Source organism: Pseudomonas sp. NPDC089396, from assembly GCF_044749545.1.
Classification (GTDB): Bacteria; Pseudomonadota; Gammaproteobacteria; order Pseudomonadales; family Pseudomonadaceae; genus Aquipseudomonas.
On record NZ_JBIVIC010000005.1, the window covers coordinates 354008 to 409140 of the forward strand.

At 63.8% G+C, this 55133-nt stretch carries 55 protein-coding genes and 1 pseudogene (1 of these 56 cut by a window edge); 27 read left to right on the forward strand and 29 right to left on the reverse strand.

The window, feature by feature from the left end; all coding sequences use genetic code 11:
• From ACIPZB_RS11895 to ACIPZB_RS11920, 6 genes are all read left to right on the forward strand, one after another.
• Nucleotides 1-280: 30S ribosomal protein S6 (locus ACIPZB_RS11895; protein ID WP_306580283.1), on the forward strand; the 280-nt coding region annotated here is incomplete at its 5' end.
• Between the two features lie 28 nt (nucleotides 281-308).
• A complete protein-coding gene (gene rpsR, locus ACIPZB_RS11900) occupies nucleotides 309-539 on the forward strand; it encodes a 30S ribosomal protein S18 (RefSeq protein ID WP_003249563.1) in 231 nt (76 codons plus the stop codon).
• Between the two features lie 33 nt (nucleotides 540-572).
• Nucleotides 573-1436 carry a hypothetical protein gene (locus tag ACIPZB_RS11905; RefSeq protein WP_400640339.1) on the forward strand — a complete coding sequence of 288 codons (864 nt, stop codon included), beginning with the start codon at nucleotides 573-575 and terminating at the stop codon, nucleotides 1434-1436.
• 20 nt (nucleotides 1437-1456) lie between these two features.
• Nucleotides 1457-1903: a 50S ribosomal protein L9 gene (rplI, locus tag ACIPZB_RS11910; RefSeq protein WP_008101037.1), complete on the forward strand. Its 447-nt coding sequence runs from the start codon at nucleotides 1457-1459 to the stop codon at nucleotides 1901-1903.
• Nucleotides 1904-2016: 113 nt separating this feature from the next.
• A complete protein-coding gene (gene dnaB / locus ACIPZB_RS11915) occupies nucleotides 2017-3414 on the forward strand; it encodes a replicative DNA helicase (protein ID WP_008101035.1) in 1398 nt (465 codons plus the stop codon).
• Between the two features lie 186 nt (nucleotides 3415-3600).
• The gene (locus tag ACIPZB_RS11920; protein ID WP_400640340.1) at nucleotides 3601-5901 is read left to right on the forward strand and encodes a YgiQ family radical SAM protein; all 2301 of its coding nucleotides are present in this window, start codon (nucleotides 3601-3603) and stop codon (nucleotides 5899-5901) included.
• A 129-nt stretch (nucleotides 5902-6030) separates the two neighbouring features.
• Here ACIPZB_RS11920 and ACIPZB_RS11925 read toward each other — a convergent pair whose 3' ends face one another.
• Nucleotides 6031-6618: a TIGR00730 family Rossman fold protein gene (locus tag ACIPZB_RS11925; RefSeq protein ID WP_400640341.1), complete on the reverse strand. Its 588-nt coding sequence runs from the start codon at nucleotides 6616-6618 to the stop codon at nucleotides 6031-6033.
• A 349-nt stretch (nucleotides 6619-6967) separates the two neighbouring features.
• On the opposite strand from ACIPZB_RS11925, the gene azu reads away from it, so the two are divergent.
• Nucleotides 6968-7417, forward strand: a complete 450-nt coding sequence (gene azu, locus ACIPZB_RS11930; protein WP_008099951.1) for an azurin — start codon at nucleotides 6968-6970, stop codon at nucleotides 7415-7417.
• 134 nt (nucleotides 7418-7551) lie between these two features.
• Here azu and nadE read toward each other — a convergent pair whose 3' ends face one another.
• Complete coding sequence (gene nadE / locus ACIPZB_RS11935) at nucleotides 7552-8379, reverse strand: ammonia-dependent NAD(+) synthetase (protein WP_400640342.1); 828 nt, start codon at nucleotides 8377-8379, stop codon at nucleotides 7552-7554.
• A 3-nt stretch (nucleotides 8380-8382) separates the two neighbouring features.
• On the reverse strand, nucleotides 8383-9588 hold the full coding sequence (pncB, locus tag ACIPZB_RS11940; protein ID WP_400640343.1) for a nicotinate phosphoribosyltransferase: 1206 nt from the start codon (nucleotides 9586-9588) through the stop codon (nucleotides 8383-8385).
• Nucleotides 9589-10099: 511 nt separating this feature from the next.
• On the opposite strand from pncB, the gene ACIPZB_RS11945 reads away from it, so the two are divergent.
• From ACIPZB_RS11945 to ACIPZB_RS11970, 6 genes are all read left to right on the forward strand, one after another.
• On the forward strand, nucleotides 10100-11236 hold the full coding sequence (locus tag ACIPZB_RS11945; RefSeq protein WP_400640344.1) for a branched-chain amino acid ABC transporter substrate-binding protein: 1137 nt from the start codon (nucleotides 10100-10102) through the stop codon (nucleotides 11234-11236).
• 156 nt (nucleotides 11237-11392) lie between these two features.
• A complete protein-coding gene (locus tag ACIPZB_RS11950; RefSeq protein WP_044488501.1) occupies nucleotides 11393-12307 on the forward strand; it encodes an ABC transporter permease subunit in 915 nt (304 codons plus the stop codon).
• 2 nt (nucleotides 12308-12309) lie between these two features.
• Complete coding sequence (gene livM, locus ACIPZB_RS11955) at nucleotides 12310-13611, forward strand: high-affinity branched-chain amino acid ABC transporter permease LivM (RefSeq protein ID WP_400640345.1); 1302 nt, start codon at nucleotides 12310-12312, stop codon at nucleotides 13609-13611.
• Nucleotides 13608-14483, forward strand: coding sequence for an ABC transporter ATP-binding protein (locus tag ACIPZB_RS11960; RefSeq protein ID WP_400640346.1), 876 nt, complete (start codon nucleotides 13608-13610; stop codon nucleotides 14481-14483). The genes livM and ACIPZB_RS11960 overlap by 4 nt, the downstream gene beginning before the upstream one ends.
• Nucleotides 14480-15196 carry an ABC transporter ATP-binding protein gene (locus ACIPZB_RS11965; RefSeq protein WP_008089578.1) on the forward strand — a complete coding sequence of 239 codons (717 nt, stop codon included), beginning with the start codon at nucleotides 14480-14482 and terminating at the stop codon, nucleotides 15194-15196. Before ACIPZB_RS11960 ends, ACIPZB_RS11965 begins: the two co-directional genes overlap by 4 nt.
• A gap of 698 nt (nucleotides 15197-15894) precedes the next feature.
• Nucleotides 15895-16662 carry an SDR family oxidoreductase gene (locus ACIPZB_RS11970; RefSeq protein WP_400640424.1) on the forward strand — a complete coding sequence of 256 codons (768 nt, stop codon included), beginning with the start codon at nucleotides 15895-15897 and terminating at the stop codon, nucleotides 16660-16662.
• A 112-nt stretch (nucleotides 16663-16774) separates the two neighbouring features.
• Here ACIPZB_RS11970 and ACIPZB_RS11975 read toward each other — a convergent pair whose 3' ends face one another.
• The 3 genes from ACIPZB_RS11975 to ACIPZB_RS11985 form a co-directional block, all read right to left on the reverse strand.
• Nucleotides 16775-17872: an AGE family epimerase/isomerase gene (locus ACIPZB_RS11975; protein ID WP_400640347.1), complete on the reverse strand. Its 1098-nt coding sequence runs from the start codon at nucleotides 17870-17872 to the stop codon at nucleotides 16775-16777.
• Nucleotides 17873-17915: 43 nt separating this feature from the next.
• Nucleotides 17916-18551 carry an HTH-type transcriptional repressor FabR gene (gene fabR / locus ACIPZB_RS11980; protein WP_400640348.1) on the reverse strand — a complete coding sequence of 212 codons (636 nt, stop codon included), beginning with the start codon at nucleotides 18549-18551 and terminating at the stop codon, nucleotides 17916-17918.
• Nucleotides 18552-18672: 121 nt separating this feature from the next.
• Nucleotides 18673-19080 carry a phage infection protein gene (locus tag ACIPZB_RS11985; protein ID WP_400640349.1) on the reverse strand — a complete coding sequence of 136 codons (408 nt, stop codon included), beginning with the start codon at nucleotides 19078-19080 and terminating at the stop codon, nucleotides 18673-18675.
• 342 nt (nucleotides 19081-19422) lie between these two features.
• Here ACIPZB_RS11985 and ACIPZB_RS11990 point away from each other — a divergent pair, with 342 nt between their 5' ends.
• Nucleotides 19423-21489, forward strand: coding sequence for an AsmA family protein (locus ACIPZB_RS11990; RefSeq protein WP_400640350.1), 2067 nt, complete (start codon nucleotides 19423-19425; stop codon nucleotides 21487-21489).
• Between the two features lie 125 nt (nucleotides 21490-21614).
• On the opposite strand, the gene ACIPZB_RS11995 is transcribed toward ACIPZB_RS11990, so the two are convergent.
• Both ACIPZB_RS11995 and osmE read right to left on the reverse strand, forming a co-directional pair.
• Nucleotides 21615-22145 carry a bacterioferritin gene (locus ACIPZB_RS11995; RefSeq protein WP_008089584.1) on the reverse strand — a complete coding sequence of 177 codons (531 nt, stop codon included), beginning with the start codon at nucleotides 22143-22145 and terminating at the stop codon, nucleotides 21615-21617.
• Between the two features lie 47 nt (nucleotides 22146-22192).
• Entirely contained in the window at nucleotides 22193-22534 is a 342-nt protein-coding gene (gene osmE / locus ACIPZB_RS12000) for an osmotically-inducible lipoprotein OsmE (RefSeq protein WP_400640351.1), read from the reverse strand.
• A 125-nt stretch (nucleotides 22535-22659) separates the two neighbouring features.
• On the opposite strand from osmE, the gene ACIPZB_RS12005 reads away from it, so the two are divergent.
• Nucleotides 22660-23550: an alpha/beta fold hydrolase gene (locus ACIPZB_RS12005; RefSeq protein WP_400640352.1), complete on the forward strand. Its 891-nt coding sequence runs from the start codon at nucleotides 22660-22662 to the stop codon at nucleotides 23548-23550.
• Here ACIPZB_RS12005 and ACIPZB_RS12010 read toward each other — a convergent pair.
• Entirely contained in the window at nucleotides 23531-24424 is an 894-nt protein-coding gene (locus tag ACIPZB_RS12010; RefSeq protein WP_400640353.1) for a DMT family transporter, read from the reverse strand. The two genes, ACIPZB_RS12005 and ACIPZB_RS12010, sit on opposite strands and share 20 nt — an antisense overlap.
• 126 nt (nucleotides 24425-24550) lie before the next feature.
• Between ACIPZB_RS12010 and ACIPZB_RS12015 the strand changes: the two genes are divergently transcribed.
• The 3 genes from ACIPZB_RS12015 to ACIPZB_RS12025 all read left to right on the forward strand — a co-directional run bounded on the left by ACIPZB_RS12015 (nucleotide 24551) and on the right by ACIPZB_RS12025 (nucleotide 26765).
• Entirely contained in the window at nucleotides 24551-25339 is a 789-nt protein-coding gene (locus ACIPZB_RS12015) for an AraC family transcriptional regulator (protein WP_400640354.1), read from the forward strand.
• A 63-nt stretch (nucleotides 25340-25402) separates the two neighbouring features.
• On the forward strand, nucleotides 25403-25687 hold the full coding sequence (locus ACIPZB_RS12020; RefSeq protein ID WP_008089589.1) for a PsiF family protein: 285 nt from the start codon (nucleotides 25403-25405) through the stop codon (nucleotides 25685-25687).
• Nucleotides 25688-25757: 70 nt separating this feature from the next.
• The gene (locus ACIPZB_RS12025) at nucleotides 25758-26765 is read left to right on the forward strand and encodes an AI-2E family transporter (protein WP_008089590.1); all 1008 of its coding nucleotides are present in this window, start codon (nucleotides 25758-25760) and stop codon (nucleotides 26763-26765) included.
• Between the two features lie 120 nt (nucleotides 26766-26885).
• Here the strand turns inward: ACIPZB_RS12025 and ACIPZB_RS12030 are convergent, their stop codons facing one another.
• Nucleotides 26886-28157: an Hsp70 family protein gene (locus tag ACIPZB_RS12030; protein WP_400640355.1), complete on the reverse strand. Its 1272-nt coding sequence runs from the start codon at nucleotides 28155-28157 to the stop codon at nucleotides 26886-26888.
• A gap of 165 nt (nucleotides 28158-28322) precedes the next feature.
• Between ACIPZB_RS12030 and cbpA the strand changes: the two genes are divergently transcribed.
• Together cbpA and ACIPZB_RS12040 are read left to right on the forward strand one after the other, a co-directional pair.
• A complete protein-coding gene (gene cbpA / locus ACIPZB_RS12035) occupies nucleotides 28323-29273 on the forward strand; it encodes a curved DNA-binding protein (RefSeq protein ID WP_400640356.1) in 951 nt (316 codons plus the stop codon).
• Nucleotides 29274-29275: 2 nt separating this feature from the next.
• A complete protein-coding gene (locus ACIPZB_RS12040) occupies nucleotides 29276-29581 on the forward strand; it encodes a chaperone modulator CbpM (protein ID WP_400640357.1) in 306 nt (101 codons plus the stop codon).
• A gap of 105 nt (nucleotides 29582-29686) precedes the next feature.
• On the opposite strand, the gene ACIPZB_RS12045 is transcribed toward ACIPZB_RS12040, so the two are convergent.
• The 17 genes and pseudogenes from ACIPZB_RS12045 to cbiE all read right to left on the reverse strand — a co-directional run bounded on the left by ACIPZB_RS12045 (nucleotide 29687) and on the right by cbiE (nucleotide 46872).
• Nucleotides 29687-30205, reverse strand: a complete 519-nt coding sequence (locus ACIPZB_RS12045) for a GNAT family N-acetyltransferase (RefSeq protein WP_400640358.1) — start codon at nucleotides 30203-30205, stop codon at nucleotides 29687-29689.
• 31 nt (nucleotides 30206-30236) lie between these two features.
• Nucleotides 30237-30935 carry an urea ABC transporter ATP-binding subunit UrtE gene (urtE, locus tag ACIPZB_RS12050; RefSeq protein ID WP_400640359.1) on the reverse strand — a complete coding sequence of 233 codons (699 nt, stop codon included), beginning with the start codon at nucleotides 30933-30935 and terminating at the stop codon, nucleotides 30237-30239.
• A gap of 137 nt (nucleotides 30936-31072) precedes the next feature.
• Nucleotides 31073-31930: an urea ABC transporter ATP-binding protein UrtD gene (gene urtD, locus ACIPZB_RS12055; RefSeq protein WP_400640360.1), complete on the reverse strand. Its 858-nt coding sequence runs from the start codon at nucleotides 31928-31930 to the stop codon at nucleotides 31073-31075.
• Nucleotides 31927-33006 (reverse strand): urea ABC transporter permease subunit UrtC, encoded by a 1080-nt coding sequence (gene urtC, locus ACIPZB_RS12060; RefSeq protein WP_400640361.1) that lies wholly within the window; start codon nucleotides 33004-33006, stop codon nucleotides 31927-31929. Before urtC ends, urtD begins: the two co-directional genes overlap by 4 nt.
• Nucleotides 33006-34493, reverse strand: a complete 1488-nt coding sequence (gene urtB / locus ACIPZB_RS12065; RefSeq protein WP_400640362.1) for an urea ABC transporter permease subunit UrtB — start codon at nucleotides 34491-34493, stop codon at nucleotides 33006-33008. The genes urtC and urtB overlap by 1 nt, the downstream gene beginning before the upstream one ends.
• 128 nt (nucleotides 34494-34621) lie before the next feature.
• Nucleotides 34622-35887 (reverse strand): urea ABC transporter substrate-binding protein, encoded by a 1266-nt coding sequence (gene urtA / locus ACIPZB_RS12070; protein WP_400640363.1) that lies wholly within the window; start codon nucleotides 35885-35887, stop codon nucleotides 34622-34624.
• Between the two features lie 287 nt (nucleotides 35888-36174).
• Nucleotides 36175-37575 carry a D-serine/D-alanine/glycine transporter gene (cycA, locus tag ACIPZB_RS12075; protein WP_400640364.1) on the reverse strand — a complete coding sequence of 467 codons (1401 nt, stop codon included), beginning with the start codon at nucleotides 37573-37575 and terminating at the stop codon, nucleotides 36175-36177.
• Between the two features lie 220 nt (nucleotides 37576-37795).
• Entirely contained in the window at nucleotides 37796-39163 is a 1368-nt protein-coding gene (locus ACIPZB_RS12080; protein ID WP_400640365.1) for a PepSY-associated TM helix domain-containing protein, read from the reverse strand.
• Nucleotides 39164-39221: 58 nt separating this feature from the next.
• Complete coding sequence (locus ACIPZB_RS12085; RefSeq protein ID WP_400640366.1) at nucleotides 39222-41288, reverse strand: TonB-dependent copper receptor; 2067 nt, start codon at nucleotides 41286-41288, stop codon at nucleotides 39222-39224.
• A gap of 65 nt (nucleotides 41289-41353) precedes the next feature.
• A complete protein-coding gene (locus tag ACIPZB_RS12090) occupies nucleotides 41354-41785 on the reverse strand; it encodes a DUF2946 domain-containing protein (protein ID WP_400640367.1) in 432 nt (143 codons plus the stop codon).
• Between the two features lie 25 nt (nucleotides 41786-41810).
• Nucleotides 41811-42296, reverse strand: a complete 486-nt coding sequence (locus tag ACIPZB_RS12095) for a copper chaperone PCu(A)C (protein WP_400640368.1) — start codon at nucleotides 42294-42296, stop codon at nucleotides 41811-41813.
• Between the two features lie 48 nt (nucleotides 42297-42344).
• Entirely contained in the window at nucleotides 42345-42734 is a 390-nt protein-coding gene (locus ACIPZB_RS12100) for a DUF2946 domain-containing protein (protein WP_400640369.1), read from the reverse strand.
• Nucleotides 42735-42991: 257 nt separating this feature from the next.
• Nucleotides 42992-43243, reverse strand: a pseudogene (locus tag ACIPZB_RS12105) (SPFH domain-containing protein); the annotation flags it as partial.
• Between the two features lie 27 nt (nucleotides 43244-43270).
• Nucleotides 43271-43708, reverse strand: coding sequence for an NfeD family protein (locus ACIPZB_RS12110; protein ID WP_400640370.1), 438 nt, complete (start codon nucleotides 43706-43708; stop codon nucleotides 43271-43273).
• A gap of 152 nt (nucleotides 43709-43860) precedes the next feature.
• Nucleotides 43861-44577, reverse strand: a complete 717-nt coding sequence (locus ACIPZB_RS12115; protein WP_400640371.1) for a cobalt-precorrin-6A reductase — start codon at nucleotides 44575-44577, stop codon at nucleotides 43861-43863.
• Entirely contained in the window at nucleotides 44574-45668 is a 1095-nt protein-coding gene (locus tag ACIPZB_RS12120) for a cobalt-precorrin-5B (C(1))-methyltransferase (protein ID WP_400640372.1), read from the reverse strand. Before ACIPZB_RS12120 ends, ACIPZB_RS12115 begins: the two co-directional genes overlap by 4 nt.
• Complete coding sequence (gene cbiE / locus ACIPZB_RS12125; RefSeq protein WP_400640425.1) at nucleotides 45661-46872, reverse strand: precorrin-6y C5,15-methyltransferase (decarboxylating) subunit CbiE; 1212 nt, start codon at nucleotides 46870-46872, stop codon at nucleotides 45661-45663. The genes ACIPZB_RS12120 and cbiE overlap by 8 nt, the downstream gene beginning before the upstream one ends.
• Nucleotides 46873-46974: 102 nt before the next feature.
• Here cbiE and cobG point away from each other — a divergent pair, with 102 nt between their 5' ends.
• From cobG to ACIPZB_RS12160, 7 genes are all read left to right on the forward strand, one after another.
• Complete coding sequence (gene cobG, locus ACIPZB_RS12130; RefSeq protein WP_400640373.1) at nucleotides 46975-48306, forward strand: precorrin-3B synthase; 1332 nt, start codon at nucleotides 46975-46977, stop codon at nucleotides 48304-48306.
• Nucleotides 48299-48925: a precorrin-8X methylmutase gene (locus ACIPZB_RS12135; protein ID WP_400640374.1), complete on the forward strand. Its 627-nt coding sequence runs from the start codon at nucleotides 48299-48301 to the stop codon at nucleotides 48923-48925. Before cobG ends, ACIPZB_RS12135 begins: the two co-directional genes overlap by 8 nt.
• A complete protein-coding gene (locus ACIPZB_RS12140) occupies nucleotides 48925-49656 on the forward strand; it encodes a precorrin-2 C(20)-methyltransferase (protein ID WP_400640375.1) in 732 nt (243 codons plus the stop codon). Before ACIPZB_RS12135 ends, ACIPZB_RS12140 begins: the two co-directional genes overlap by 1 nt.
• Before the next feature lie 2 nt (nucleotides 49657-49658).
• Nucleotides 49659-51350 (forward strand): precorrin-3B C(17)-methyltransferase, encoded by a 1692-nt coding sequence (gene cobJ / locus ACIPZB_RS12145; RefSeq protein WP_400640376.1) that lies wholly within the window; start codon nucleotides 49659-49661, stop codon nucleotides 51348-51350.
• A gap of 100 nt (nucleotides 51351-51450) precedes the next feature.
• On the forward strand, nucleotides 51451-52140 hold the full coding sequence (locus ACIPZB_RS12150; RefSeq protein ID WP_400640377.1) for a hypothetical protein: 690 nt from the start codon (nucleotides 51451-51453) through the stop codon (nucleotides 52138-52140).
• Between the two features lie 62 nt (nucleotides 52141-52202).
• Nucleotides 52203-52841 (forward strand): hypothetical protein, encoded by a 639-nt coding sequence (locus tag ACIPZB_RS12155; protein ID WP_400640378.1) that lies wholly within the window; start codon nucleotides 52203-52205, stop codon nucleotides 52839-52841.
• Entirely contained in the window at nucleotides 52828-53451 is a 624-nt protein-coding gene (locus ACIPZB_RS12160) for a hypothetical protein (protein WP_400640379.1), read from the forward strand. Before ACIPZB_RS12155 ends, ACIPZB_RS12160 begins: the two co-directional genes overlap by 14 nt.
• Here ACIPZB_RS12160 and ACIPZB_RS12165 read toward each other — a convergent pair.
• Together ACIPZB_RS12165 and ACIPZB_RS12170 are read right to left on the reverse strand one after the other, a co-directional pair.
• Nucleotides 53448-54044 carry a MarC family protein gene (locus ACIPZB_RS12165; protein ID WP_400640380.1) on the reverse strand — a complete coding sequence of 199 codons (597 nt, stop codon included), beginning with the start codon at nucleotides 54042-54044 and terminating at the stop codon, nucleotides 53448-53450. The two genes, ACIPZB_RS12160 and ACIPZB_RS12165, sit on opposite strands and share 4 nt — an antisense overlap.
• Before the next feature lie 70 nt (nucleotides 54045-54114).
• Nucleotides 54115-55133: the final stretch of a response regulator gene (locus ACIPZB_RS12170; RefSeq protein WP_400640381.1), read on the reverse strand. It continues 1756 nt past the right edge of the window; 1019 of the gene's 2775 nt are visible here — the last part of the coding sequence; its start codon lies beyond the right edge, outside the window; it ends in the stop codon at nucleotides 54115-54117.

The window sequence follows — 55133 nt, forward strand, 5'->3', positions numbered from 1 at the left end:
CGCAATCAACAATGTTCACAAGGCTCACTACGTGATGCTGAACGTTGAGTGCACCGGCAAGGCCCTGGCCGAGCTGGAAGACAACTTCCGCTACAACGATGCCGTTATCCGTAACCTGGTCATCCGTCGCGACGAAGCCGTTACCGGTCAGTCCGAGATGCTGAAGGCTGAAGAGAACCGCAGCGAGCGCCGTGAGCGTCGTGAGCGTCCTGAGCATGCTGACTCCGCCGAAGGCGACGACAGCAATGACAGCGACTCCAGCGATAACGCTGACGAGTAATCCACGGACCTTTAGAGGAGCCTATTAAATGGCACGTTTCTTCCGTCGTCGTAAATTCTGCCGCTTCACTGCTGAAGACGTGAAAGAGATCGACTTCAAAGATCTCAACACCCTGAAAGCTTACGTATCCGAAACCGGCAAGATCGTTCCAAGCCGTATCACCGGTACCAAAGCTCGTTATCAGCGTCAGCTGGCTACCGCTATCAAGCGCGCCCGCTTCCTGGCCCTGCTGCCCTACACCGACAGCCACGGCCGCTGAGACCGGGTCGTCGACAAGCAGTAAGGGATTAGCATGCGAGCGTTAGCAAGTTTCATCATGCGCGGTCGTGTGCAGGCCACCCTGGTGGTGGTCATCAGCGCGGTACTGCCGCTGCTGTTCTGGTTGAGTGCCGCTGCCGGCAGCCTTGTGCTGCTGCGGCGTGGGTTCAAGGATGCTTCAACGGTCATCGCCGGCGGCCTGCTGGCCGGGCTGGCCGTGTGGTTCATGGGCGATCCCATCACCTTCTTGGTGATCGCGGGTGCCCTGGGCCTGGCCGCCATGTTGCGTGCCGAGCATCCCTGGAGCCGAGTGCTGGTAGTCAGTGCCGTGTTCGCCGTGGTTTTCAGCCACGTGCTCGACCTGGCGCTGGCACAGACCTTCGATGTGCTGGCCAAGGCGTTCGCCGAAGCCATGCCGCAAATCGAGGGGCAACCCGTGCTCTCCGGTGAGCTGATCCGCCCTGTGCTGGTCGCTTCCACAGCCGTGACAGTGCAATTGTTCAGTGTGCTGGCCCTGGTGCTGGCGCGCTATTGGCAGGCAGCGTTGTACAACCCTGGAGGCTTCGGTCGCGAATTTCGCGCCCTGAAGCTGCCGAAACAGACCATGGCGGTCTTGGTGGCAGTGATGGTGGTGGCTCCGTTTATCGGGCCGCAGTTCATCATCCTGGCATCGGCGTCCAGCCTGGTTCTGGTCCTGGCCGGCATCGCCTTGATGCATGGGCTGGTGGCACAGGGGCGACTGGCCGGGTTCTGGCTGGTGGGCATGTACGTGACGTTGCCGCTGATCATGCAGCTGATTTATCCGTTACTGATGGTTTTGGCCATTGTCGACAGCCTGATTGATTTTCGCGGTCGCAAGTCCCCCCCGGGGAAAGACTCCGCGAACGGTGAAGGTTAAAAGTTAAGAGGTTTTACCAAATGGAACTGATCCTGCTGGAAAAAGTCGCTAACCTGGGCAACCTGGGCGACAAAGTTAAGGTTAAGGCTGGTTACGGCCGTAACTTCCTGCTGCCATTCGGCAAGGCCACCGTTGCCAACGCCGCCAACCTGGCTGCGTTCGAAGAGCGTCGCGCCGAGCTGGAAAAAGCAGCTGCTGACCGTAAAGCTTCGGCTGAAAGCCGTGCTGCCCAACTGGCCGAGCTGGAAGTGACCATCACTGCCACCGCTGGCGACGAAGGCAAGCTGTTCGGTTCGATCGGCACCCACGACATCGCTGACGCCCTGACCGCCTCCGGCGTTGAAGTGGCCAAGGCTGAAGTTCGTCTGCCGAACGGCACCATCCGTCAGGTTGGCGAATACGACGTAGCCGTGCACCTGCACAGCGACGTTGAAGCCACTGTACGCGTGGTCGTCGTAGCTGCCTAAGCTGCGCTGACTGGCTAGCCCCAAGCGGGTTCGCCGGTTAACATCGGGCACGGTCCTGTTTTCGACAGGCCGTGCCCTTTGTCTTTTTCATCCTCCAGAATTCTTTCGTGGCCATGAACGAGATTACCAACCCCGAACAACTCGACCTGCAAACCGCTGCCCTGAAGGTGCCGCCGCATTCCATCGAGGCCGAACAGGCCGTGCTCGGTGGCCTGATGCTGGACAACAATGCCTGGGAGCGGGTGCTGGATCAGGTGTCGGATGGTGATTTCTACCGGCATGACCACCGCCTGATCTTCCGCGCCGTGCACAAGCTGGCGGACGCCAACCAGCCGTTCGACGTGGTGACGCTGCACGAGCAGCTGGACAAGGAAGGCCTGTCGACCCAGGTCGGTGGCCTGGCGTATCTGGCTGAGCTTGCCAAGAACACGCCGTCGGTGGCCAACATCAAGGCCTACGCCGCGATCATTCGCGAGCGGGCCACGTTGCGCCAGCTGATCAGCATCAGTACCGACATCGCCGACAACGCCTTCAACCCGCAAGGGCGCAACGCCGAAGAGATCCTCGACGACGCCGAGCGGCAGATCTTCCAGATCGCCGAGGCGCGGCCGAAGACCGGCGGCCCGGTGGGCGTCAACGAGCTGTTGACCAAGGCCATCGACCGCATCGACACGCTGTTCAACTCCGACAGCGACATCACCGGTGTCTCCACCGGCTACACCGACCTGGACGAGAAGACCAGCGGTCTGCAGGCAGCCGACCTGATCATCGTCGCCGGCCGTCCGTCGATGGGCAAGACCACCTTCGCCATGAACCTGGTGGAAAACGCGGTGCTGCGTACCGACAAGGCGGTGCTGGTGTTCTCCCTCGAGATGCCAGGTGAATCGCTGATCATGCGTATGCTCTCGTCGCTGGGCCGTATCGACCAGACCAAGGTGCGTTCCGGCCAGCTGGACGACGATGACTGGCCGCGCTTGACCTCGGCGGTCAACCTGCTCAACGACCGCAAGCTGTTCATCGACGATACCGCCGGCATCAGCCCCTCGGAAATGCGTGCGCGTACCCGCCGCCTGGCGCGTGAGCACGGCGAGATCGGCATGATCATGGTCGACTACCTGCAGCTGATGCAGATCCCGGGTTCGGCCGGTGACAACCGCACCAACGAAATTTCCGAGATCTCCCGCTCGCTCAAGGCCCTGGCCAAGGAATTCAACTGCCCGGTCATCGCCCTGTCGCAGCTCAACCGCTCCCTCGAACAGCGGCCGAACAAGCGCCCGGTGAACTCCGACTTGCGTGAGTCCGGTGCAATCGAGCAGGACGCCGACGTGATCATGTTCGTTTACCGGGATGAGGTGTATCACCCGGAGACCGAGCACAAGGGCATTGCCGAAATCATCATCGGCAAGCAGCGTAACGGCCCCATCGGCTTCATCCGCCTGGCGTTCATCGGCAAGTACACCCGCTTCGAGAACCTCGCGCCGGGCATGTACAACTTCGACGACGACGAGTAGATCACTGGCCCCATCGCCGGCAAGCCGGCTCCCACAGGTACCCCGCCGTATCTGTAGGAGCCGGCTTGCCGGCGATGAGGCCAGTAGCAGCTACACATGAATCCGACCTCTGCCGTCGGATTTGGTCAAAATTTGTGCTATATTCCGCGCCCGCGATTTCCCTGCACACCAGAACCGGTCACTGACATGCAAGCAGCCAAACCTCTCTACGACTATCCCAAGTACTGGGCCGAATGCTTCGGACCAGCACCTTTCCTGCCAATGAGCAGGGAGGAGATGGATCTTCTCGGCTGGGATTCCTGCGATATCATCATCGTGACCGGTGATGCCTACGTCGACCATCCGTCGTTCGGCATGGCCATCATCGGCCGCCTGCTGGAAGCCCAGGGTTTCCGCGTGGGCATCATCGCCCAGCCGAACTGGCAGTCGAAAGACGACTTCATGAAGCTCGGCGAGCCGAACCTGTTCTTCGGCGTCGCGGCCGGCAACATGGACTCGATGATCAACCGCTACACCGCGGACAAGAAGATCCGTTCCGATGACGCCTACACCCCAGGTGGCCTGGCCGGCAGCCGTCCGGACCGCGCCAGCCTGGTGTACAGCCAGCGCTGCAAGGAAGCCTACAAGCACGTGCCGATCGTGCTCGGCGGCATCGAGGCCTCGCTGCGCCGCATCGCCCACTACGACTACTGGCAGGACAAGGTTCGTCACTCGATCCTGATCGACGCCAGCGCCGACATTCTGCTGTTCGGCAACGCCGAGCGTGCGGTGGTCGAGGTGGCCCAGCGCCTGTCCAACGGCGAGAAGATCGAGTCCATCACCGACGTGCGCGGCACCGCATTCGTGCGCCGTGATACGCCGCAAGGCTGGTACGAGATCGACTCCACCCGTATCGACCGCCCAGGCCGCGTCGAGAAGATCCTCAACCCGTACGTCAACACCCAGGACACCCAGGCTTGCGCCATCGAGCAAGCCAAAGGCGACCAGGAAGACCCGAACGAAGCCAAGGTCGTGCAGATCCTCGACAGCCCGAGCGTAACCCGGGAAAAGTCGGTAATTCGCCTGCCATCGTTCGAGAAGGTGCGCAACGACCCGGTGCTTTACGCCCACGCCAACCGCGTGCTGCACCTGGAAACCAACCCAGGCAACGCCCGCGCCCTGGTGCAGAAGCATGGAGAAGTGGATGTGTGGTTCAACCCGCCACCCATTCCCATGAGCACCGAAGAGATGGACTACGTGTTCGGCATGCCCTACGCCCGTGTGCCGCACCCGGCCTACGGCAAGGAGCGCATCCCGGCCTACGAGATGATCCGTTTCTCGGTGAACATCATGCGTGGCTGCTTCGGCGGTTGTACCTTCTGCTCGATCACCGAGCATGAAGGCCGGATCATCCAGAACCGTTCGCACGAGTCGATCCTGAACGAGATCGAGGAGATGCGCGACAAGGTGCCGGGCTTCACCGGCGTGGTCTCCGACCTTGGCGGCCCGACCGCCAACATGTACCGGATCGCCTGCAAGAGCCCCGAGATCGAGAAGCACTGCCGCAAGCCGTCGTGCGTGTTCCCCGGCATCTGCGAGAACCTCAACACCGACCATAGCTCGCTCATCGAGTTGTACCGCAAGGCCCGTGCCTTGCCAGGTGTGAAGAAGATCCTGATCGCCTCGGGCCTGCGCTACGACCTGGCGGTGGAATCGCCGGAGTACGTGAAGGAGCTGGTTACCCACCACGTTGGCGGCTACCTGAAGATTGCCCCGGAGCACACCGAGCGTGGCCCGCTGGACAAGATGATGAAGCCTGGCATCGGCTCCTACGACCGCTTCAAGCGCATGTTCGAGAAGTTCTCGAAAGAGGCGGGCAAGGAGCAGTACCTGATTCCGTACTTCATCGCCGCGCACCCCGGCACCACCGATGAAGACATGATGAACCTGGCCCTGTGGCTCAAGGGCAACGGCTTCCGCGCCGACCAGGTGCAGGCGTTCTACCCATCGCCCATGGCCTCGGCCACGGCCATGTACCATTCGGGCAAGAACCCCCTGCGCAAGGTGACCTACAAGAGCGAAGGGGTCGAGATCGTCAAGAGCGACGAGCAGCGCCGCTTGCACAAGGCGTTCCTGCGCTACCACGATCCGAAGGGCTGGCCGATGCTGCGCGAAGCGCTGCAGCGCATGGGCCGCGCCGACCTGATCGGGCCGGGCAAGCACCAGCTGATCCCGCTGCACCAGCCGCAGACCGACTCTTACCAGAGTGCCCGGCGCAAGAACTCGACGCCGGCGGGCAGCCACAAGGTGGGCAAGGAGCAGAAGATCCTTACCCAGCATACCGGCCTGCCACCGCGTGGCAGCGATGGCAGCAATCCGTGGGACAAGCGTGAGAAGGCCAAGGCCGAGGCGTTCGCCCGTAACCAGCAGGCGGCCAAGGAGCGCAAGGAAGCCGCCAAGGGTGGCAAGGGCAACAAGAAGCCGCGCCAGCCCGTCATTCCGCGCTGATTTCAGGGGCTGCTTTGCAGCCCAATCGCTGGCAAGCCAGCTCCCACAGGTACAGCGCAGGCCTTAGGTCCTGTGCAATCCCTGTGGGAGCTGGCTTTCCAGCGATTGGGCCGCAGGGCGGCCCCTCGATCAATCAGGCTTCTTGTCGACCCACTTCGGCAACACCGGTGACTCGAACCGGTCCATCCCATCCAGCAGCGCATCCGCCTGCTGTTCCAGCAACAACATCGCCCGATGTTGCGGCCGCACGAACCCTTCTTCGACGAGATGGTCGAGAAACCCGCCGAGCTTTTCATAAAAACCGTTCACATCGAGCAGCCCCAGCGGCTTGGCGTGATAGCCCAGCTGCCCCCAGGTCCACACCTCGAACAGTTCCTCCAGGGTACCCAGCCCACCCGGCAGGGCGATGAAGGCATCGCTCAGCTCGGCCATGCGCGCCTTGCGCGCGTGCATGCCGTCGACCACTTCCAGCCGGGTCAGGCCCTTGTGGCCGATTTCGGCGTTCATCAGGCTTTCGGGGATGATCCCGATGACCTCGCCACCCGCCGCCATGGCCGCGTCGGCGACGGTGCCCATCAGGCCGACCGCGCCACCGCCGTAGACCAGGGTCAAGCCACGGCGAGCGATGGCCTGGCCAAGGGCGATGGCTGCATCACGGTAGGCAGGGTTGGCACCGATGCTGGCGCCGCAGAACACACAAACGGAACGTACGGGCATTGCTCATCTCCAATCACTTGGCGTGATAGGGTAAAGCGCAGACCTGCCGCTTCCAAGGCCACTTTCACTCGGGCCGAGAGAATTCACAGATGGCGCCAGTAGCACCCTGGGCGTAGGCGGCGAGCAGGCTGTTCATGAAATTCGAGAGGGACATTGGCATTGCTCCTAAATGAGAGGTTGTCCCATCGTCTAGTAAAAGGGCATGATGTGCTCTTAGATTGGTTGTATACAATCCATCGAACAATTCTACTGACTGTCCACTTGACACCCACTTTGATTCATATCAGCAAGGGGATGAACGGTTTCGGGCAGTCTCGCAATTGATAAAACCCTGCCAAGGAGATTCATGATGTTTGCGAAAGCTGTAGCGGTATCCCTGCTGACCCTCGCCAGCGCCTCTGTCTTCGCAGCCGAGTGCTCGGTGACTGTCGAATCGACGGACCAAATGTCCTACACCACCAAGGAATTCACCGTCGACAAGAGCTGCAAAGAGTTCACCGTCAAGCTGACCCACTCGGGCAACCTGCCGAAGAATGTCATGGGCCACAACCTGGTGATCAGCAAGACCGCCGATATGCAAGGCATCGCCACTGAAGGCATGAGCCAGGGCATCGAGAAGGGCTATCTGAAGGAAGACAACGCCAACATCATCGCCCACACCGCGATGATCGGCGCGCCTGAGAAAGAAACCGAAGTGAAGTTCGACACTTCCAAGCTGGAAGCCGGTGGCGACTACAGCTTCTTCTGCACCTTCCCGGGCCACATTTCGATGATGAAAGGCAAAGTCATCGTCAAGTAATCCGGTATGGGGAGGGCTTTGCCCTCCTTTCCGACCGGTCCGGCGCCCCGGCAAGGCCGCTCCTACGACGATCGTATTCATCTGTAGGAGCGGCCTTGTGTCGCGAAAGGGCTGCGCAGCAGCCCCCAGGGCCCTCAAGGGGCGAACGGCAGTTCGCGCTTGTGCTGGGTCTTGCGATAGGTAGCGACGATGATATCGAACGCTTCCTGGTCAACCGGCTGCCCCTGCAGAAACGCATCGATCTGCTGGTAGGTCACCCCATGCGAAGCCTCGTCCGGCTTGCCCGGCTCCAGGTCTTCCAGGTCCGCGGTCGGCACTTTCTCCACCAGTGATTCCGGCGCGCCAAAGCTGCGCGCAATCGCCCGTACCTGGTTTTTCACCAGGCCACTCAGTGGCGCCAGGTCACACGCACCGTCACCAAACTTGGTGAAGAAGCCCATCACTGCCTCGGCGGCGTGGTCGGTCCCGATCACCAGGCCGGCACGGGCGCCGGCGATGGTGTACTGCGCCACCATGCGCGTGCGCGCCTTGACGTTGCCGACAACGAAATCCACCAGGCTTGGCGAGCCACCTTCCAGAGCTTTCACTTCCTTTGCCAGCGCGCGCACCGCCGGGGCGATATCGACCGTGTGCACTTCATCGGCCTTGATCACGTCCAGGCAGGCCTGGGCATCGTGCTCGTCGTGCTGCACTTGATACGGCAGGCGCACGGCGATGAAGCGGTAGGCCTGGTCGCCGGTTTCGGCGCGCAGCTCGTTGATGGCGCGCTGGGCGAGCAGGGCGGCAGTCAGCGAGTCGACGCCACCGCTGATGCCCAGCACCAGGGTCTTGAGCCGGGCGTTGGCCAGGCAGCCCTTGATGAACGCCACGCGCCGGGCGACCTCGGCCTCGATCGCAGCGGCGCCTTCGAAGGGCGGCTGCACCTTGAGCGCCTGGGCAATCTCTTGCTGAACGGCTTGCATGGGTTACTCCTTGCTGGGGACTTTGAATACGTGACGCATGTAGGCAACGAAGTTCGCGTCGCGGCACTGGGTCTTGGCGGCTTCGTCCGAGATCTTGGCCACCGGCGAGCCGTTGCAGTCGGTCATTTTAAGCACGATGTTCATCGGCGCCACACCCGGGATATCGCAGGTCAGGTTGGTGCCGATGCCGAAGCTGACGTTGATGCGACCGCGCAGGGCGCGGAAGATCTCCAGCGAGCGGGTCAGGTTGAGGCCATCGGAGAACACCAGGGTCTTGGTCATCGGGTCGATGCCCAGTTTCTGGTAGTGGGCGATGGCCTTCTCCGCCCAGGCCACCGGTTCGCCCGAGTCGTGGCGCAGGCCGTCGAACAGCTTGGCGAAGTACAGGTCGAAATCGCGCAGAAACGCATCCATGGTGATGCAGTCGGTCAGGGCGATACCGAGCAGGCCGCGGTATTCGCGTACCCAGCAGTCGAGGGCGGCGATCTGGCTGTCGATCAACCGTGGGCCGAGCTGCTGGTGGGCCATGAACCACTCGTGGGCCATGGTGCCCAGCGGCTTGATATCCAGTTTCCATGCCAGGTCGACGTTGCTGGTGCCGACGAAACGGCCCGGGAAATCGTCGCGCAGGACCCGTACCACTTCAGCCTGTACACGGCTGGAGAAGCGCCGGCGGGTGCCGAAGTCGGCCACTTGCAGCGCGGCCAGTTCGTCGTCGCTGGCGTGGGCGCGCAGCCAGTCGAACTTGCGGTACAGCTGGTCGCGGGCTTCGGCCAGGCGCATGTGCGGATGCAGCTGGCGGTTGCGGACTTCGCTGATGATGGCCAGCAGCGGCACTTCGAAAAGTAGCACATGCAGCCACGGGCCTTTCAGGCGCAGAAACAGCTGGTCGTTTTCGACGCCAAGGTGCACATAGCGCAGGTTGAAGCGGAACAGGCGCAGAAAGCGCAGGAAGTCGGGCTTGAGGAAGCTGATGCGTTCGAGGAACGCCAGCTGGCCGTCATCCAGGGTCAGTTCGCTGAGCAGGTCGAGCTGGTTGCGGATCTCGCCGAGGTAGGGGCGCAAGTCCTCGCCATTGCGGCAACGGAATTCCCATTCCACATCGGCGTCCGGGTAGTTGTGCAGCACGCCCTGCATCATGGTGAACTTGTAGAAGTCGGTGTCGAGCAGGTTGTGCACGATGCGCTCGGCGAATGCGCTCTCGCTCATCAAGGGGGCTCCAGAAGCGGCGAATGGCGGTCATTGTGCCAGTCTTTTCAGTTTTGTTGTGTCTGTACCGGCCCTATCGCCGGCAAGCCGGCTCCCACAGGGTTACCACAATGCCCAACTGTGGGAGCCGGCTTGCCGGCGATAGGGCCAGTACAGGCAAAACAGGTGTTTTTTCGTGCACCAGCTAGCCTTGAAACAGTGCCGCCTGTAGCAGTCGCGCACCAGTGGTGTGCACTTCGGTGACGGTGTGCTGTTACAGGACGGTTGCACGTAAACACTTGTCAGGGTTGCAATGATGGCACCGAGAGGTTGCTCCTTGTCTGTACGAGTGGTGGCGCCTGCCGCGTGGCAGACGGTTGCACGCTCAGTAAAGAAAAGGCCGTCGGTCGCCTGCCTGCCTCCTGTCCAGTGTGTTTTCCCGGAATACAAAACCAATGGCACGGCCCTTGCTCGGAGCACAGGGCTGAGAAGTTGTAGTGCCAACCAAAAAAAACTCTAGGAGCACCACCTCATGTCGCAGACGTTTTACAAGAAAGGTTTCCTGGCACTTGCCGTGGCTACGGCGCTGGGTGTTTCTTCGTTTGTTCAGGCCGACGTCAAGATCGGCGTCGCGGGCCCCATGACCGGGGCTAACGCAGCGTTTGGCGAGCAGTACATGAAAGGTGCCCAGGCGGCGGCCGACAAGGTCAACGCCGCAGGTGGCGTAAACGGCGAGAAGATCGTCCTGGTCAAGGGCGACGATGCCTGCGAACCGAAACAGGCCGTGGCCGTGGCCAACCGACTGGTAGACCAGGACAAGGTGATCGGCGTTGTCGGCCACTTCTGTTCTTCCAACACCATCCCGGCCTCCGAGGTGTATGACGAGGCGGGCGTCATCGCCATCACTCCGGGCTCCACCAACCCTCAAGTCACCGAGCGCGGGCTGAGCGGCATGTTCCGCATGTGCGGCCGTGACGACCAGCAGGGCATCGTCGCAGGCAACTACATTGTCGACGTGCTCAAGGGCAAGAAAGTCGCGGTGCTGCACGACAAGGATACCTACGGCCAGGGCCTGGCCGATGCGACCAAGGCGCAGCTGGAGAAACGTGGCGTCAAGCCAGTGCTGTATGAAGGCCTGACCCGTGGCGAGAAAGACTTCAGCGCTGTGGTCACCAAGATCCGCTCCACCGGTGCCGACGTAGTCTACTTCGGTGGCCTGCACCCGGAAGCCGGCCCGCTGGTGCGCCAACTGCGCGAGCAGGGCCTGAAAGACGTCAAGTTCATGTCCGATGACGGCATCGTCACCGACGAACTGGTAGCCACCGCGGGGGGCGCCCAATACGTCGACGGTGTGTACATGACCTTCGGCGCCGACCCACGCCTGCTGCCTGACAGCAAGGCCGTGGTGGAAGAGTTCCGCAAGGCCGGTACCGAGCCGGAAGGCTACACCTTGTACGCCTATGCCTCCGTCCAGGCGCTGGCTGCCGCGTTCAATGGCGCCAAGTCGAACAAGGGCGAAGACGCTGCCAAGTGGCTCAAGGCCAACCCGGTGCAAACCGTCATGGGCGAGAAGAAGTGGGACAGCAAGGGCGACCTGACCGTCTCTGACTACGTGGTCTACCAGTGGGACAAGGACGGTAAGTACCACCAGCTGGAAAAACAAAAATAATAACGGCGACCGGCCTGGGCGCATGACGCCCGGGCCGCAGCCCCGCGGTACCTGTCTTTATCCGAAGATCTGCACAGTTCTGCGCTGCGAGGGCCGCTGCACCCGGGGCCCGCAGTGGTCGGCGCTCGTGCAATCTCAATCAGGTGAGATTGCGTTATGGATGGTATTTTCCTGCAGCAACTGGTCAACGGCCTGACCCTCGGGTCGGTCTATGGCCTGATCGCCATCGGCTACACAATGGTCTATGGCATCATCGGCATGATCAACTTCGCGCACGGCGAGGTGTATATGATTTCCGCGTACCTCGCGGCAATCAGTCTGGCATTGCTGGCCTATTTCGGCGTCGAATCGTTCCCGCTACTGATGCTGGGGACCTTGTTGTTCACCGTCGTCGTCACGGGCGTCTATGGCTTCACCATCGAGCGCATCGCCTACAAACCCCTGCGCAACTCCACCCGCCTGGCACCGCTGATCAGTGCCATCGGCATCTCGCTGATCCTGCAGAACTACGCGCAGATCAGCCAGGGCGCCCGCCAGCAAGGCGTGCCGACCCTGCTCGAAGGCGCCTGGCGCGTCGAAGTGGGCAGCGGCTTCGTGCAACTGACCTACACCAAGATCTTCATCCTGGTCGCCGCGTTCGTCGGCATGGGCCTGCTCACCTACGTGATCAAGTACACCAAGCTCGGCCGCATGTGCCGCGCCACCCAGCAAGACCGCAAGATGGCCTCGATCCTCGGCATCAACACCGACCGGGTGATCTCCTATGTCTTCGTCATCGGTGCAGTGATGGCCGCGCTGGCAGGCGTGCTGATCACCATGAACTACGGCACCTTCGACTTCTACGCAGGCTTCATCATCGGCATCAAGGCGTTCACCGCCGCGGTGCTCGGCGGCATCGGCTCGCTGCCTGGGGCGATGTTGGGCGGGATCATCCTGGGCATCTCCGAATCCCTGTTCTCCGGCCTGATCAACTCCGACTACAAGGACGTATTCAGCTTCTCGCTGCTGGTGATGATCCTTATCTTCCGCCCACAAGGCCTGTTGGGTCGCCCGCTCGTGGCTAAGGTGTGAACATGTCCGTTGCCAAAACTGCCCCTGTTTCCGAAACCAACGGTTTCGATCTCAAACGCAGCTTGCTGGAGACCATCGTCGCCGGCTTGCTGGCGCTCATTGTCTTCGGCCCGGTAGTCGGCGTAGTGCTCGACGGCTACACCTTCAATGCCGAACCCCGCCGTGTCGCCTGGCTGGTCGGCGGGGTCATGGTCGGGCGTTTCCTGCTCAGCCTGTACCTGCAGAGCGCATCCGGGCGGCGCATGCTCCAGGGGTTCGACAGCGGTGGCTCGGGCGTGCACGTGAACGCACCGGACTACAAGTCGCGCCTGCGCTACATCATCCCGGCGCTGATCGTGATCGCCATCGTCTTCCCGATCTTCGCCAACAAGTACCTGCTGACCGTGGTCATCCTCGGCCTGATCTACGTGCTGCTGGGCCTCGGCCTGAACATCGTGGTCGGCCTGGCGGGCCTGCTCGACCTGGGTTACGTGGCGTTCTACGCCATCGGTGCCTATGGCCTGGCGCTGGGTTACCAGTACCTCGGCCTGGGCTTCTGGAGCGTGCTGCCGCTGGCGGCCATCGCGGCAGCCCTGGCGGGATGCATACTCGGCTTCCCGGTGTTGCGCATGCACGGTGACTACCTGGCGATCGTGACCCTGGGCTTTGGCGAGATCATCCGCCTGGTGCTGAACAACTGGCTGTCGTTCACCGGTGGCCCGAACGGCATGCCGGCGCCGTCGCCGACCTTCTTCGGCCTGGAATTCGGCCGGCGGGCCAAGGACGGTGGTACGCCAATCCATGAGTTTCTCGGCATCGACTACAACGCCAACCTGAAATTCGTGTTCATCTACGCGGTGCTGTTCCTGGTGGTGCTGGCGGTGCTGTACGTCAAGCACCGGCTGACCCGCATGCCGGTCGGCCGCGCCTGGGAAGCACTGCGCGAGGACGAGATCGCCTGCCGCTCGATGGGCCTGAACCACGTACTGGTCAAGCTCTCGGCATTCACCCTGGGCGCTTCCACCGCCGGCCTTGCCGGGGTGTTCTTCGCCACCTACCAGGGCTTCGTCAACCCGTCGTCGTTCACCTTCTTCGAGTCGGCGCTGATTCTGGCCATCGTCGTGCTCGGGGGCATGGGCTCGACCGTCGGCGTGGTGATCGCGGCATTCGTGCTGACCGTGGCGCCGGAGCTGCTGCGCAGCTTCTCCGAATACCGGGTGCTGCTGTTCGGCGTGCTGATGGTGCTGATGATGATCTGGCGACCGCGTGGGCTGATCCGCATCAGCCGTACCGGTGTGACCCCGCGTAAAGGAGTGGCGCCATGAGCGACGAAATCATTCTCTCGGTCGACAACCTGATGATGCAGTTCGGTGGCATCAAGGCGCTCAGCGATGTCAGCCTCAAGGTCAAGCGCAACCAGATCTTCGCCCTGATCGGCCCCAACGGTGCCGGCAAGACCACGGTGTTCAACTGCCTCACCGGTTTCTACAAGGCCAGTGGCGGGCGTATCGAGCTGAACGTGCGCGGTAGCCACACCAACGTCGTCCAGCTGCTGGGCGAGCGCTTCCAGGCAACCGACTTCGTGTCGCCGGCGAAGTTTGCCAATCGCCTGTACTACAAGATGTTCGGCGGTACCCACCTGGTGAACCGGGCAGGCCTCGCCCGGACTTTCCAGAACATTCGCCTGTTCAAGGAAATGTCGGTGGTGGAGAACCTGCTGGTGGCCCAGCACATGTGGGTCAACCGCAACCTGCTGGCCGGGGTGCTCAACACCAAGGCCTACCGCAAGGCGGAGAGCGACGCCCTGGACCACGCGTTCTACTGGCTGGAGGTGGTCGACCTGGTCGACTGCGCCAACCGCCTGGCCGGTGAGTTGTCCTACGGGCAGCAGCGCCGTCTGGAAATCGCCCGGGCCATGTGCACACGGCCGAAGATCATCTGCCTCGACGAGCCGGCCGCGGGCCTCAACCCGCAGGAGACCGAAGCGCTGAGCCGCATGATCCGCGTGCTGCGTGACGAGCACGACATCACCGTGGTGCTGATCGAACACGACATGGGCATGGTCATGAGCATCTCCGACCATATCGTCGTGCTCGACCACGGCAACGTGATCGCCGAAGGCGCGCCGCAGGATATCCGCCACAACCCGACGGTGATCGCCGCCTACCTGGGTGCCGACGAAGAGGAACTGGTATGAGTGCACCCATTCTCGAACTGAAGGAACTGGACGTGTTCTACGGGCCGATCCAGGCGCTGAAGAAAGTCTCGATGCACATCAACGAGGGTGAGACGGTGAGCCTGATCGGCGCCAACGGTGCCGGCAAGTCGACGCTGCTGATGTCGATCTTCGGCCAGCCGCGTGCGGCGTCCGGGCACATCGTCTATCGCGGTACTGACATCACCCGCAAGTCGTCGCACTACATCGCTTCCAACGGCATCGCCCAGTCACCGGAAGGGCGCCGGGTGTTCCCCGACATGACCGTCGAGGAAAACCTGATGATGGGCACCATCCCCATCGGCGACAAATTTGCCAATGAGGACATGCAGCGCATGTTCGAGCTGTTTCCGCGCCTGAAGGAGCGGCGTAACCAGCGGGCCATGACCATGTCCGGTGGCGAGCAGCAGATGCTCGCCATTGCCCGGGCGTTGATGAGCCGGCCCAAGTTGTTGTTGCTCGATGAGCCTTCGCTGGGGTTGGCGCCGATCGTGGTCAAGCAGATCTTCGCGACCCTGCGTGAACTGGCCAAGACCGGGATGACCATCTTCCTGGTGGAGCAGAACGCCAACCATGCATTGAAGCTGTCCGACCGGGCGTATGTGATGGTCAACGGACAGATCCGCATGACCGGTACGGGGCAGGAGTTGCTGGTGAACGAAGAGGTGCGTAGCGCTTACCTGGGCGGGCACTGAGTGTTGTTTGGGGCCGCTTTGCGGCCCAATCGCCGGCAAGCCGGCTCCCACAGGTATTGCAGCGACACTTAACCTGTGGGAGCTGGCTTGCCAGCGATTGGGCTGCAAGGCAGCCCCTAGGTTTTCCAGCCAAACGGATGTGGACAACTTGTCGCATATCTTTCTCGAACCACACCACATAGCCCTCGCAAGCCCTTGTTTCCACAAGCTGTATTTTTTCCACGGATAATGTGGAACCGCCTGTGGAAAACATGGTGGCACCTCGCTAAACCCCTTTGATTTCAAGGTCTGCAAGAGTCTGATCATATTTTGATCAGCTTTCCTTTGTGGATGATTTTTCAAGCTTTTTTTGCACAGGCCAAACATGCGGTCGAGTGTCCTCATTCCTGTGGATAATTCTGTGAGAAACCCTTGGACAGTCCGCTGCAAGCGGCATGCTTGAAAGCCTTGAGCCATCACCGTCAAACCTGACGCCGACCGCATTTCGCTGAAAGGGTTCCGCTAGGCGGACAAGTTGCCCCCAATCCGTGGGGAAAGGCTTGTGGATAACATGCGTATAGCTGGCGCGAAGGCCTCTGCAGCAAGGGTTCTGCGAGTATGTACAAAAAATGACCAGCTACGTTGATACCTTGCTGCCAGGCCCAAGCGAAGGCATGCTGCAAGGCCTGCCGACGACTATCCCCCGCGAGGAACAGAGCATGACGTCCACCGTATTCATCACTGGCGCGACTTCCGGTTTTGGCGAAGCCACCGCCCGCCGTTTTGCCGACGCTGGCTGGAAGCTGGTGCTCACCGGGCGCCGCAAGGAACGCCTGGACGCGCTGTGCGCCGAGCTGTCGGCCAAGACCGAAGTGCATGGCCTGGTGCTCGACGTGCGCGACCGCAAGGCCATGGAACAAGCGATCGCCACTTTACCGGCCGGCTTCGACAAGCTGCGCGGCCTGGTCAACAACGCCGGTTTGGCACTGGGCGTGGATGCGGCGCAGAACTGCAGCCTGGATGACTGGGAGACCATGGTCGACACCAACATCAAGGGCCTGATGTACACGACTCGACTGCTGTTGCCACGCCTGATCGCCCACGGCCGAGGGGCGTCGATCCTCAACGTCGGTTCCGTGGCGGGCAACTACCCGTACCTGGGCAGCAACGTGTATGGCGGTACCAAGGCCTTCGTCGGTCAGTTCTCGCTGAGCCTGCGCTGTGACCTGCGTGGTACCGGGGTGCGTGTGAGCAACATCGAGCCGGGGATGTGCGAGAGCGAGTTCTCGCTGGTGCGTTTCGGTGGGGACCAGGCCAAGTACGACGCCACCTATGCCGGTGTCGAGCCGATCCAGCCGCAGGATATCGCCGAGACCATCTTCTGGATCCTCAACCAGCCGGCGCACATCAACATCAACAGTTTGGAACTGATGCCGGTGAGCCAGGACTGGGCAGGGTTTTCGATCGACCGTTCGGTCAAGGGGTGAAACTGGGGCCGCTTTGCGGCCCAATCGCCGGCAAGCCGGCTCCCACAGGATTTGCAGCGCTGCGGTCTCTGTGGGAGCCGGCTTGTCGTGGCGACGAACCGCGGCGATGGCGTCAGCTCAGGCGCTGCAACCCTTCCAGGCAGGTTGCCAGGTGATAGGGCGTCGTCGAAGGCATATCGTGCCGGCTCACAGCGCCTTCCCCATCCCGGCACTCATACCAGCCACCTTCATGCAGGAACCGCTGCTCCATCGCCTGCAACTGCTCAGCCAGCTTCGCTTCACTCCCCGCCCGCAACACCAGCGCCCGCAGATACTCCGCCTGCGCCCAGATCCGCTGGGTAGCATCGATCACCTTGCCATCCACATCGAGCATCGCCAGCACCGCCGCATTCTGTACCCCGCATCGCTCGGCATAGCCGAACGCACGCTCGATGGACGCATGCAGCGACGTACCCCGTAGCAGCGGCGAAGTTTCCAGCAGGTAGAACCATTCGAACTGATGGCCCGGCTCGAACCAGTTATCCACAGCACCCCGTGGCTTCTCCAGCATCAGCCCATGCTGCGGTTCGACGAAGTGCGCCTGCAGCGCTTCACACAGTTGCAGAAGGTCCTGTTGCACGTCTTCATCTTCACGCACGGCGAGCACTTGCAGGAAGGCCTCGGCGAGGTGCATTTGCGGGTTCTGCAGTGGCCCGCTGCTGAGGTCGGACCAGTCCTCGCCCAGGCTCGCCTCGTACAGTCCATCGTCGCGGGCGAACTGCTCGGCGACGATCTCCAGCGCAGCATTCAGCGCCGATTCCACCAGGCTCTCATGCACCTTGCCCCAGTAATGTGCGCAGGCGAAGACGATGAAGGCGTGGGTGTAGAGGTCCTTGCGTCGATCCAGCGGCTTGCCGTCGGCGTCGATGCTGTAGAACCAGCCACCGTTCTCGGCGTCATGGAAATGCCGCTGCAGCGAGCGGAACAGCGCCGCGGCGCGCTCGGCGGCGCCCGGTTGCTCGATACGGCTGCTGAACAGGTACAACTGACGCGCACAGGCCATGGCCCGGTAGCGCTGGACCGGCAGCGGGCGGTGCTGGTCGTCCAGCGCTTCATAGGGCAGGGCCAGGTCGACATTCCAGCCCGGGCCTTGCCACAGCGGCACGATACGTTCGGCGAAGTGCTGGTTGAAGCGGGCCAGTTCGGGCAGGGTGGGGCGGGGGTTGGGCATGTGGGCGCTCGTCGCTGTCGGGCAGGGCGCCATGGTAGCAGAACTAGGGTTGTGGGTTGCCCAGCCCTTGCCAATGCCGCGCGCCGACGAAGATGAAGCGCAATTGCTGGGTGATCTTCTCCTGCGCCGTCAACGCCTGTGGATAACCTTGCTCAGGGCTGTCGATCAACTCGGGCAGGGTGGCGAACACGGTCTTGACCACCAGGTCGGCCATCACCGCCAAAGCGGCGCTGTCCAGGTGTTGCCAGCGCTTCATGCGCGCAAGGTCGGTGGAGAGGTCGTTGCTGATGTCCTGGCGCAGGCGGGCAATGGCTTGGCGGACCGCTTGCGAACCACCGTACTGCTCGCGGGCGAGGAACAGGAACTGCGCGCGGTGGGCCGCTACCACGTCGAGAAAGATCCGCACCGAGGCGTCGGTAATGCCGCCGAGTTCGAATTCGTTCTGGCGTACCAGGCGGATGGTCTGGCGAAAGGTGGTATCGACTTCGGCGACCAGGGCAAGGCCCAGGGCGTCCATGTCGGTGAAGTGCCGGTAGAAGCCAGTGGGGACGATACCTGCCGCTCTGGCGACTTCTCGCAGGCTGATGCTGCCGAAGCCGCGACCACTCTCCATGAGCTGGCAGGCAGCATCGAGCAGGGCCTGGCGGGTCTGTTGCTTTTGTTCGGCGCGGGGCAGCATGGCAGGAATTCTGAGACGGTGAGGCTGGGCACTCTAGATAAAAAAACGAAGCCCGGTCAATGGACCGGGCTGGGAGGGGAGCAGGCACTGTGATGCAGGTTGTAGTTTTCGGCCATGGTGATCAGCTCACACGGCTGATTTCAACCAGACGGTCCGAGCCACCTTCGGCGACGTGGCCACTACGTTCGATCAGGCGATCCGAGCCACCTTCAGCGACGCGGCCACTGCGTTCGATCAGGCGGTCCGAGCCACCTTCGGCAACGCGGCCACTGCGTTCGATCAGGCGGTCCGAGCCACCTTCGGCGACGCGGCCACTGCGTTCGATCAGGCGGTCCGAGCCACCTTCAGCTACACGGCCACTACGTTCGATCAATCGATCCGAGCCACCTTCGGCAACCGTTTTCAGCGGCTGGGCAACTTCAGCGGCGCTGGAACGCGATTCGGCGGTCAGGTGCTGGTCGGCGGCTGGGACGGCAAAGGCGTTGGCAGCCAGGATGGACAGGGTCAGGGTCAGCAGGTGGCGTTTCATGATGGCGGTGCTCCTCGGCGGGGCTGGAAAGTGGGTACGAAGCCAATGCTACGCCGGGGAGCGCGAGAGAGAAGTTCATACGGGTAATGGTAACAATCGACCGCATTGATAGAGATTCTCAAGCGCTCTATTGCGCTCGTTTCGACGCGGTTGATGGCTATTGGCCGGTAGCACCGTCGGGCCCTTCGCCAGCCTTGCCAAGACCAATAGAGGAGCCAGAAGCAGGGAAAAACTTCGCTATCATGCACGCCACCGATAAAACCCCACGGGTTTTCATCAGTCCGAGATATTGAGTGCCATCACTGCGCCCGCTTCGTGCCATGTCGTCAGGAGAACTACGCAATGACGCGTCCTGCCAGAATCATCGTCTGGACCCTCACCACCCTGCTGACCCTGTTGGCGATACTGGTGGTGGTGATCGCCACCTTCGACTGGAACCGCGTCAAGCCGCTGCTCAACGAGAAGGTCTCAGAGGCTCTCCAGCGGCCGTTCGCCATCAACGGCAACCTTGCCGTGCACTGGCGTATCGAACCCGAAGAGGGTGGCTGGCGCGGATGGGTGCCCTTGCCGCACTTCATTGCCGAAGACCTGACCATGGGCAACCCTGGCTGGCTCAAGGAACCGCGAATGGCCAGCCTGGAGCGCGTCGAGTTCCGCCTGGCGATGGTGCCATTGCTGTTCCAGCAGATCGTCATCCCGCGCATCGATCTGGTCAAACCCACCGCCAGCCTTACCCGCCTGGCCGATGGCCGGGCCAACTGGACGTTTGACTTCGGGCCCAAGGACGAGCATGCCGAACCCTCCAATTGGCAACTGGATATCGGCGCCATCGGTTTCGACCAAGGTAATGTCAGCTTCGACGACCAGACCCTGAAGACCAGCATGAAGGTGCAGATCGACCCCCTGGGCAAGCCGATCCCGTTCAGCGATATCGTCGGCAAGGCCCGTGCGGAAAAAGCCGTTGGCGCCCAGGACTACGCCTTTGGGTTCAAGGCCCAAGGCCGTTACAAGGGCCAGCCCGTGTCCGGGACGGGCAAGATTGGCGGCCTGCTCGCGCTGCAGGATGCCAGCCAGCCGTTCCCACTGCAGGGCGATGTGCGCATTGGTGACACCCACGTGGTAGTGGCCGGCACCCTGACCGACCCGCGCAACCTGGGCGCCCTGGACCTGCGCCTGCGCCTGGCCGGCGCCAGCCTGGGCAACCTGTACCCGCTGACGGGCGTAACCCTGCCAGATACCCCGCCCTACAACACCGATGGCCACCTCACGGCCAACCTGCATGCTGCCGAGGGGGCGACCTTCAATTACCAGGGTTTCAACGGCAAGATCGGCAACAGTGACATCCATGGCGACCTGGCCTTCGTCGCCAGCCAGCCACGGCCCAAGCTGATGGGCAAGCTGGTCTCAAACCAACTGCTGTTCAAGGACCTGGCGCCGCTGATCGGTGCCGACTCGAACGCTGAACAGAAGGCCCGTGGCGGCGCCAGCAAACAGCCTGCGGGCAAGGTGCTGCCGGTAGAGGAGTTCCGCACCGAACGCTGGCGCGCCATGGATGCCGATGTCACCTTCGCCGGCAAACGCATCGTCCACAGCGAACAGCTGCCGTTCAATGACTTGTCTGCCCACGTGATCCTCGAAGACGGCCTGCTGCGCCTGGAGCCGCTGCGTTTTGGTGTGGCAGGCGGCAACCTGGCCTCGAACATTCGCCTGGACGGGCGCAGCGTCCCCCTGCAAGGCCGCGCCCAGCTGACCGCGCGCGACATGAAGCTCAAGCAGCTGTTCCCAAGCTTCGCGCCCATGCAAACCAGCTTTGGCGAGCTTAACGGCGATGCCGACATCAGCGGTCGGGGTAATTCGGTGGCGGCTTTGCTGGGCACGGCCAATGGCGACCTGCGCATGCTGATCAACGATGGCGCGATCAGCCGCAGCCTGATGGAGATAGCCGGGCTCAACGTCGGCAACTATGTGATCGGCAAGCTGTTTGGTGACGAGGACGTGAAGATCAATTGCGCGGCGGCGGATGTCGGGATCAAGGATGGGCTGGCGACCACGCGCCTGTTCATCTTCGATACCGAGAACGCGATCATCTACATCAATGGCACGGCCAATTTCGCCAGTGAACAGCTGGACCTGAAGATCACCCCTGAGTCCAAGGGTGTGCGGCTGTTCTCGCTGCGTTCGCCGCTGTATGTGCGCGGGCCGTTCGCCAAGCCCAGTGCGGGTGTGCAGGCGGTGCCGCTGGCCTTGCGCGGTGCAGGGATGGTGGCGCTGGGGGTGCTCGCGGGGCCGGCGGCGGGGTTGCTGGCATTGGTGGCGCCGAGCAGTGGTGATGAGCCTAATCAGTGCACGCCTTTGCTGCAGCAGATGAAAGCTGGCAAGGCGCCGGCTGCGGTGAAGGGCAAGAAATAGGGGCCGCTTTGCGGCCCAATCGCCGGCAAGCCGGCTCCCACAGGTACAGCACAGGCTTCGAAAGCTGTGGAGTACCTGTGGGAGCCGGCTTGCCGGCGATTGGGCTGCAACGCAGCCCCTCGCGATTACAACCCCTGCAACAAGTCGGACATATCGTCCGCGTGCTCTTCTTCCTGCGCCAGAATGTCCTCGAAGATCCGCCGCGTGGTCGGGTCGGTATCCCCAATGAACTGAATGATCTCCCGGTAGCTGTCGATCGCAATGCGCTCCGCTACCAGGTCTTCCAGCACCATCTCCTTCAGCGAACTGCCCGCCACATACTGAGCATGGGAATTCTTGGTCAGGTTGTCCGGATTGAAGTCCGGCTCTCCCCCCAGCTGCACGATACGTTCGGCCAGCTTGTCGGCGTGTTCCGCTTCCTGGGTGGCATGCTCGAGAAACTCTTCGGCCGCGACGCTCGCCTTGATCCCGCTGGCCATGAAGTAGTGGCGCTTATAGCGCAGCACGCAGACCAACTCGGTGGCCAGCGACTCGTTGAGCAGGCGCAGGATCTTTTCGCGATCGGCCTGATAACCCTCGGTCACCGCGCCTTGTTCCACATGCTCGCGCGCACGCTTGCGCAGGGTTTGCACATCGGTCAGTTCAACGTTGCTCATGGTTGTCTCCAATCAGATCAGGACGGTGGGTCAAGGTGTGGGCAGGCTCACGCGCCTCTTACGGCGTCGCTGTCCTCTTCTCGTTGCTTGCAAGTCTTGAAGCCCTTGGCATCGACATGGCCGGTGGCGTCGAAACGCACGTAGTAAGGCTGCTGGTGGCCGTCGCGGTTGAGGATGTAGTCGTTGCAGGTGCCCCCGTGCGGCAAGTCGATCACGTTGGATGGGCTGCCGCCGATGGCGATGACTTTCTGCATGGTCATGCCCTTTTCCACCTGCTTGACCAGCGGCTCGTCGTGGTAGGTGGCGTAGTCCACCGGGTTCTCCGGGTGGCTGCCGCAGGCGGCCAGAGTTGCGCTTGCCAGAAGGATTGCCAGGGTCTGCTTGTACATGGTCCCGCTCCTTGCACAGGGTCTGTTCTGGTTTGGAACCGCAGCGTGCGCCAGGAGTTCGATTGCGATGGTCATCGCGGCCGCTGTAGTGTGGCCCGATCGTCCACGGAAAAGGGGCAGGGGCAATGGGGCAGGAATTGGCCACGCGATACCCGCTGGTGCTGGTGCCGGGCATGCTCGGTTTCGTCAGGGTGCTGCTCTACCCCTACTGGTTCGGCATCGTGCCAGCCTTGCGCAAGGGCGGGGCGCAGGTATTCCCGGTACAGGTTTCGCCGCTGCATGCCAGCGAGGTACGCGGCGAGCAGTTGCTGGCGATCATCGAGGACATCTGTCAGCGCACCGGCACCGACAAGGTCAATCTGATCGGCCATAGCCAGGGCGCCTTGGATGCTCGCTACGCCGCTACCAAAAGGCCTGATCGGATAGCCTCGGTCACCTCGGTGGCCGGGCCTAACCACGGCTCTGAACTGGCCGATCATCTGGAGCGCACGGCGCCAGGTGACTCAGCCCGGGGGCGACTGCTAAAAGCTGCGTTGCATGGACTGGCAGTGCTGCTGGTATGGCTGGAAACCGGCTGGCGCCGCGACCCGCTGCCGATCGATGTGCACGCCTCGCACCAATCCCTGACCAGCGCCGGGGTGGCGCTGTTCAACCAGGCTTATCCACAGGGCTTGCCCGACACCTGGGGCGGTGAAGGGCCGGGCGAAGTGAATGGCGTGCGCTATTACTCCTGGTCGGGCACCCTGCAGCCAGGGCTCACCGACCAGGGGCGCAACCGCTTCGACGGCAGCAACCGCTTCTGCCGTCTGTTCGCGCGCAGCTTCGTCAAGGAGAAGGGCCACTGCGACGGCATGGTCGGTCGCTTCAGTTCACACCTGGGGCAGGTGATTGGCGACGACTATCCGCTCGACCACCTGGACATCGTCAATCAGTCGCTCGGCGCCGTGGGCAAGGGCGCCGAGCCGGTGCGCCTGTTCACCGAGCACGCTGCTCGGCTCAAGGCTGCGGGGCTGTAGCCCCACGGCGCACGGGGGTGGTCCAGCGTTCGGCGAGGACCACGCCGGCCAGGGTCAGCAGGCCGCCGATCAGGTGGTAGCTGGCCAGTTGTTCGTCGAGTACGCCGGCGGCGATCAGCGCGGTCACCACCGGCAGCAAGTTGAAGAACAGCGTGGTGCGGCTGGGTCCAAGGCGGTGTACGGCCTGCATCCATACCAGCGGTGCGACCATCGAGGCCAGCACGCAGGCATACAGCACCAGGCCGACGTTGTGGGCATTCAGCCCGGTCTTGTCCGAAAGCAGGAACAGCGGCAGCAGCACGATGATTGCCACCAGCACCTGCAGGTACAGCAACTGCAAGGGCGGCAGGCGTAGCTGCCATTTCTTCAGCAGGAAGCTGTACAGGGCATAGGCCAGGGTGGCCACCAGCATCAGCAGGTCGCCGCTGTTCAGGCCCTGGTCGAGCAGGGCGCCGGGGTGGCCGGCGCTGACCACCTCGAGCACCCCATAGAACGACACCAGGGCACCCAGCAAGGCGCCATAGCTCAGGCGCTGGCCCAGCCAGGCGATGGACAGCGCCAGCGACATCAACGGCATCAGCGACAGGATGATGCCCATGTTGGTGGCGCTGGTAATGCTTGCGGCGAAGTACGCCAGGCTTTGGTAGATGGCCATGCCCAGCACGCCGAGGACGAACACCTTGCCCAGGTGCGGGCGGATGGCTGCGCGGTTGCGCCACACCGCAGGCAGCAGGAACGGGGTGAACAGCAGGCCGGCGAGCAGCCAGCGGTAGAAGCCGATTTCGGCGGGGTGGATGGCGCCGGCGGACAGTTTGGTGACTACGGTATTGCCGGCCCAGATCAGGATGGCGGTGAGGGGGAACAGGTAATTCATACAGCTGTGATTCTCTGAGGTGTTGCGAAAGGGCCGCCGAGCAGTCCCCGATAAGCGCCTATTATCCGCTGTCCGTTCGCAAGCCTATACTTCCATCCAGACAACCTGCCCCTGCAAGCAGACACCATGGCCCGCAAATACCTCGACATCCCCCAGTTCGACCAGCTCCCGGCGACGGTGTACTTCCGTCACGACGAATTCGGCGCCGATACCCACAGTGCCCCGCATCGCCACCCCTGGGGCCAGCTCAATTACACCGCCCACGGCGTCATGCACCTGGACGTCGATGGCCAGCGCTTTCTTTCACCTCCGCACTACGCGGTCTGGGTGCCGCCGGGCACCGAGCATGGCTGCTACAACCCCCAGGCCATCATCTACCGCTCGGTCTATCTGGACCGCAGCCTGTGCGCCGACTTGCCGCAACAGCCTTGCAGCCTGGTGATCAGCGACATCCTCAAGGCCATCCTTGGCGACTTCGCCCGGCGCGATCTCAAGGTGGCACAGGATGAACGCGACCAGCGCCTGGTCCAGGTACTGCTCGACCAATTGCTGCTGGCGCCGACCCAGACCTGCTACCTGCCGTTTGCCCGCAGCGACGGTTTGCGCCAGGTGCTCGACGCCCTCGGCGGTGAACCCGGTGACAACCGCCCGCTGGCAGAGTGGGCAGCGCAGGTGCATGTCAGCGAGCGCACCCTGGCACGCCAGTTCCTGCGGGAGCTGGGCATCAGCTTTGGCGAATGGCGCCTGCGCCTGCGTTTCTTGCGTGCCATCGAAGCCCTGGAGGCCGGCCAATCGATTCAGGCAATCGCCTTCGACCTGGGCTACAGCAGTGCCTCGGCCTTCATCGCCATGTTCCAGCGCCAGGCCCAGTGCACCCCGGAACAGTACCGCCGCCAGGCACGGGCGGGCGTGTAAAAAATCTTGTCTACACTGATCTGCACCACCGTGCATCGGGCGCGGAGAAAAGGAGATCGCTCCATGAAGATGCTGCAAATGCCGTTGCTGGTGTTGGCTGTGTTGTTCAGCGCGCAAGGATTCGCCGCCACCGCACAACAGGAAAAGATGACCTCGTGCAATGCCGACGCCAGCGCCAAGGCGCTCAAGGGCGACGAGCGCAAGGCGTTCATGAGCAATTGCCTGAAGAAGGACGTTCCGACTGCCCAGCAGGAAAAGATGAAGACCTGCAACGCTGACGCCACCACCAAGGCCCTGAAGGGCGACGAGCGCAAAGCCTTCATGAGCGACTGCCTGAAGAAGAAATGACCTGCGCCTATGCCTCTGGCTTCAAGGCTGGCAGACTGCGGGTCTTTCCGCTGTCTGCCGTCGAGGCTGTATGACCTTCACCCCCCGCCAGATCACCCTTGCCAGCCTGATCATCGTGATGGCCGGGTTGCTCCTGGCCCTGCCCCTGAAGTTGCTGCCTAGCCTGCTGGCCGGCCTGCTGGTGTTCGAACTGGTCAACATGCTCACGCCACGGCTACAACCGCTGATCGCCGGCCAGCGCGCGCGCTGGCTGGCGGTGGCGCTGCTCGGCACATTGGTGGTCAGTACCCTGACGCTGCTGATCGCCGGCGCGTTCAGCTTCCTGCTGCACGAGGCGGAAAACCCCGGCGCCTCGCTGGACAAGTTCATGGGCCTGGTCGAGCGTGCCCGTGGCCAGTTGCCGCCGTTCATCGAGGCCTACCTGCCGGCCAGCGCCGCCGAGTTCAAGGTGGCCATCGGTGACTGGATCAAGAGCCACCTGAGCGATCTGCAACTGGTCGGCAAGGGCATGGCGCACATGTTCGTGACCCTGTTGATCGGCATGATCCTGGGCGCCATCATCGCCCTGCAGCGCATCCCTGACATTTCCCGGCGCAAGCCGCTGGCGGCCGCGCTGTTCGAACGGCTGAGCCTGCTGGTGCAGGCGTTTCGCAACATCGTGTTCGCGCAGATCAAGATCTCGCTGCTCAATACCGCCTTCACCGGTATCTTCCTGGCCGTGGTGATGCCCATGTTCGGGGTGCACCTGCCGCTGACCAAGACGCTGATCGTGCTGACCTTCCTGCTGGGGCTGTTGCCAGTGATCGGCAACCTGATGTCCAACACCCTGATCACCATCGTCGGCCTGTCGCTGTCGATCTGGGTGGCGGCGGCGGCGCTGGGGTATCTGATCGTCATCCACAAGGTCGAGTATTTCCTCAACGCGCGGATCGTCGGTGGGCAGATCAGTGCCAAGGCGTGGGAGCTGTTGCTGGCGATGCTGGTGTTCGAGGCGGCGTTCGGGCTGCCGGGGGTGGTGGCGGGGCCGATCTATTACGCCTACCTGAAGAGTGAATTGAAGCGGGCGGAGCTGGTTTGACGAATGCTGGGGCCGCTTTGCGGCCCTTTCGCGACACAAGGCCGCTCCTACAGACGACCGCGTCCTCCTGTAGGAGCGGCCTTGTGTCGCGAAAGGGCTGCAGAGCAGCCCCCAAATAGGTCAGGCCGCCCCGTAACGCTTGCGCGCCTCGATCGCCAAGCCGCTACCAATGCTGCCAAAGATGTTGCCTTCCACATGCCGAGCATTGGGCAGCATCGCCGCCACGCTGTTGCGCAGCGCCGGAATACCGCTGGAACCCCCGGTGAAGAACACCGTATCCACCTGCCCTTCGCTCACGCCGGCCTTGGCCAGCAGCTCGGTCACGCTGCCGCGCACGCGCTCCAGCAGCCCCTCGATGGCCCCTTCGAACACCGCACGGGTGAGGTCCACGCCCAGCTCGCGCTCGACACGGCCCAGGTCGACGCGGCGGCTCTGCTGGTCGGTCAGCTCGATCTTGCTGGCCTCCACTTCCATCGCCAGCCAGTGCCCGGCGCGCTGCTCGATCAGCTTGAACAGGCGGTCGATGCCGAGGGTGTCCTCGATGTCGTAGCGCATGCTGCCCAGCGCCAGCTGCGACTTCTGCGAGTACAGGGCGTTGATGGTGTGCCAGGTGGCCAGGTTGAGGTGATAGCTGGTAGGCATCAGCGCGCCGCTCTTCATCCGGCTGCCATAGCCGAACAGCGGCATCACGCCCTGCAGGCTCAGCTGCTTGTCGAAGTCGGTACCGCCGATGTGCACGCCGCCGGTGGCAAGGATGTCGCTCTGGCGCTCGGCCACCTGGTGGCGCTCGGGCGACAGGCGGATCAGGGTAAAGTCCGAGGTACCACCGCCGATATCGACGATGAGCACCAGCTCTTCACGGCTGATGCCCGACTCGTAGTCGAACGCCGCGGCAATGGGTTCGTACTGGAACGACACGTCCTTGAAGCCGATCTTGCGCGCCACGTCGGCCAGGGTGTCCTCGGCCTCCTGGTCGGCGGCCGGGTCTTCGTCGACGAAGAATACCGGGCGACCCAGCACCACCTGATCGAATTCGCGGCCGGCATCGGCCTCGGCGCGCTTTTTCAGCTCGCCGATGAACATGCCCAGCAGGTCCTTGAATGGCAGGGCGCTGCCCAGCACGCTGGTGTCGTGCTTGATCAGCTTCGACCCGAGCAGGCTCTTGAGCGAGCGCATCAGGCGGCCTTCGTAGCCTTCCAGGTATTCGTGCAGCGCCAGGCGGCCATACACCGGGCGGCGCTCTTCGATATTGAAGAAGACCACCGAGGGCAAGGTGATCTTGCCGTCTTCCAGGGCGATCAGCGACTCGCTGCCAGGGCGGTGCCAGCCGACCGTGGAGTTGGAGGTGCCGAAGTCGATGCCAAGGGCGCGGGCCGGGGATACGTCAGACATGGGGAAACAGGCTTCCGGAGGCAAAACGGCCGCGCAGTTTATGCCAGTTGGCCAGAGAATCAAGACCGGTCGTCTGCCTTGCAGCAACGCCAAGCGCACCTTGAAAGGCTATGCTTGACCCCTATCTTCAGTTGCAACACGCAATTTCACATTGGTGATCCACAGATGGACTTCAAAGACTATTACAAGATACTCGGCGTAGAGCCCACGGCGGACGACAAGGCGATCAAGGCCGCGTACCGCAAGCTGGCGCGTAAGTATCACCCGGATGTCAGCAAGGAGCGGGACGCCGAGGAGAAATTCAAGGAGGCCAATGAGGCCTACGAGGTGCTCGGCGATGCCCAGAAGCGCGCCGAGTTCGACGAGATCCGCAAATACGGCGGCCAGCACGGGCGGCCCTTCCAGGCACCGCCGGGCTGGGAAAGCCGTGGCGGTGGCGGCGGCTTCGAAGGCGGCGACTTCTCCGACTTCTTCAGCTCGATCTTCGGCGCCCGCGGCGGCAGCCCGTTCGGCGGCGCCCGGCAACAACGCAGCGCCGGCAGGCGAGGGCAGGACGTGGAACTGGAACTGGCGATCTTCCTTGAAGAAACCCTGAGCAAGGAATCCAAGCAGATCAGCTTCCAGGTGCCGCAGACCAACGCCGCCGGCCAGCGCACCGGGTTCACCACCAAGACCCTGAACGTGAAGATTCCAGCCGGGGTAACCGATGGCGAGCGCATCCGCCTCAAGGGCCAGGGTGCGCCGGGCGTGGGCGGCGGGGCCAATGGCGACCTGTTCCTGACCGTCCGACTGGCACCCCACCCGCTGTTCGATGTCGAAGGTCATGACCTGATCATCACCGTGCCGTTGGCACCGTGGGAGGCCGCGTTGGGCACCAAGGTAGCGGTGCCGACCCTGACCGGCAAGATCAACCTGACCATCCGCCCCGACAGCCAGAGCGGCCAGCGCCTGCGCGTACCGGGCATGGGCCTGGCGAACAAGCAGGGCGAGCGCGGCAACCTCTACGCCCAGCTCAAGGTGGTCATGCCGCCGACAAACGACGCTTCTGCCCGCGAACTGTGGACCCAGCTCTCCGAGAAGGCTGCGTTCGATCCGAGGAAACAATGGAGTAAGTGATCATGAGCAGCACCCTGATCGTTCAACTGGACATGCGCACCCTTTGCCAGGAGGCCGATATCACGGCCGACTTCGTGGTCGAGATCGTCGAGCACGGCATCGTTGAACCTTCGGGGCGAACGCCGGAGGAGTGGTTGTTCGACGATCAGGCGCCGCTTTTGGCCAAGCGGGCGGTGAAGCTGCATCGGGAGCTAGAGCTGGAATGGGAAGGGGTGGCGCTGGCGTTGGAGCTGTTGCAGGAAGTGCAGCAGTTGCGCAGTGAGAACAGCATGCTGAGACAGCGGTTGGGGCGGTTTACCCAGATGTGAGGGTGGCTGCACTGGCCTCATCGCTGGCAAGCCAGCTCCCACACCGATCCCGTAGCGCTGGAGATCGGTGTGGGAGCTGGCTTGCCAGCGATGAGGCCGGTACAGTCAGCAAAGCGGCTCAGCCCCCGGACTCAACACCAGCTGCATGAAGGTCAAATCCAGCCAGCGCCCGAACTTCACCCCCACCTGCGGCATCTGCCCGGTCACCACGAACCCGAGCCGCTCATGCAGGCGCACCGACGCCTCATTGCCGCTCTCGATGGCCGCCACCATCACATGCTTGCCACACCCCCGCGCCCGCTCGATCAGCACCGCCATCAGCGCCGGCCCCAGGCCTTTGCCACGCTGGTCGCCACGGACATACACCGAGTGCTCCACGGTGTGGCGAAACCCCTCGAACGGCCGCCAGTCGCCAAACGAGGCATAACCCAGTACACCCGTTTCATCCAACGCCACCAGAATCGGATAACCCTGCAGTGCCCGCGCCTCGAACCAGGCCTGACGGTTGGCGAGGTCCACCGGCGTTTCGTTCCAGATTGCCGTCGTGTTGCGCACCGCGTCGTTGTAGATCTCAAGGATGCCCGGTATGTCGGTGGCCAGGGCGTCACGGATTTCGTGGCTCATTGCTGCGTCTCGCAAGGTCGATGGCTGCAGATTAAATGGTTACCAGCCCCCGCACACCCTCGGCCTGCATGTTTTCACCGCGCCCGCGCTGGACGATCTCGCCACGGGCCATGACCAGGTATTGGTCGGCCAGTGCCTCGGCGAAGTCGTAGAACTGCTCTACCAGCAGGATGGCCATGTCGCCACGTTCGGCCAGGCGCTGGATGACCGCGCCGATTTCCTTGATCACCGAAGGTTGGATGCCTTCGGTCGGTTCGTCGAGGATCAGCAGGCGTGGGCGGCTGGCCAGGGCGCGGCCGATGGCCAGCTGTTGCTGCTGGCCGCCGGACAGGTCGCCCCCACGGCGTTGCTTCATCTGTTCCAGGACCGGGAACAGTTCGTAGATGAACGTTGGAACATCGCGCGCCTCTCGGGCAGGGAAGCGCGACAGGCCCATCAGCAGGTTTTCCTCGACGGTGAGGCGCGGGAAGATCTCGCGGCCCTGGGGGACGTAGGCGATGCCGGCCTGGACCCGCTGTTGCGGCTTGAGCGTGGTGATCGGCTTGCCTTCCCATTCGACGCTACCTTCGCGGGTTGGCACCAGGCCCATCAGGCAGCGCAGCAAGGTGGTCTTGCCCACGCCGTTGCGCCCGAGCAGGCAGGTGACTTCGCCGACCTTGGCCTCGAAGGACAGGCCGCGCAGGATATGGCTGCCGCCGTAGTATTGGTGCAGGGTGTCGATTTTCAGCATGTGAGAGTTCCTGAAGTTGTTGCTGTGGCTGCACCGGCCTCATCGCCGGCAAGCCGGCTCCCACAAGGATCCCGCAGCCCTGGAGATCGGTGTGGGAGCCGGCTTGCCGGCGATGAGGCCAGTACAGACACAAGAATTCATCGGCCCAGATAGACCTCGACCACCCGCTCATCCGCCTGCACCTGCTCCAGCGACCCCTCCGCCAGCACACTGCCCTGGTGCAGCACGGTCACATGGTCGGCGATGCTGCCGACGAACCCCATGTCATGCTCCACCACCATCAGCGAGTGCTTGCCGGCCAGCCCCTTGAACAACTCGGCGGTGAATTCGGTCTCGGCATCGGTCATGCCCGCCACGGGCTCGTCGAGCAACAGCAATTGCGGTTCCTGCACCAGCAGCATGCCGATTTCCAGGAACTGCTTCTGCCCGTGGGACAGCAGGCCGGCCTGGCGTTGGGCCAGGGGCAGCAGGCGTAGCGTGGTCAACACCTGCTCGATGCGCGCGCGTTGCTCGCCGTTCAAGCGCGCGGCCAGGCTGGCCCACACCGACTTGTCGGTCTTCAGTGCCAGCTCAAGGTTCTCGAACACCGTCAGCGCTTCGAACACCGTGGGCTTCTGGAACTTGCGACCGATGCCGGCCTGGGCGATCTGGAATTCGCTCATGCGGGTCAGGTCGAGGGTGTCGCCAAAAAACGCGCTGCCCGTGTCGGGACGGGTCTTGCCGGTGATCACGTCCATCATCGTGGTCTTGCCGGCGCCGTTTGGGCCGATGATGCAGCGCAGTTCGCCGACGCCGATGTACAGGTTCAGCGCGTTGAGCGCCTTGAAGCCATCGAAGCTGACGCTGATGCCTTCAAGGCTCAGTACCGTGCCATGGCGCGTGTCCAGGCCTGCCGCGCGGCGGCTGCCCAGGCCAATGGCATCGCGGCCGGCGCCCAGGTGATCGAAGACCGGTTCGAGCATGAACTCGGGGTGCACTGGGGGGACGCCTCTCATGGCTGGCTCCTTTTCTTCAGCAGGCCGACCACGCCTTTGGGCAGGTACAGGGTGACGAGGATGAACAGCGCGCCGAGGAAGAACAGCCAGAACTCCGGGAAGGCCACCGTGAACCAGCTCTTCATGCCGTTGACCAGGCCGGCGCCGAGCAGCGGGCCGATCAGCGTGCCGCGACCGCCCAGGGCCACCCACACGGCGGCTTCAATGGAGTTGGTCGGCGACATTTCGCTGGGGTTGATGATGCCGACCTGCGGCACATACAGCGCCCCTGCCAGGCCGCACAGCACGGCGCTGAGCACCCACACCAGCAGCTTGAAGCCGCGTGGGTCGTAGCCGCAGAACATCAGGCGGTTCTCGGCGTCGCGCACGGCGGTGAGCAGGCGGCCGAACTTGCTCATGGTCAGGCGCCAGCACAGGTACAGGCTGGCCAGCAGCAAGCCTACCGTGAGCAGGAACAGCACCGCCCGTGTGCCCTGGGCGGCAATGTCGAAGCCGAGGATGGTGCGAAAACTGGTGAAGCCGTTGTTGCCGCCAAAGCCCGTTTCATTGCGAAAGAACAAGAGCATGCCGGCGAAGGTCAGGGCCTGGGTCATGATCGAGAAGTACACGCCCTTGATCCGCGAACGGAAGGCGAAGAAGCCGAACACCAGCGCCAGCAAGCCAGGCGCCAGCACCACCAGGCACATGGCCCAGGCAAAGTGCTGGGTGCCGGCCCAGTACCAGGGCAATTCGCTCCACGACAGGAAGGTCATGAACCCCGGCAACCCATCGCCGGCCGCCTGGCGCATCAGGTACATGCCCATGGCGTAGCCACCCAGGGCGAAGAACAGGCCGTGGCCCAGCGACAACAGCCCGGCATACCCCCAGACCAGGTCCAGGGCCAGGGCGACGATGGCGTAGCAGAGGATCTTGCCGACCAGCGTCAGGGTGTAGGCCGACACCTGCAGCGCATGGCCTGCCGGCAACAGCGACAGCAGCGCCAGGGCCAGCAACAGCAGGGCGGCGACAGCGACGATGGCCAGCGTCACGCGTGGGCCGGCTTTTTGTGAAGCGGTGACAAGCAGTGGCTGGTTCATCAGTCGATTACCCGTCCCTTGAGGGCGAACAGGCCTTGCGGGCGCTTCTGGATGAACAGAATGATCAACGCAAGGATGAGGATCTTGCCAAGCACGGCGCCGATCTGCGGCTCCAGCAGCTTGTTGGCGATGCCAAGGCCGAAGGCCGCCCAGAGGCTGCCGGCCAGTTGCCCGACGCCGCCGAGCACCACCACCAGGAACGAGTCGATGATGTAGCTCTGGCCCAGGTCCGGGCCGACGTTGCCGACCTGGCTCAGGGCCACGCCGCCTAGCCCGGCGATACCCGAGCCGAGACCGAAGGCAAGCATGTCGACGCGCCCGGTGGGCACGCCGCAGCAGGCCGCCATGTTGCGGTTCTGGGTGACCGCGCGCACGTTCAGGCCCAGCCGCGTGCGGTTGAGCAGCAGCCAGGTGAGCAGTACCACGGCCAGGGCGAAACCGATGATCACCAGGCGGTTGTACGGCAGCACCAGGTTGGGCAGTAGCTGGATACCGCCGGACAGCCAGGCCGGGTTGCTCACCTCGACGTTCTGCGCGCCGAACAGCAGGCGGATGGCCTGGATCAGGATCAGGCTGATGCCCCAGGTCGCCAGCAGGGTTTCCAGCGGACGGCCATAGAGGTGGCGGATCACCGTGCGCTCCAGCGCCATGCCGACCCCGGCGCTGACGGCGAAGGCCACCGGCAGGGCGATCAGCGGGTAGAACTCGATGGCGCCAGGTGCGTAGCGCTGCAGCAGCACTTGGACCATGTAGGTGCTGTAGGCACCGAGCATGAGCATCTCGCCGTGGGCCATGTTGATCACCCCCAGCAGGCCGAAGGTGATCGCCAGGCCTAGCGCTGCCAGCAGCAGGATCGAGCCCAGCGACAGGCCGCTGAAGGCCTGCCCGAGCAGTTCGCCGAACAACAGTTTGCGCTTGACCTGGGCCAGGCTGGTTTCGGCGGCGGTGCGCACGCCTGTGTCGGTTTCCGCGCCTTGCTGAAGCAGGGCTTCAAGGCGCGTGCGGGCCAGCGGGTCACCGGTTTCGCCGAGCAGGCGCACGGCTGCCAGGCGCACCGCAGGTTCGCTGGCGCCCAGTTGCAGGTTGGCCAAGGCCAGGCCGAGGGCGGCATGCACGGCGGCGTCCGGCTCGCTGGCGAAGCGTCGGTCGAGGAACGCCATCTGTGCCGGTTGCGCGCTCTTTTGCAGGTGCTGGGCGGCGGCCAGGCGCGTGTCGCTGTTGTCGCTGAGCAACTGGTGGCTGGCCAGGGCGTTGTCGATCAGGCCGCGCAGGCGGTTGTTCAGGCGCAGCTTGCGGGTGTCGTTCTCGGCGATGCGGCCTTGGCGCAGGTTTTCCAGCAGCGGCAGGCGGGCCGGGTCGGGTTGCGCCGCCCAGCTTTCGAGCAGGGTGGCCTGCTCGGCGGGCTTGGCGGTGAGGAAGAATTCGCCTTCGCTGGCCTGGGTTGCCAGGGGCAGCAAGAGGAGCAGGGTGAGCAACAGTTTGAGCATGCGGGCAATCCTGGGAATCGGCGGTGGATTCATCGCCGGCAAGCCGGCTCCCACAGGTTCGGTGGGGTTCTCGGACCCTGTGGGAGCTGGCTTGCCAGCGATTGGGCTGCGCAGCAGCCCCAATGCACTCAGTTACCTTTCACCGCGTAATCGGGCCGCTTGTCGTTGCCCGGAATGAACGGGCTCCACGGCTGCGCCCGCAATGGCTGCTCGGTCTCCCAGACCACACTGAACTGCCCGTCATCCTGGATCTCACCGATCATCACCGGCTTGTGCAGGTGGTGGTTGGTCTTGTCCATGGTCAGGGTAAAGCCCGACGGTGCCTTGAAACTCTGCCCGGCCAGCGCTTCGCGGACCTTGTCGACCTCCGTGGACTTGGCTTTTTCCGCCGCCTGCGCCCACATGTGGATGCCCACATAGGTGGCCTCCATCGGGTCATTGGTCACTGCCTTGTCGGCGCCCGGCAGGCCCTTGGCCTTGGCGTAGGCCTTCCAGTCGGCGACGAACTTCTGGTTTACCGGGTTATCCACCGATTCGAAGTAGTTCCACGCCGCCAGGTGGCCCACCAGCGGCTTGGTGTCGATGCCGCGCAGCTCCTCTTCACCCACCGAGAACGCCACCACCGGCACGTCGGTGGCCTTCAGGCCCTGGTTGGCCAGTTCCTTGTAGAACGGCACGTTGGAGTCGCCGTTGACGGTGGAGATGACCGCGGTCTTGCCGCCAGCGGAGAACTTCTTGATGTTGGCGACGATGGTTTGGTAATCGGCGTGGCCGAACGGCGTGTAGACCTCTTCGATGTCCTTGTCGGCCACGCCCTTGCTGTGCAAGAAGGCGCGCAGGATCTTGTTGGTGGTGCGCGGGTACACGTAGTCGGTGCCGAGCAGGAAGAAGCGCTTGGCGCTGCCGCCGTCTTCGCTCATCAGGTACTCGACGGCGGGGATTGCCTGTTGGTTGGGGGCGGCGCCGGTGTAGAACACGTTCGGCGACATCTCTTCGCCTTCGTATTGCACCGGATAGAACAGCAGGCCGTTGAGTTCCTCGAACACCGGCAGCACTGATTTGCGCGATACCGAAGTCCAGCAGCCGAACACCACCGCAACTTTGTCCTGGGTCAGCAGCTGGCGGCTTTTTTCGGCGAACAGCGGCCAGTTGGAGGCTGGATCGACCACCACCGGCTCCAGCAGCTTGCCGTTGACCCCGCCCTTGGCGTTGATCTCGTCGATGGTCATCAGCGCCATGTCCTTGAGCGAAGTCTCGGAGATCGCCATGGTCCCGGACAGCGAATGCAGGATGCCAACCTTGATGGTCTCGGCGGCCTGGATACTCCAGCTCAGGCCCATCGCCGCGATCGATGCGCTGAGGGTAAAGGCCTTGATCAGACTGCGACGCTTCATGTGCTCTCTCCGCTGAGTTTTTTTAGGGTGTTGGCCAGCGGGAGGGGCGTTGCAAGGGGTGTGCCGAATGGCGAAAGGGGCGCAGTAGAGGGGTTGTGCGAGGTGTTGGGGCGTTGGCGAGGGCCAGGTTGGTGCCTGGCAATCTGGGGTGCACAGGAATGGGGCCGCTGCGCAGCCCATCGCTGGCAAGCCAGCTCCCACAGGTACCGCGTTGCTCTCAAGAACAATGCAATCCCTGTGGGAGCCGGCTTGCCGGCGATCGGGCTGCAAAGCAGCCCCTTGCAAAATCAACCGTTACGCACAGCCGTGCGCGGATGCCGCTTGCTGCGCACAAACTGATAAGTCACCGCCAGCAGCACGAACCAGATCGGCGTCACCAGCAGCGCCGCACGGGTGTCGTCTTCAAGGCTCAGCAACACCAGAATGAAGGCGAAGAACACCAGGCACACGTAGCACATGAAACGCCCGCCCGGCATCTTGTACTTCGACGCCTGATGCAACGCCGCGCGGTGCTTGCGGTACTTCAGGTACGACAGCAGGATCAGCGTCCAGACGAACATGAACAGCACCGCCGACACCGTGGTGACCAGGGTGAACGCTTCGACCACGTTGGGCACCAGGTAGATCAATACCGCGCCGAGCAACAGGCAGGCGCAGGAGAAGTACAGACCGTTGGCCGGCACGCTGCGTGACGAGAGTTTCTCGAATGCCTTGGGCGCATCGCCTTCCTGCGACAGGCCGAAAAGCATGCGGCTGGTGGAAAACACCCCGCTGTTGGCCGACGAGGCTGCCGAGGTGAGGACCACGAAGTTGATGATGCTCGCCGCTGCCGGCAGGCCGGCCAACACGAACAGCTCGACGAACGGGCTCTTGCCCGGTACCACGTCGCGCCACGGGGTCACGGCCATGATCGCGATCAGTGCCAGCACATAGAACACGATGATCCGCACTGGGATCGAGTTGATAGCCCGTGGCAGGGTGCGCTCGGGGTTCTTCGCCTCGGCGGCGGTGGTGCCGACCAGCTCGATGCCGACGAAGGCGAACACGGCAATCTGGAAGCCGGCGAAGAAGCCCATCAGGCCATTGGGGAACATGCCGCCGTCATTCCACAGGTTGGCCAGCTGCGCGGTGTGCCCGCTCGGCGAATCGAAGCCGGTGATGACCATGTACAGGCCGGTGGCGACCAGGCCGAGGATGGCGACGATCTTGATCAGGGCGAACCAGAACTCCAGTTCACCGAACATCTTCACGGTGACCAGGTTCAGCGACAGCAGCAGTGCTACGCAGGTCAGCGCCGGTATCCACTGCGGCAGGTCGGGGTACCAGAACTGCGTGTAGGCGGCGATCGCCACCACGTCGGCAATGCCGGTGACCACCCAGCAGAACCAGTAGGTCCAGCCGGTGAAGTATCCGGCCCAGGGGCCGAGCAGGTCGGCGGAGAAGTCGATGAACGACTTGTAGTTGAGGTTCGACAGCAGCAGTTCGCCCATGGCGCGCATGACGAAGAACAGCATGAAGCCGATGATCATGTAGACGAAGATGATCGACGGCCCCGCCAGGCTGATGGTCTTGCCCGAGCCCATGAACAGGCCGGTGCCGATGGCGCCACCGATGGCGATCAGTTGGATATGGCGGTTGGTCAGGTTGCGCTGCAGATGCTGGTCTTCAGCGGGAGGGGTCGGGGTCATTGGCTGCATTCCATTGAGGGTCAGTCTTTTTCTGAAAGCCGAGTAGGCTAACACGAGCGTCCCAAATCGGGGCGCGACAGATCGACACGACAATCAGGGTGCAGGGCAGGGGGCCGCTTTGCGGCCCTTTCGCGACACAAGGCCGCTCCTACAGTAGTACGTGGTCCTCTGTAGGAGCGGCCTTGCGTCGCGAAAGGGCTGCAAAGCAGCCCCAAGGCCCTCAAGCGCTAACCAGCACCCGGCGCCGCCGCACCACCAGACAGTCCACCACCCACATCACCACCATCGACACCCCCACCAGCGGGAACATCACCCCGAGCACCAGCATCACCCCCACCGCCATCTTCCAGCGCGGCAGGTCATGGCGCAGCGGCGGCACGCCCAGGCCACCTTCCGGCCGGCGCTTCCACCACATCACCAGCCCGCTCACCGAACCCAGCAGGATCATCAGGCACACCAGCAGGATGATGATCTGGTTCAGCGCGCCGAACATCTTGCCTTCGTGCAGCATCACACCCAGTTCGGTCGCCTGGGCAACCGGGCTGTAGTCTTGCCAGCGCACGTCGGTCAGCACCTTGCCGGTGTACTGGTCGACATGCAGGGTGGCGTCGTTGCGCGGGTCGTCGGCGAACACGGCGATGGTGAAGACGCCGTCGGCCGTGGTTGGCAGGGTGATGCTGTATCCCGCCTCGACCTGGCGCTCGGTGGCCACATCCTCCACCTGCTGCAGGGTCACCTGTGGCGCTGCCGGCATGTCCGACATCGGGTGATGCCCGGCATGTTCGGCATGCGCGCCGGATTGCGGCATGGGCGTGTTTTCCAGCGCCCACGGCACGGTCTGGCGGTGGGCCTTGTTCAGCTCACCGGCCTGCTGATCGGACTTGGGCACGTCATTCCACATGGCCGCCGGGAAGCGGTTCCACAAGTCGGCGTACTGCTTGCCCCACAGCCCGGTCCAGGTCATGCCGCTGATCAGCATCAGCAACAGCAGGGCCGAGCCCCAGAAACCGGTGACGGCATGCAGGTCGCGCCAGAACACTCGACCTTTCGCCCCGATGCGAGGCCATAGCACGCCAGCGCCGTTGCGCCCCCGCGGCCACCACAGGTAGAGGCCGGACACCACCAGCACGATGCCCCAGCCGGCAGCCAGTTCCACCAGGCGGTCGCCGACCGTGCCGACCATCACCTCGCCGTGCAAGGCGCGGGCGATGGCCTGCAGGTTCTGCTTGGCGTCCTGCTCGCCGAGGATCTTGCCGCTGTACGGGTCGACGAACACATTCAGTTCGCGCCCACCGTCATGCACCACGAACTGCGCGCTGCGCTCGGCATCGATCGGCGGCAGGTACTGGCCCACATGGCCCTTGGGGTACGCCTGGCGCACTTCGGCCAGCATCAGGTCCGCGCCCTGTCGATGATGCCCGGCTTCGACCACCATCAGGTCGCGGTACAGCAGCGGGTCGAGCTGCGGCTTGAACAGATAGATGATCCCGGTGATCGCCAGCAGGATCATGAAAGGGGCCACGAACAGTCCGGCATAGAAATGCCAGCGCCAGGCCAGGTTGTAGAAGGAAACGCGTGTTCCGCTCATGGGAACCTCCTGTTTGACCAGCTGAGGGGCGCGACCGTGACCGCGCCCATTGTTGTTGTCAGAAGCTCAAATCGACCTTGGTCCAGAAGGTCCTGCCTGGCTCGTTCACCGGCTGTGGATCAGTGGCCGGGTAGCCGAACCCGGCATTCCCGGCCAGGTTCAGGTGCTCGGCGTAGGTCTTGTCGAACAGGTTGTCGACCCCTGCGCTGAGCTTGAGGTTGTGGTTCACCTTGTAGGTGCCGTTGAGCGAGAACACGCCGAAGCCGGCGCTCTTGTCGTAGTCCTTGCCGACCACGTTGCCCTGGTTCTCGGCAATGCGGTTTTGCGCCGCGACCAGCCGCCACAGTGCCCCGGCACTCCAGGTGTCGCGGCTGTAGGTCAGGCCCAGGCGGCTTTCCAAGGGGGGCATCTGGGGTAGCGCTTTGCCATCACTGCTGTTCTTGCCCCAAGCGTAGGCGAGCGTCGCATCGGTCTTCCAGTTTTCCGTCAGCTTGTAGGCGGCACCCAGTTCGCCGCCTATGATGCGGGCATCGATGTTCTGCGCCTGGGAGGTGCTCATGCCCATCATGCCGGTGTGGTAGTCGAACAGGATGTAGTCGCGGATCTGCCCGACGTAACCCGAGGCCCAGGCTTCCAGGCGCTCGTCGCGGTACTGGATGCCGAAGTCGAGCTGGGTGGTCTTCTCCGGCTTGATGCCGTCGAAGGCGTTGGCAGCGCCAGGCGGGGCCAGCTTGGGCGAGAACAGCTCCCAGTAGTCAGGGAAGCGCTGGGCATGGCCGAGGCCGATGTAGGTGGTGGCGGAGAGGGCTGCGAGGTCGTGCTCGTAGCGCACGAACCCGCTTGGCAGGGTATCGGCGCGGGTGTCGCCGTTGGTGGGGCTGTCATCACGGAAGTCCCGGGCCGAAGCACGGTCCAGGCGGGCACCGGTGATCAGGCGATCCTGGCCGCTGGCATACCAGGTGAGCTCACCGAACGCCCCGTAGTTGTGGAAGTCGGCGTCCTTTGTCCAAGGCTTTTCCTTGTAGGCGTCGACACCTTTTGCGCTGCGTGCACGGTGCTCGTTGGTCTGCGCGTCGATGCCGCTGATCAGTTGTACATCGGCCCAGCGCCAGGTGGCTTTGATGCGCGCGCCCAGCGTGCGGCGGTCGACGGCGGTGGCCATTGGCCCGGCCATCATGCCCATGCCTGACGGGGTACGCAGGGTGTAGTTGTCCATCACGTGGTCGGCGTAGTTGTAGTAGACCTGCGCCTCGACCTTGTCGAGCACCTCGCCCAGGTTGGACTTCTCGAAGCGCAGGCCCAGGCTTTCGCGCTTGAACTGTGCACCGTCCATGCCGCGCCCGGCGTAGCGCGCTTCGCCGTCACCCTTGCCGGCGGTGAGCTCCAGCAGGGTGTCCTGGTCGGGGGTCCAGCCCAGGGCCACATCGCCGTTCCATTTGTCCCAGCGCGAGGGCACGGTGTCGCCGCTGCCATCCTGGTAATCGTCCGAGTGCGACTGGTTGCCGACAAAGCGGGCGTAGCCCTGGCTGTTGCCGGCGGCGGCATCGAGCAGCTTGTCGAAGCGGCCATTGGAGCCCGCCAGCAGGCTGGCGTTGACCCGGCTGCCGAGGGGGCCGAACTTTTCCGGTTCACGTTCGAAGAGGACGGTCCCGGCCGAGCCACCGGGGCCCCAGATCACGCTTTGCGGGCCTTTGATCACGGTGAGGCGGTCGTACGTCTCCGGCGAAATGTAGGACGTCGGCGCATCCATGCGGTTGGGGCAGGCACCGAGCATCACGCCGCCGTTGGTGAGGATGTTCAGGCGCGAACCGAACATGCCGCGCAGCACCGGGTCGCCGTTGGTGCCGCCGGCGCGAATCGCCGAGAAGCCGGGGATGGTCTTGAGGTAGTCGGCGCCATCGCTGGCCGGCACGGGCTGGCGCGGGTCTTTCGGGTTGGTGACCACGGTCAGCGGCGAGCTGGGCGCAAGGGCGGTGATCACCGTCGGGCTCAGCTCGGCCAGGTCGTGCTCATGGCCTTCGTGGCCAGAGTCGGCGGCCAGGGCCATGGGCGCGAGCAGCGAGCCGCACAGGGCGGCGAGTGTGCCTTTGAATGCATAGGCAAAAGCAGGGGTACAGCCGGACATAAGATTTCCGTCGATCAGTCATGAGTGAGCGCGAAGCTTCCTGGCTCCGTGCAGCAATGGTGGTTTCAGACGCTGATCGAAGGCGGCGGCGCGCGGCTGCGCGCACCGGGGAACACGGCCTGCCGGGCATGGCCCTGGTGAGTGGACGCGGGATTGAGGGTGGCGGGGGTAACGCTGGCCGCACTGAGCGGGCTGAGGGTTTGCGGTAAGGCGGGGCAGTTGAACAACAGGCTGCAGTAGCCGCACTTTTCCCACATCACATGCAGTTGGCCATCGTCTCCATGGCCAGGATGCGCGTCGCCGCCATGCTGATGGCTGGCCGGCATCGCCATGTCCATCGGCATGCTCATGCCGGCGTGGTGGTCCATCGGCATCGACTGGGAAACCAGCGGGCCGATGAAGATCATCCACATGGCGAACAGGCTCAGCCAGCCGCCGCCGACGCGCCTGCGATCAGGGCGGGTGGTACGGCTGAGGCGGTTGCGCGGCAGGCTCATGGTGCGAGCACCTGTCAGCTAGCGGTCAGTGCGCATGTTCGTGGCCTTGGGGCTGGTCCGCTGGCGGCTGCTTCTGCACGGCGACATCGACCGTGATGTCGCCGGCCTTCTCGAAGTGCAGGGTCAGCGGGAAGCGCTTGCCGTCGCTGAGCAGGCTGCGGTCCTTGGGCTGCATGAGCATCACGTGGTAGGCGCTGGGGGCGAAGACCACCTCCTTGCCGGCCGGCACCACCACGCTGGGCACCTGCTGCATCTTCATGGTGCCGCTGGCGGTCATGCTGTGTTCGTGCAGTTGTGCGTCAGCGGTGATCGGGCTGTCGACGCTGAGCAGGCGATCATCGACCTTGCCGTTGTTGTGCACGATGAAATACGCGGCGACGTTGGGCGCATTGGGTGGCAGTTGCAGCGACCAGGGGTGCGCGATGTGCAGGTCGCCCACGGTGTATTCATGGGCATTGGCGAAGGCGCCGGGCAGCAGCAAGGCGGCCACTACGAGAGCTTGCTTGAGCATTGGGTGAGTCTCCATTCTGTTCGGGTTCAGGCAGACAGCGTGATGAACTCAGACCAGGGGAGAGGCACGGGGGTTGAGCGCGGGCCATAGCTGGCGCGGCGTCGCTTGGTAGTGGGGGGGCGCTGGCGCATGGCCGACCGACAGCGTGGGTGGGTTGTGCAGCTGTGGCGGGTAGCCTGGCAGGGCCAGCAGCGGCGCGGCGCCGGAGCAGCACCAGCAGTGCTGCATGTTGGAATGGTCGTCGCTTTGCGTGCCGAGGTCGATCTTGGCCAAGGCTTGTACGTCGACCTTGGCCTTGCCGGCCAGGCTGGAACAGAAAGCCCCCCACAGCAGCTGCTCGGCCGGGCCCTTGGGCGCGGCGGTGGACAGCGGCATGGCCAGCAGGTTGAACAGCACTGCGAAGCAGGCTATCCAGGCGATGTGCCGACGTGGGGGCATGGAGAGATCCGGTCAGGAATCGTGGCGGGTATTGTAAGGCGGAGTATAGGTAAAAATGCGGGGTGCGGTGAAGTGACGCAGGTAGGTGGTGTTATCTGGGGCTGCTGCGCAGCCCAATCGCCGGCTTGCCGGCGATTGGGCCTCAACCTCTATCAAGCCTTACTACGCCCCATCAGCCCACGCACCGTCTCCTGCAGATCCGCCGGCAACACCACCACCTTGGCATTGCTGCTACCGGCCAGATTCTCCATGGCACCCACGATCACCGCGTTGTCGCGGGTGATGATTTCCTGCTCTTGCACATCGAGGATGATGTCCTTGGTCGGCAGGCGGTACGCGACCACGTCCATGTACGGAATGACGATGTTCAGGCCGGGCTTGAGGGTGCTGTGGTAGCGGCCCAGGCGCTCGACGATCCATTCCTCGCCCTGGGGCACGATACGCACCCCCTTGAACACGGTGATCAGGACGAACAGGGCGAGGACAGCTACGACGATGAGGCTGGTCATGATGCTTACTTCCTTTTAATGGCGGAATCAGGCCCGGATGACCCGGGCGGTATTGCCTTCGATGGCGACGAGCCGCACACGCTCGCCGGAGGGGATGTCGCCGGCAGCGACGCAGACCCATTCCTCGTTGCCGAGGATCGGCTTCTGGAAACGCACACGGCCCTTCTCGAATTGCGAAACGCTGTGGACCAGCATCCCGACCTCACCGATCACGCTGTCGGCGGTCCAGCGCACGTCCGGCTGCTTGCGCTTGAGCAGCTTGAACCAGAGCAATGTGGTGCCCGAGGAGAACAGCGCCCACAGCAGCACCTGCATGTCCAGGTGCAGGCTGGGGGCGGCCAGTGCGATAAGCGAGACCAGCACGGCACCGATGCCGAACCAGATGATGAAGAACGTGGGCAGGACCAGTTCGAGCAGGATCAGGCCGATGCCGAAGACCAGCCAGATCCACCATTGCATTTCCATATGGGTGACGCCTACCAGAGGAGGGGGCTCGAGTTTAGGTAGGCGGGAAAGGAAGGCTATTCAGGCAAGTTGGAGTTAGCTGTAGGAATGGTCTGGATTTCTGAGTGGGTCGGCGCTCGATCTCGAGGGCGATACACCGCTCACGCCATGCATCAAGCGAGCGCGCCCATCAATTCTTCCGAAGACAGATACTCACGGTCTACGCCAGGAAGAACCGGGCGCTTCAAGATCAGCACCGGAACGCCAAGCGCTCTTGCCACCTCAAGCTTCGGCTCAGTCGCCACGCTGCCGCTGTTCTTGCTGACCAGCACATCGATCTGCCGGCGAGCGAACAATGCCTGCTCATCTTCGAGCTGAAATGGCCCTCGCGCCCCGATCACCTCGCAGCGGTCATTCCCAGGGCAGGCCTCCAACGCCCGCAACGTCCAGAACTGCCCCGACGGAATCTCGTCAAGGTGTTGCAGCGGCTCGCGCCCCAAGGTGAACAGTGGCCGCCGAAACGGCTTGAGCGCGTCGATCAGCCCCACCCAGTCATCCACCTCGCGCCAGTCGTCACCAGGCTGGGCCTGCCAGGCCGGGCGGCGCAAGGCCCAGCACGGGATACCGACGGCTCGGGCAGCGGTGGCGGCATTGCGGCTGATCTGCGCGGCGTAGGGGTGGGTGGCGTCGATCAGCAGCGTGATGCCTGCTTCACGCAGGTAGCGGGCCAGGCCTTCGGCCCCGCCATAGCCACCGACCCGCACCTGGCAGGCCAGGTCCTGCGGCACGCGGCCGATGCCGGCCAGGCTGTAGACATGCTCGGGCCCAAGCTGGCGGGCGATGGCCAAGGCCTCGGTGACGCCACCGAGCAGCAGGATGCGCCGGCTCATTGCACACCGGCCTTGCCGACGATGCCGCCCTGGCGGTCGATGGCGAACACTTCTACCTGCACCTGCGCCGGCACCACGCTGCGGGCGAAGGCGAGCGCATGGGCGCAGACCGCATCGCCCAGGGCGACACCGGCCGCGTGGGCCAGCGCCAGGGCCTGCTGGCTGGTGTTGGCGGCAATGATCGCCGCCTGCAGCTCGGCATCGGCGCCCACGTCCGCTGCCCAGCCGGCCAGTTGCGGCAGGTCGATGCTCGAATGGCGGCTGTGCAGGTCCATGTGCCCGGCGGCCAGCTTGCTGATCTTGCCGAAGCCGCCGCACAGGGTCAGGCGCGACACCGGCACCTTGCGCACGTGCTTGAGCACCGCACCGACGAAGTCGCCCATCTCGATCAGGGCGATTTCCGGCAGGCCGTAGACCCGCCGCATGGTGTCTTCGCTGGCATTGCCGGTACAGGCGGCGATATGGGTGTAGCCATTGGTGTGGGCCACGTCGATGCCTTGGTGGATCGAGGCGATGTAGGCCGAGCACGAGAAGGGCCGCACGATACCGCTGGTGCCCAGAATCGACAGGCCGCCGAGAATGCCCAGGCGCGGGTTCATGGTCTTGAGCGCGAGTTGCTCGCCGTCTTGCACATTCACCGTGACCTCGAAGCCGCCCAGGTAGGCGCAGTCATCGGCCAGTTGCTGCAGGTGTTCGCTGATCATGCGCCGGGGCACCGGGTTGATCGCGGGTTCACCCACGGCCAGCACCAGGCCAGGCCGGGTTACCGTGCCGACACCCAGGCCTGCGACGAACCGCACACCGGGTTCAGCCACCAGGCGCACCTGGCTGTAGAGCAGTGCGCCATGGGTGACATCCGGGTCGTCGCCGGCATCTTTGAGCGTGCCTGCTTCGGCGCGGTCGTCGTCGCGGCGGCAAAATTCCAGGCGCATCTGCACCACCTTGCCCTTGGGCAGGGTGATGCTCACGGCGTCATTGACCTGGCCAGTGAGCAGCAGGCGCGCTGCGGCCAGGCTGGTGGCGGTGGCGCAGCTGCCGGTGGTCAGGCCGCTGCGCAGCGGGGCCGGTTGTTCGCGGGTTTCTTCACGCATCGAGCGGCTTCACCACGTCGAGCAAGGTGATCGGCAGGGCCTGGCGCCAGGTATCGAAGGCGCCCAGGGGCTGGGCTTGGGCAACATGGATGCGGGTCAGTTCGCCACCATGCTGCTCACGGAAATGCGCCAGTGCCAGTTCGCTTTGCAGGGTCACCGCATTGGCCACCAGGCGACCGCCGGGGCGCAAGCGTTCCCAGCACAGCGGCAGTACCCCTTCGCGGGTGACGCCGCCGCCGATGAAGATCGCATCCGGGCGCTCCAGCTCGGCCAAGGCCTCAGGCGCCTTGCCGCGAACCAGTTGCAAACCGGGAACGCCCAGGGCGTCGCGGTTGTGTTCGATGAAACCCTGGCGGCCTTCGTCGGCTTCGATCGCCAGGGCACGGCAGGCGGGGTGGGCGCGCATCCATTCGATGCCGATCGAGCCGCAACCGGCGCCGACGTCCCACAGCAGCTCACCCGGTTGAGGGGCCAGGCGGGCGAGGGTAATAGCGCGCACGTCGCGCTTGGTCAGTTGGCCGTCGTGACGGAAGGCGCTGTCCGACAGGCCGGGCACGCGTGCCAGACGTGGCGCATCTGGCGTGGCCTGGCACTCGATGGCGACCAGGTTGAGCGCGGCCACTGGCGGGCAGGGCCAATCGTCGGCGCTGCCCGACAGCTGGCGCTCCTCCGGGCCACCCAGGTGTTCGAGTACATGCAGGCGGCTCGGCCCGAAGCCGCGCTCGCGCAGCTGCGCGGCGATAGCGGCGGGGCTGTCGCCATCATTGCTCAGCACCAGCAGACGCATGCCGCTGTGCAGGTGGGCGTTGAGCGCTGCCAGTGGCCGCGCCACCACCGACACCACCTGCACCTCCTGCAACGGCCAGCCCAGGCGGGCGGCGGCCAGAGCGCAGGAGGAGGGCATCGACAGCACGTGCATTTCCGTGGCTGGCACGTGCCGCGCCAAACTGGCACCGACGCCGTAGAACATTGGGTCGCCACTGGCCAGTACGCACACGGGTTCACCGCGCAGCGCCAGCACCGGGGCCAGGGAGAACGGGCTGGGCCAGTCTTGCCGTGCGCCGCTGATGCAGCGCGGCAGCAAGGCCAGCTGGCGCGGGCTGCCGATGATCCGCGAGGCGCCCAGCAAGGCGCGTCGAGCCTGCTTGCCCAAGCCACTGAAACCGTCTTCGCCAATGCCTATTACTGTCAGCCAGGGTGCCATCTGATCCAATCCGCCCATCATGCTCGACCACCGGCTTTTCATGCCGCCGGACAAAGCAGGCATAATACCGCGCCTTCTACACTCAAGCGCATTTTCAGCGATTTGCCGGACACCCCTTTGAAGCAGGCCCATGCCCCCACCGTTTCGCCCCGTCCCTCGGCCTGTCCGGGGTTGTGGCGCATCGTCAGTGCCCGTGATGGCGGCATCTGCCGTATCAAGCTGCCCGGTGGCCTGCTGTTGGCCGACCAGGCCGATGCCGTGGCAGACGCCGCCGAGCGTTATGCCTCGGGCGTGATCGAAGCGACCAACCGCGCCAACCTGCAGGTACGCGGTATCGGCACCGATCATGCAGGGTTGATAGACACCTTGCTGGCGGCCGGCCTCGGCCCGCGTGACGCTGCCAGCGACGATGTGCGCAACCTGATGCTCAGCCCCTTGGCCGGGTACGACCCAGCGATGGTGCTGGATGTGCGGCCGTTGGCCGAGCAAGTGCTCGACATGCTGCAAGGCACGCCACGCTTCCACCAGCTGTCGGCCAAGTTCGCCGTGCAAGTGGACGGCGGCGAAGGCCTGGCGATGCTCGAACATCCTCATGATCTTTGGCTTTGCGCGCTGCGCCTGGAGCAGCGTGTTTGGCTGGCGTTCGGCCTGGCCGGTTGCCCGGCCGACGGCCAGGTGCTGGGCGCGGTGCCGCTGGAGCAGGGGCCGGCGCTGGTGCGTGCGGTGCTCGGGCGCTTCCTCGACCTGGCCAGCCCGGAGCAGTCACGCATGCGCCAGTTGCTGGCAGGCTGCGCAGTTGAAACATTCGTCGCGGGGCTCGAAGTGCCGCTGCGTCGCGATGCGGCTGTGCTGCAGTGGCGCCGCGAAGCCGCAGACAGTCCGTGGCTCGGCGTCGTGCCTCAGCAGCAGGGCACAGCCCTGGGCGTTGCACCGCCGCTCGGCCGGCTTACGCCCGAGATGTTGCGCGGCGCCGCGCGCATCACCCGGGAGTGGGGTGACGGTAGCCTGCGCTTGACCCCCTGGCAGAGCCTGATGCTGACCAACATCGACCCCGCCGGCATCGAGCTGGCCCAGCGAGCGCTGTCGGCCCTGGGCCTGCTCTGCCACAGTCATGAGCCGCTGGCCCGCATCGTCGCCTGCACCGGCGCCAGCGGCTGCGTCAAGGCGCATGGCGAGACCAAGGCCGATGCGGTAACGCTTTCAGCCCTGTTGCGTAGCGGTGCCCCCGCCAGTGTCCACCTGTCTGGCTGCTCCCGATCCTGTGCCGTGGCCCATGTCGCCCCGGCTACCCTGCTGGCCCGCTCGCCGGGCCGCTACGACCTCTATCTGCGTGACGCGCGCCAACCGGGCTTCGGTGCCCTGCGCGCCACCGACCTCACCTTGAACGAAGCAGGCGCCATGCTCGCCCTGCCGACGGAGCACCTTGATGATTGACTACATCCGCGATGGTCAGGAGATCTATCGCAATTCCTTCCGGATCATCCGCGAGGAAGCCCGACTCGAGCGGATCCCCGCAGACCTGGAGAAGCTGGCCGTGCGCGTCATCCATGCCTGCGGCATGGTCGAGGCCATCGACGGCCTGCAGTTCTCCGAAGGTGCCGGCCGTGCCGGGCGTGAAGCCCTGGCCAACGGTGCGCCGATCCTCTGCGACGCGCACATGGTCGCCGAAGGCATCACCCGTGCGCGCCTGCCGGCGAACAACCAGGTGATCTGCACCCTGCGCGACCCCAGCGTCCCGGACCTGGCCAAGGACGCCGGCAACACCCGCTCCGCCGTGGCCCTGGAATTGTGGCGGCCGCACCTTCAAGGCAGCGTGGTGGTGATCGGCAACGCGCCGACCGCCCTGTTCTACCTGCTGGAAATGATTGATGCGGGCGCACCGAAACCTGCGCTGATCCTCGGCTTCCCGGTCGGCTTCGTCGGCGCGGCGGAGTCCAAGGCCATGCTCGCCGCCGACAGCCGTGGCGTGCCGTTTGTGATCATGCAAGGCCGCCTGGGCGGCAGCGCGATGGCCGCAGCGGCGGTCAACGCCCTGGCCACGGAGGTGGAATGATGGCGCCGCGCGGACGTCTGCTGGGCCTGGGCGTGGGCCCCGGCGACCCTGAACTGATCACCGTCAAAGCCTTGCGCTTGCTGCGCGAGGCCCCGGTGGTCGCCTATTTCGTAGCCAAGGGCAAGCGTGGCAATGCCTTTGGCATCATCGAGGCGCATCTGCAGGCCGAGCAAACGCTGCTGCCGCTGGTGTACCCGGTGACCACCGAGGTGTTGCCGGCACCGTTGTCCTACGAGCAGGTCATCAGCGATTTCTACGATGAAGCCAGCGTTCAAGTGGCCGAACACCTGGATGCCGGCCGCGACGTGGCGGTGATCTGCGAGGGTGACCCGTTCTTCTACGGCTCCTACATGTACCTGCATGACCGGCTGGCACAGCGTTTTGATGCCGAAGTGGTCCCGGGCGTGTGCTCGATGCTGGGCGGCGCTTCGGTGCTGGGTGCGCCGCTGGTCTACCGCAACCAGAGCCTGTCGGTGCTGTCAGGCGTGCTGCCTGCTGAAGAACTCAAGCGACGACTCGCCGACGCCGACGCGGCGGTGATCATGAAGCTGGGCCGCAACTTCCCCAAAGTGCGTCAGGTGCTCGGTGAGCTGGGGCTCGATGGGCGTGCGCTGTATGTGGAGCGCGCGACCATGGCCAACCAGAAGATCGTCCCGCTGGACCAGGTCGATCCGCAGTCTTCACCTTACTTCTCGCTGATCATCGTGCCGGGTGAAAAATGGCAGGGATGAGCATGCACGAAGCCCCGGCGATTATCATCCTCGGGCCTGGCAGCCTGACCACGGCGCAACATATCCAGCAGTGCTATCCAGCGTCCACGATCCATGGCTTGAATGGCCGGGTCGAGGGTGCCGACGCGTATTACGAGGCGTTTGGCGACACCCTGCGTGCCCTGTATCAGCAGGGTAGGCCGATCATTGCGTTGTGCGCGGCAGGCATCGTCATCCGCAGCCTGGCCAGCCTGCTGGGTGAAAAGGGTGAGGAGCCGCCGGTGCTGGCGGTTGCCGAGGACGGCAGCGCCGTGGTGCCTTTGCTGGGCGGCCTCAGTGGCGTCAACGTGATGGCTCGCGAAATCGGCGAGGCACTGGGCGTGGCGGCAGCGATCACCACCAGTGGTGAGCTGCGCTTCGGCACCTGCCTGCTGAACCCGCCCGAGGGGTACGCGCTGGCGGACCTCGACCAGGGCAAGCGGTTTGTCTCCGACCTGCTGGCGGGTGAGGCGGTACGCATAGAAGGTGATGCCCCTTGGTTGCAGCAAGCTCAGTTGCCGGCCAGTGACAGTGCGCAGCGCACCATCCATGTCGGCTGTGAGGCACGCCCGACCCGCCGTGACGAGTTGCTGATTCACCGCCGCTCGCTGGTGCTGGCGGTTGCCACCGCAGGGCCCGAACTGCTGGCGCAGGTGCGCACTGCCTTGCGCGATGCAGACTTGGCCGAGCAGGCGCTGGCCTGCCTGCTGGCGGATGAAGCCTTGATGGCGGAGCCATCGCTGCATGAGGCAGCCGAGGCACTTGGCGTCGGTCTGCGCTTTGCGCCAGTGCCTTGCGGATTGGCCAGCATGCTGGCCGAAAGCCTGCCTGGGGCGACGCTGGTCGAGCAGGCAGGGATCGTCATTGCCGTGGCACCGTCGCCTGTCGACGTGACGCAGGTCGGTCGCCGCCGCGGTCGCCTGGCGGTGATCGGGCTTGGCCCGGGTGCCGCCGACCTGATGGTGCCCGCGGTCAAGGCAGAGCTGGCACGCGCTGAAGATGTGCTGGGCTATGAGACCTACGTGCGCATGGCTGGCCCGTTCCGCGATGACCAGGTGCTGCATTGCACTGACAACCGAGAAGAGATGCAGCGCGCTCGCCACGCCTTTGAGCTGGCTGCCCAAGGCCGTTCGGTGGTGGTGGTATCGTCCGGGGATCCGGGCGTGTTCGCCATGGCGGCCGCTGTACTCGAAGCGCTGCACGCGTCCGATGACCCGGCCTGGCACCGTGTCGATCTGGAGATCCTGCCAGGGGTCTCGGCTTCGCTGGCGACCGCTGCCCAGGCGGGTGCACCGCTGGGGCATGATTTCTGCGTGATGTCGCTGTCGGACAACCTGAAGCCCTGGTCGGTCATCGAGCAGCGTCTGGACCTGGCGGCTCAGGCCGATCTTGTCCTGGCGTTCTACAACCCGATTTCCCGGTCACGGCCTTGGCAGCTGGGGCGCGCCATCGAGATTGTGCGACAGCATCGCGGTGGCAGCACGCCTGTAGTACTTGGCCGAGATATCGGTAGGCCTGGGCAGACGCTCAAGGTCGTGTCTTTGGCCGAGCTGGTACCGGACATGGTCGACATGCGCACCATGGTCTTGCTGGGGTCTTCCACGACCTGCCAATTCCCTAGAGCCGATGGCACGCAGTGGGTGTACACGCCGCGTTGGTACCCGACTGCCGGGTGAGGCGCTGAGGGAAACGGCTCAGGCCTGCTCCTCGGTCGTTTGCAGCATAGGGTGAGGGCCCCTCGACGATACCCGTCGGGGCCTTCAAGGTACTCTGCAAATGACCGATCAAAACCCTGTCAGTGGCGATAGCATTGCCGTCGTCGAACAATCCCTCCTGGCGCTCAGCGCAGGTATCTCCGCGCAAAACCGCCGCGATGCCAAGACGACATTCCAGTTCGCGTCTCGCGTGGCTTCCAAGCTGCACGACCGTGATGGCGAGTCCGAGGCCTGGTTCAACAAGTTCCTGGAAGTGATGCGCACCTGCGGCTGGGTGGTGGGCAAGCGCTCCTACGAGCGTGACTATGACCAAAGCCGATCGCTGACCCTGGGACCTATTGCCTTCAAAGTCGCCAGCGCCGCGGGCCAGGCATTGCTCGGTGGCCCGGTTGGCCAGGCCATTACCAAGCTGATCGGCGATGGCCTGAAAGCGCTGGGCGGTATCACCGAAGCTCAGGAGGTCTACAAGCAGAACGTCAAAGGGCACCCTGTGTCGACCACGGGCCTGGCGGCCTGCATCGAAACGCCCGAGGGCGAACTGTTCATGCTGGTGAACGCGTTCAGTGCTTCACCGAGCGAAAACGACTTGAACACCCTGGTGTTCGAGTGGAAGAGCGCGAGCAAGGACCGTTATTGCGGTTCGGTCGTGCTCAGCTTCAACGAAGTGGTGTACACCGACGCGGTACGTGCATCGATCGAGCAGAAGCTTGTCGACAAGGCTATCCAGGCGCCAAGCGAATACGAGATCTGACATTGAACGGGGCTTCAGGGCCCCGTTCTTCTTTTTCTGTACTTGAAATTCGAGGTACTCCGATGAGTGAGGAAACCTATTCCTTGTGGCTCGTTGGCGGCACGGCCTTGTTGGTCGCGGACACGGCACTGCAAGACCAGCAGTATGCGCTGGACTCCGTGCTGTTCGCCCAGTTGCGTTCAGACAAACTCAATGGTTCACGTTTTGCCAACTTCGCTCGCTGGTACAGCGGCTACCGCACGGCCCTGGAACAGCGGGGTTGGACCTTCACCCATAGTCGAAGTGATTACCTGAGCCTGCAGGAAGGCGCTCCGCCAACGCCGGCCGACCTTCTCAAGAGTCATTTGCAGGCTCGTCACCCCAGCCTCTGCGGTTACTTGCAGGCGGCTATGACCAGGCTTTCGCAGGAGGTTCAGCAACAGATGAGGGCTTTCACCATGGGCGAACACGAAAAAGCCAACGGCGTCGTCTGTGAGCTGGGCGTTCTGCTTCCCGGCCCTTCGATGGACCTGTGCGGGCTGGCTTTGGGCAGTGACCTGTCCGACGGCATAGACCTGCGCGAGAGCGTCGCCACATTGGGCGAATACGTGACGCAATCGATCCGCCACGATTTGCACGCGCTGCTCGAGCGCAAGCAGCAGGCGGGGAACATCAGGAACCTGGGCACGCTGAAGGGGGAGGATGGCAATGGAGCAACATGAAGCCGCAGTCGTGGGGGCCAGCCTTGTTTCCTTCATCCCCGGAACCAGTCAGAGGCAGCGTGAGGCGGTCAAGCTCGCCTCGTTGTGGGCTGAGACCGTGACCCTGAAAGACATGGCGCAGGCAACTGCCGAAGAACAGTATCGCTACTACCTGAGGAAGCTGATGTATCTGGGGTGGGACGCGAAGACGGCGGAACAGGTTCACTGGCCCGATCCACAGCGCGTGGTACTTGTAGACCAGGTACTGAGCAAGATCGATGCTGTCGCTGGAAGCGTCCACTCCCGCCACATGTCACTGACGTTCGAGGCACTGAAGAAGAACGGCAAGCCATTGCTGCATTTTGAATCCCGAAGCAAGGAGCGGGCGCAGTTTCAGCTCTTGTCCTGTGCCCCTGTGAGCAGCAACTACGTTGACATCGTCCTGTATCACGAAGCTGGCGACAGCTCTGCCTTCACGACGGGCTTTCTGTTTCGCGAGCGCCAGGACATGCGCGTTACCGCCGAGCTTGTGCGTTTCAATACACGGTTGTTCGACCAGGAGCGCCGCAGTGGGGTCGAGCGTGCGCTGGTAAAGATCGCGCTCAAGGAAATCCACTCAATGGAGGTCTAGGACACCAGGTAGCCCTTGATTCCGGTAAAGATGATCTGCGCCGCCAGGGCGCAGACGAACAGCCCCATCAACCGGCTGACGATCTGCAGGCCTTGATCGCCAAGAAGCCGCTCTATGCCATGCGAGAGGTACAAAACCAGGCCTACGGTGAAACTGGCCAGGGCGATACTGACGATGGCCAGCAGCTTGTCGTCCCAATGCGGTTGCCCCACGCCCATCACCAGCAATGCACCGATGGTGCCGGGACCCACCGTGAGTGGGATGGTCAGCGGCACGATGGTCACATCCTGCTGCACGTTGTCGGCCTGCACGGCCGGCTTGCCCTGGGCCATGCCCAGGGCCGAGATGAACAGCACGCTACCGGCGCCGATGCGAAAGGCGTCGGCGGTGATGCCGAAGATGCCGAAGATCGCTCGCCCGAACAGGTACAGCAACACGCTGGCGACCAGCGCGGCAAAGGCCACCTTCCAGGCCAGCTGCTTGCGCTCCTTGCTGGAGTGGCCACGGGTCAGGCTGATGAAGCACGACAGCACGAAGAACGGGCTGTAGAGCACGAGCATCTTGAGGTAGACACTGAACAACTCATGGAGCATGAGCGAGATTCCTGGCTGGGCCGTCGGGGGGAGGACTTACCCGTGAAACGGTGGATCCAGCCACTATAGTTCAGGAGGTGTGCAGCGGATCGTCAGCCTTTGCTTCGCGCTGTTTTGCCCAGTACTGAATCAGCTCGCGCAGCTGCGACAGCTCCACAGGTTTGGCCATGTGCCCGTCCATGCCGGCCAGCCGTGCGCGTTCCTTGTGTTCGGCCAGGATATGCGCGGTCAGCGCCACCACCGGGGTGCGCTGGCGCTGGTTGGCGGCTTCCCAGTCGCGCAACTGCTGGGTGGCCGAGAACCCGTCGAGTATCGGCATTTCGCAGTCCATCAGCACCAGGTCGTAGCGCCGCGCCTTCATGGCCTGCAAGGCCTCTTCACCATTGCTGGCGGTGTCCGGTTCGAGGTTCAGCTTGCCCAGCATGCCCCGGATCACCTTGGTCGAGATGCTGTTGTCTTCGGCGACCAGAACGCGGAAATCGCCTGGCAGCTCCGTTGCGCATGGGGTGCCCGGCAGGCTTGCCGGCACGGCCTGCTCGCGGCCGCGCTGGGCCAGTTCTTCGGCCAGGGTGGTTTTCAGGGTGTAGCCGGCTACCGGTTTGGCGAGGATGCGTTTGACCCCGGCGTTACGGGCGATGACCTTGCTCGGGGCATTGCTGATGCCGGTGAGCATCACCACCAGGATGTCGTGGTTGAGGCTCGGGTCTTCCTTGATCTTGGCGGCCAGTTGCATACCGGTCATGCCTGGCATGTTCTGGTCGAGCAACACGGCATCGAAGTAGTCGCGCAGGTGCGCCTTGGTCCGCAACAGCGCGAGGGCTTCTTTGCCAGACGGTACTGCGCTGACATTCATGCCCCAGGCGCTGCACTGTTGCACCAGCACCTTGCGGCAGGTGTCGTTGTCATCGACCACCAGCACCCGCGCATCGCGCAACGGGCCGTCGAGGTCGGCCGGGGGTTGCTCCAGGCGCGAAGGGTCCAGCGGCAGGGTCAGCCACAGGGTGTTGCCCATGCTGGTGCTGCTCTTGATGCCGAATTCGCCCTGCATCAGGCCGATCAGCTGTTTGGCGATCACCAGGCCGAGGTGGC

Bases quoted from the DNA above. Each gene is read 5' to 3' on its own strand.
- osmE (WP_400640351.1), bottom strand. From the start codon at position 22,534: ATGTACAAGCAGACCCTGGCAATCCTTCTGGCAAGCGCAACTCTGGCC.
- ACIPZB_RS12025 (WP_008089590.1), top strand. From the start codon at position 25,758: ATGACCTTCACCCCCCGCCAGATCACCCTTGCCAGCCTGATCATCGTG.
- urtA (WP_400640363.1), bottom strand. From the start codon at position 35,887: ATGAAGCGTCGCAGTCTGATCAAGGCCTTTACCCTCAGCGCATCGATC.
- ACIPZB_RS12100 (WP_400640369.1), bottom strand. From the start codon at position 42,734: ATGCCCCCACGTCGGCACATCGCCTGGATAGCCTGCTTCGCAGTGCTG.
- rplI (WP_008101037.1), top strand. From the start codon at position 1,457: ATGGAACTGATCCTGCTGGAAAAAGTCGCTAACCTGGGCAACCTGGGC.
- urtB (WP_400640362.1), bottom strand. From the start codon at position 34,493: ATGCTCAAACTGTTGCTCACCCTGCTCCTCTTGCTGCCCCTGGCAACC.
- ACIPZB_RS12010 (WP_400640353.1), bottom strand. From the start codon at position 24,424: ATGAATTACCTGTTCCCCCTCACCGCCATCCTGATCTGGGCCGGCAAT.
- ACIPZB_RS11905 (WP_400640339.1), top strand. From the start codon at position 573: ATGCGAGCGTTAGCAAGTTTCATCATGCGCGGTCGTGTGCAGGCCACC.
- ACIPZB_RS12150 (WP_400640377.1), top strand. From the start codon at position 51,451: ATGACCGATCAAAACCCTGTCAGTGGCGATAGCATTGCCGTCGTCGAA.
- ACIPZB_RS12165 (WP_400640380.1), bottom strand. From the start codon at position 54,044: ATGCTCCATGAGTTGTTCAGTGTCTACCTCAAGATGCTCGTGCTCTAC.
- ACIPZB_RS12030 (WP_400640355.1), bottom strand. From the start codon at position 28,157: ATGTCTGACGTATCCCCGGCCCGCGCCCTTGGCATCGACTTCGGCACC.
- urtD (WP_400640360.1), bottom strand. From the start codon at position 31,930: ATGAGAGGCGTCCCCCCAGTGCACCCCGAGTTCATGCTCGAACCGGTC.
- ACIPZB_RS12115 (WP_400640371.1), bottom strand. From the start codon at position 44,577: ATGAGCCGGCGCATCCTGCTGCTCGGTGGCGTCACCGAGGCCTTGGCC.
- ACIPZB_RS12110 (WP_400640370.1), bottom strand. From the start codon at position 43,708: ATGGAAATGCAATGGTGGATCTGGCTGGTCTTCGGCATCGGCCTGATC.
- livM (WP_400640345.1), top strand. From the start codon at position 12,310: ATGTCCGTTGCCAAAACTGCCCCTGTTTCCGAAACCAACGGTTTCGAT.
- ACIPZB_RS12040 (WP_400640357.1), top strand. From the start codon at position 29,276: ATGAGCAGCACCCTGATCGTTCAACTGGACATGCGCACCCTTTGCCAG.
- nadE (WP_400640342.1), bottom strand. From the start codon at position 8,379: ATGCAAGCCGTTCAGCAAGAGATTGCCCAGGCGCTCAAGGTGCAGCCG.
- ACIPZB_RS12085 (WP_400640366.1), bottom strand. From the start codon at position 41,288: ATGTCCGGCTGTACCCCTGCTTTTGCCTATGCATTCAAAGGCACACTC.
- ACIPZB_RS12045 (WP_400640358.1), bottom strand. From the start codon at position 30,205: ATGAGCCACGAAATCCGTGACGCCCTGGCCACCGACATACCGGGCATC.
- ACIPZB_RS11965 (WP_008089578.1), top strand. From the start codon at position 14,480: ATGAGTGCACCCATTCTCGAACTGAAGGAACTGGACGTGTTCTACGGG.
- dnaB (WP_008101035.1), top strand. From the start codon at position 2,017: ATGAACGAGATTACCAACCCCGAACAACTCGACCTGCAAACCGCTGCC.
- ACIPZB_RS12155 (WP_400640378.1), top strand. From the start codon at position 52,203: ATGAGTGAGGAAACCTATTCCTTGTGGCTCGTTGGCGGCACGGCCTTG.
- fabR (WP_400640348.1), bottom strand. From the start codon at position 18,551: ATGCTGCCCCGCGCCGAACAAAAGCAACAGACCCGCCAGGCCCTGCTC.
- ACIPZB_RS12020 (WP_008089589.1), top strand. From the start codon at position 25,403: ATGAAGATGCTGCAAATGCCGTTGCTGGTGTTGGCTGTGTTGTTCAGC.
- ACIPZB_RS12095 (WP_400640368.1), bottom strand. From the start codon at position 42,296: ATGCTCAAGCAAGCTCTCGTAGTGGCCGCCTTGCTGCTGCCCGGCGCC.
- cbpA (WP_400640356.1), top strand. From the start codon at position 28,323: ATGGACTTCAAAGACTATTACAAGATACTCGGCGTAGAGCCCACGGCG.
- ACIPZB_RS11990 (WP_400640350.1), top strand. From the start codon at position 19,423: ATGACGCGTCCTGCCAGAATCATCGTCTGGACCCTCACCACCCTGCTG.
- ACIPZB_RS12140 (WP_400640375.1), top strand. From the start codon at position 48,925: ATGGCGCCGCGCGGACGTCTGCTGGGCCTGGGCGTGGGCCCCGGCGAC.
- ACIPZB_RS12120 (WP_400640372.1), bottom strand. From the start codon at position 45,668: ATGCGTGAAGAAACCCGCGAACAACCGGCCCCGCTGCGCAGCGGCCTG.
- ACIPZB_RS12090 (WP_400640367.1), bottom strand. From the start codon at position 41,785: ATGAGCCTGCCGCGCAACCGCCTCAGCCGTACCACCCGCCCTGATCGC.
- pncB (WP_400640343.1), bottom strand. From the start codon at position 9,588: ATGAGCGAGAGCGCATTCGCCGAGCGCATCGTGCACAACCTGCTCGAC.
- urtC (WP_400640361.1), bottom strand. From the start codon at position 33,006: ATGAACCAGCCACTGCTTGTCACCGCTTCACAAAAAGCCGGCCCACGC.
- cobJ (WP_400640376.1), top strand. From the start codon at position 49,659: ATGCACGAAGCCCCGGCGATTATCATCCTCGGGCCTGGCAGCCTGACC.
- ACIPZB_RS12080 (WP_400640365.1), bottom strand. From the start codon at position 39,163: ATGAGCGGAACACGCGTTTCCTTCTACAACCTGGCCTGGCGCTGGCAT.
- ACIPZB_RS12005 (WP_400640352.1), top strand. From the start codon at position 22,660: ATGGGGCAGGAATTGGCCACGCGATACCCGCTGGTGCTGGTGCCGGGC.
- ACIPZB_RS11985 (WP_400640349.1), bottom strand. From the start codon at position 19,080: ATGAAACGCCACCTGCTGACCCTGACCCTGTCCATCCTGGCTGCCAAC.
- urtE (WP_400640359.1), bottom strand. From the start codon at position 30,935: ATGCTGAAAATCGACACCCTGCACCAATACTACGGCGGCAGCCATATC.
- ACIPZB_RS11975 (WP_400640347.1), bottom strand. From the start codon at position 17,872: ATGCCCAACCCCCGCCCCACCCTGCCCGAACTGGCCCGCTTCAACCAG.
- ACIPZB_RS11950 (WP_044488501.1), top strand. From the start codon at position 11,393: ATGGATGGTATTTTCCTGCAGCAACTGGTCAACGGCCTGACCCTCGGG.
- ACIPZB_RS11970 (WP_400640424.1), top strand. From the start codon at position 15,895: ATGACGTCCACCGTATTCATCACTGGCGCGACTTCCGGTTTTGGCGAA.
- cbiE (WP_400640425.1), bottom strand. From the start codon at position 46,872: ATGGCACCCTGGCTGACAGTAATAGGCATTGGCGAAGACGGTTTCAGT.
- ACIPZB_RS11945 (WP_400640344.1), top strand. From the start codon at position 10,100: ATGTCGCAGACGTTTTACAAGAAAGGTTTCCTGGCACTTGCCGTGGCT.
- azu (WP_008099951.1), top strand. From the start codon at position 6,968: ATGTTTGCGAAAGCTGTAGCGGTATCCCTGCTGACCCTCGCCAGCGCC.
- ACIPZB_RS12015 (WP_400640354.1), top strand. From the start codon at position 24,551: ATGGCCCGCAAATACCTCGACATCCCCCAGTTCGACCAGCTCCCGGCG.
- ACIPZB_RS11960 (WP_400640346.1), top strand. From the start codon at position 13,608: ATGAGCGACGAAATCATTCTCTCGGTCGACAACCTGATGATGCAGTTC.
- cycA (WP_400640364.1), bottom strand. From the start codon at position 37,575: ATGACCCCGACCCCTCCCGCTGAAGACCAGCATCTGCAGCGCAACCTG.
- ACIPZB_RS11925 (WP_400640341.1), bottom strand. From the start codon at position 6,618: ATGCCCGTACGTTCCGTTTGTGTGTTCTGCGGCGCCAGCATCGGTGCC.
- ACIPZB_RS11995 (WP_008089584.1), bottom strand. From the start codon at position 22,145: ATGAGCAACGTTGAACTGACCGATGTGCAAACCCTGCGCAAGCGTGCG.
- ACIPZB_RS11920 (WP_400640340.1), top strand. From the start codon at position 3,601: ATGCAAGCAGCCAAACCTCTCTACGACTATCCCAAGTACTGGGCCGAA.
- ACIPZB_RS12160 (WP_400640379.1), top strand. From the start codon at position 52,828: ATGGAGCAACATGAAGCCGCAGTCGTGGGGGCCAGCCTTGTTTCCTTC.
- ACIPZB_RS12135 (WP_400640374.1), top strand. From the start codon at position 48,299: ATGATTGACTACATCCGCGATGGTCAGGAGATCTATCGCAATTCCTTC.
- rpsR (WP_003249563.1), top strand. From the start codon at position 309: ATGGCACGTTTCTTCCGTCGTCGTAAATTCTGCCGCTTCACTGCTGAA.